At 31.7% G+C, this 49089-nt stretch carries 51 protein-coding genes, 1 other RNA gene and 1 pseudogene; 28 read left to right on the forward strand and 25 right to left on the reverse strand.

The annotated features are described in order from the left end of the window. The 8 genes and pseudogenes from AAEO58_RS13005 to AAEO58_RS13040 form a co-directional block, all read right to left on the reverse strand. A pseudogene (locus AAEO58_RS13005) lies at positions 1 to 758 on the reverse strand (hypothetical protein); the annotation flags it as partial. An 11-nt stretch (positions 759 to 769) separates the two neighbouring features. Beyond that, a complete protein-coding gene (locus tag AAEO58_RS13010) occupies positions 770 to 1249 on the reverse strand; it encodes a T9SS type A sorting domain-containing protein (protein WP_341683836.1) in 480 nt (159 codons plus the stop codon). 416 nt (positions 1250 to 1665) lie between these two features. Then, the gene (locus AAEO58_RS13015; RefSeq protein ID WP_341683837.1) at positions 1666 to 2628 is read right to left on the reverse strand and encodes a sodium-dependent bicarbonate transport family permease; all 963 of its coding nucleotides are present in this window, start codon (positions 2626 to 2628) and stop codon (positions 1666 to 1668) included. A 24-nt stretch (positions 2629 to 2652) separates the two neighbouring features. After that, on the reverse strand, positions 2653 to 3606 hold the full coding sequence (locus tag AAEO58_RS13020) for an L-threonylcarbamoyladenylate synthase (RefSeq protein ID WP_341683838.1): 954 nt from the start codon (positions 3604 to 3606) through the stop codon (positions 2653 to 2655). Positions 3607 to 3610: 4 nt separating this feature from the next. Further along, positions 3611 to 4465: a DUF6671 family protein gene (locus AAEO58_RS13025; RefSeq protein ID WP_341683839.1), complete on the reverse strand. Its 855-nt coding sequence runs from the start codon at positions 4463 to 4465 to the stop codon at positions 3611 to 3613. Further along, positions 4455 to 4733 carry a hypothetical protein gene (locus AAEO58_RS13030; RefSeq protein WP_341683840.1) on the reverse strand — a complete coding sequence of 93 codons (279 nt, stop codon included), beginning with the start codon at positions 4731 to 4733 and terminating at the stop codon, positions 4455 to 4457. Before AAEO58_RS13030 ends, AAEO58_RS13025 begins: the two co-directional genes overlap by 11 nt. Beyond that, on the reverse strand, positions 4711 to 4908 hold the full coding sequence (locus tag AAEO58_RS13035; RefSeq protein WP_341683841.1) for a hypothetical protein: 198 nt from the start codon (positions 4906 to 4908) through the stop codon (positions 4711 to 4713). The genes AAEO58_RS13030 and AAEO58_RS13035 overlap by 23 nt, the downstream gene beginning before the upstream one ends. An 11-nt stretch (positions 4909 to 4919) precedes the next feature. After that, positions 4920 to 6350, reverse strand: coding sequence for an NADP-dependent isocitrate dehydrogenase (locus AAEO58_RS13040; RefSeq protein WP_341683842.1), 1431 nt, complete (start codon positions 6348 to 6350; stop codon positions 4920 to 4922). Between the two features lie 84 nt (positions 6351 to 6434). Between AAEO58_RS13040 and AAEO58_RS13045 the strand changes: the two genes are divergently transcribed. Beyond that, a complete protein-coding gene (locus AAEO58_RS13045) occupies positions 6435 to 7358 on the forward strand; it encodes a LysR family transcriptional regulator (RefSeq protein WP_341683843.1) in 924 nt (307 codons plus the stop codon). Between the two features lie 49 nt (positions 7359 to 7407). Here AAEO58_RS13045 and AAEO58_RS13050 read toward each other — a convergent pair whose 3' ends face one another. Then, a complete protein-coding gene (locus AAEO58_RS13050; protein ID WP_341683844.1) occupies positions 7408 to 9384 on the reverse strand; it encodes an alpha-ketoacid dehydrogenase subunit alpha/beta in 1977 nt (658 codons plus the stop codon). A gap of 373 nt (positions 9385 to 9757) precedes the next feature. Here AAEO58_RS13050 and AAEO58_RS13055 point away from each other — a divergent pair, with 373 nt between their 5' ends. The 10 genes from AAEO58_RS13055 to AAEO58_RS13100 all read left to right on the forward strand — a co-directional run bounded on the left by AAEO58_RS13055 (position 9758) and on the right by AAEO58_RS13100 (position 17661). After that, complete coding sequence (locus tag AAEO58_RS13055; protein ID WP_341683845.1) at positions 9758 to 10711, forward strand: isopenicillin N synthase family dioxygenase; 954 nt, start codon at positions 9758 to 9760, stop codon at positions 10709 to 10711. 118 nt (positions 10712 to 10829) lie between these two features. After that, positions 10830 to 11162 (forward strand): translation initiation factor, encoded by a 333-nt coding sequence (locus AAEO58_RS13060; RefSeq protein WP_341683846.1) that lies wholly within the window; start codon positions 10830 to 10832, stop codon positions 11160 to 11162. Between the two features lie 75 nt (positions 11163 to 11237). Next, entirely contained in the window at positions 11238 to 12104 is an 867-nt protein-coding gene (locus AAEO58_RS13065) for a nucleoside phosphorylase (protein ID WP_341683847.1), read from the forward strand. 91 nt (positions 12105 to 12195) lie between these two features. Continuing rightward, positions 12196 to 12732 carry a GNAT family N-acetyltransferase gene (locus tag AAEO58_RS13070; RefSeq protein WP_341683848.1) on the forward strand — a complete coding sequence of 179 codons (537 nt, stop codon included), beginning with the start codon at positions 12196 to 12198 and terminating at the stop codon, positions 12730 to 12732. A gap of 28 nt (positions 12733 to 12760) precedes the next feature. Continuing rightward, positions 12761 to 13885 (forward strand): SDR family oxidoreductase, encoded by a 1125-nt coding sequence (locus AAEO58_RS13075; protein WP_341683849.1) that lies wholly within the window; start codon positions 12761 to 12763, stop codon positions 13883 to 13885. A gap of 41 nt (positions 13886 to 13926) precedes the next feature. Next, the gene (locus tag AAEO58_RS13080; protein WP_341683850.1) at positions 13927 to 14775 is read left to right on the forward strand and encodes a substrate-binding domain-containing protein; all 849 of its coding nucleotides are present in this window, start codon (positions 13927 to 13929) and stop codon (positions 14773 to 14775) included. 27 nt (positions 14776 to 14802) lie between these two features. Continuing rightward, positions 14803 to 15732: a transglutaminase-like domain-containing protein gene (locus AAEO58_RS13085; RefSeq protein ID WP_341683851.1), complete on the forward strand. Its 930-nt coding sequence runs from the start codon at positions 14803 to 14805 to the stop codon at positions 15730 to 15732. Positions 15733 to 15770: 38 nt separating this feature from the next. Next, a complete protein-coding gene (locus AAEO58_RS13090) occupies positions 15771 to 16364 on the forward strand; it encodes a hypothetical protein (RefSeq protein ID WP_341683852.1) in 594 nt (197 codons plus the stop codon). 11 nt (positions 16365 to 16375) lie between these two features. Next, entirely contained in the window at positions 16376 to 16906 is a 531-nt protein-coding gene (locus AAEO58_RS13095) for a hypothetical protein (RefSeq protein WP_341683853.1), read from the forward strand. 11 nt (positions 16907 to 16917) lie between these two features. Then, entirely contained in the window at positions 16918 to 17661 is a 744-nt protein-coding gene (locus AAEO58_RS13100) for a DUF3667 domain-containing protein (RefSeq protein ID WP_341683854.1), read from the forward strand. A gap of 13 nt (positions 17662 to 17674) precedes the next feature. Here AAEO58_RS13100 and ung read toward each other — a convergent pair whose 3' ends face one another. Beyond that, positions 17675 to 18337: a uracil-DNA glycosylase gene (gene ung, locus AAEO58_RS13105; protein WP_341683855.1), complete on the reverse strand. Its 663-nt coding sequence runs from the start codon at positions 18335 to 18337 to the stop codon at positions 17675 to 17677. An 83-nt stretch (positions 18338 to 18420) separates the two neighbouring features. On the opposite strand from ung, the gene AAEO58_RS13110 reads away from it, so the two are divergent. Both AAEO58_RS13110 and AAEO58_RS13115 read left to right on the forward strand, forming a co-directional pair. Then, positions 18421 to 20589 (forward strand): endonuclease MutS2, encoded by a 2169-nt coding sequence (locus AAEO58_RS13110; protein ID WP_341683856.1) that lies wholly within the window; start codon positions 18421 to 18423, stop codon positions 20587 to 20589. 16 nt (positions 20590 to 20605) lie between these two features. Next, positions 20606 to 21028, forward strand: coding sequence for a thiol-disulfide oxidoreductase DCC family protein (locus AAEO58_RS13115; RefSeq protein ID WP_341683857.1), 423 nt, complete (start codon positions 20606 to 20608; stop codon positions 21026 to 21028). A 253-nt stretch (positions 21029 to 21281) separates the two neighbouring features. Here the strand turns inward: AAEO58_RS13115 and AAEO58_RS13120 are convergent, their stop codons facing one another. Then, entirely contained in the window at positions 21282 to 22346 is a 1065-nt protein-coding gene (locus AAEO58_RS13120; protein ID WP_341683858.1) for a T9SS type A sorting domain-containing protein, read from the reverse strand. 70 nt (positions 22347 to 22416) lie between these two features. Continuing rightward, entirely contained in the window at positions 22417 to 23583 is a 1167-nt protein-coding gene (locus tag AAEO58_RS13125) for a proline dehydrogenase family protein (protein WP_341683860.1), read from the reverse strand. 95 nt (positions 23584 to 23678) lie between these two features. Between AAEO58_RS13125 and aroB the strand changes: the two genes are divergently transcribed. The 4 genes from aroB to AAEO58_RS13145 all read left to right on the forward strand — a co-directional run bounded on the left by aroB (position 23679) and on the right by AAEO58_RS13145 (position 27909). Further along, on the forward strand, positions 23679 to 24746 hold the full coding sequence (gene aroB, locus AAEO58_RS13130) for a 3-dehydroquinate synthase (protein ID WP_341683861.1): 1068 nt from the start codon (positions 23679 to 23681) through the stop codon (positions 24744 to 24746). A gap of 290 nt (positions 24747 to 25036) precedes the next feature. Beyond that, positions 25037 to 26446 carry an arginine decarboxylase gene (locus AAEO58_RS13135; RefSeq protein ID WP_341683862.1) on the forward strand — a complete coding sequence of 470 codons (1410 nt, stop codon included), beginning with the start codon at positions 25037 to 25039 and terminating at the stop codon, positions 26444 to 26446. Positions 26447 to 26457: 11 nt separating this feature from the next. Then, on the forward strand, positions 26458 to 27432 hold the full coding sequence (locus AAEO58_RS13140; RefSeq protein WP_133607040.1) for a deoxyhypusine synthase family protein: 975 nt from the start codon (positions 26458 to 26460) through the stop codon (positions 27430 to 27432). Positions 27433 to 27519: 87 nt separating this feature from the next. After that, entirely contained in the window at positions 27520 to 27909 is a 390-nt protein-coding gene (locus tag AAEO58_RS13145; RefSeq protein ID WP_341683863.1) for a DNA primase, read from the forward strand. Positions 27910 to 27948: 39 nt separating this feature from the next. Here AAEO58_RS13145 and AAEO58_RS13150 read toward each other — a convergent pair whose 3' ends face one another. Genes AAEO58_RS13150 through AAEO58_RS13160 form a run of 3 tightly spaced genes read right to left on the reverse strand, consistent with a single transcriptional unit; the run spans position 27949 to position 30263 of the window. Next, entirely contained in the window at positions 27949 to 28458 is a 510-nt protein-coding gene (locus tag AAEO58_RS13150; protein ID WP_133607045.1) for a DinB family protein, read from the reverse strand. Between the two features lie 44 nt (positions 28459 to 28502). Further along, positions 28503 to 28982 (reverse strand): Lrp/AsnC family transcriptional regulator, encoded by a 480-nt coding sequence (locus AAEO58_RS13155; protein ID WP_026726210.1) that lies wholly within the window; start codon positions 28980 to 28982, stop codon positions 28503 to 28505. Between the two features lie 57 nt (positions 28983 to 29039). Beyond that, a complete protein-coding gene (locus tag AAEO58_RS13160; protein ID WP_341683864.1) occupies positions 29040 to 30263 on the reverse strand; it encodes a M14 family metallopeptidase in 1224 nt (407 codons plus the stop codon). 232 nt (positions 30264 to 30495) lie between these two features. Between AAEO58_RS13160 and AAEO58_RS13165 the strand changes: the two genes are divergently transcribed. Beyond that, positions 30496 to 30957, forward strand: coding sequence for a helix-turn-helix domain-containing protein (locus AAEO58_RS13165; protein WP_341683865.1), 462 nt, complete (start codon positions 30496 to 30498; stop codon positions 30955 to 30957). 49 nt (positions 30958 to 31006) lie between these two features. Here AAEO58_RS13165 and AAEO58_RS13170 read toward each other — a convergent pair whose 3' ends face one another. Further along, complete coding sequence (locus AAEO58_RS13170) at positions 31007 to 32044, reverse strand: hypothetical protein (protein WP_133607049.1); 1038 nt, start codon at positions 32042 to 32044, stop codon at positions 31007 to 31009. Positions 32045 to 32148: 104 nt separating this feature from the next. Next, positions 32149 to 32706: a 1-acyl-sn-glycerol-3-phosphate acyltransferase gene (locus AAEO58_RS13175; RefSeq protein WP_341683866.1), complete on the reverse strand. Its 558-nt coding sequence runs from the start codon at positions 32704 to 32706 to the stop codon at positions 32149 to 32151. A gap of 56 nt (positions 32707 to 32762) precedes the next feature. On the opposite strand from AAEO58_RS13175, the gene AAEO58_RS13180 reads away from it, so the two are divergent. Together AAEO58_RS13180 and AAEO58_RS13185 are read left to right on the forward strand one after the other, a co-directional pair. Continuing rightward, positions 32763 to 33425 carry a spermidine synthase gene (locus AAEO58_RS13180; protein ID WP_341683868.1) on the forward strand — a complete coding sequence of 221 codons (663 nt, stop codon included), beginning with the start codon at positions 32763 to 32765 and terminating at the stop codon, positions 33423 to 33425. After that, positions 33425 to 34129 (forward strand): potassium channel family protein, encoded by a 705-nt coding sequence (locus tag AAEO58_RS13185; protein WP_341683870.1) that lies wholly within the window; start codon positions 33425 to 33427, stop codon positions 34127 to 34129. Before AAEO58_RS13180 ends, AAEO58_RS13185 begins: the two co-directional genes overlap by 1 nt. On the opposite strand, the gene kdsB is transcribed toward AAEO58_RS13185, so the two are convergent. Together kdsB and AAEO58_RS13195 are read right to left on the reverse strand one after the other, a co-directional pair. After that, a complete protein-coding gene (kdsB, locus tag AAEO58_RS13190; RefSeq protein ID WP_341683871.1) occupies positions 34126 to 34854 on the reverse strand; it encodes a 3-deoxy-manno-octulosonate cytidylyltransferase in 729 nt (242 codons plus the stop codon). The genes AAEO58_RS13185 and kdsB overlap by 4 nt on opposite strands. A 27-nt stretch (positions 34855 to 34881) precedes the next feature. Next, positions 34882 to 36306: an ATP-dependent DNA helicase gene (locus AAEO58_RS13195; RefSeq protein ID WP_341683873.1), complete on the reverse strand. Its 1425-nt coding sequence runs from the start codon at positions 36304 to 36306 to the stop codon at positions 34882 to 34884. Between the two features lie 122 nt (positions 36307 to 36428). Between AAEO58_RS13195 and AAEO58_RS13200 the strand changes: the two genes are divergently transcribed. From AAEO58_RS13200 to rsmD, 3 genes are read left to right on the forward strand one after another with little or no spacing between them, the layout of a single operon-like run. Further along, entirely contained in the window at positions 36429 to 37190 is a 762-nt protein-coding gene (locus AAEO58_RS13200; protein WP_341683874.1) for a hypothetical protein, read from the forward strand. Beyond that, entirely contained in the window at positions 37174 to 37986 is an 813-nt protein-coding gene (locus AAEO58_RS13205) for a DUF3822 family protein (protein ID WP_341683875.1), read from the forward strand. The genes AAEO58_RS13200 and AAEO58_RS13205 overlap by 17 nt, the downstream gene beginning before the upstream one ends. After that, positions 37983 to 38561, forward strand: a complete 579-nt coding sequence (gene rsmD, locus AAEO58_RS13210; RefSeq protein ID WP_341683876.1) for a 16S rRNA (guanine(966)-N(2))-methyltransferase RsmD — start codon at positions 37983 to 37985, stop codon at positions 38559 to 38561. The genes AAEO58_RS13205 and rsmD overlap by 4 nt, the downstream gene beginning before the upstream one ends. A 9-nt stretch (positions 38562 to 38570) precedes the next feature. Here rsmD and rnpB read toward each other — a convergent pair. Then, positions 38571 to 38896: RNase P RNA component class A (rnpB, locus tag AAEO58_RS13215), an RNA gene on the reverse strand. A gap of 125 nt (positions 38897 to 39021) precedes the next feature. Between rnpB and AAEO58_RS13220 the strand changes: the two genes are divergently transcribed. From AAEO58_RS13220 to AAEO58_RS13230, 3 genes are all read left to right on the forward strand, one after another. After that, complete coding sequence (locus tag AAEO58_RS13220; RefSeq protein WP_341683877.1) at positions 39022 to 39330, forward strand: hypothetical protein; 309 nt, start codon at positions 39022 to 39024, stop codon at positions 39328 to 39330. Between the two features lie 123 nt (positions 39331 to 39453). After that, on the forward strand, positions 39454 to 40527 hold the full coding sequence (gene dnaX / locus AAEO58_RS13225) for a DNA polymerase III subunit gamma/tau (protein WP_133607073.1): 1074 nt from the start codon (positions 39454 to 39456) through the stop codon (positions 40525 to 40527). 320 nt (positions 40528 to 40847) lie between these two features. Then, positions 40848 to 41216: a DNA polymerase III gene (locus tag AAEO58_RS13230; protein WP_291135474.1), complete on the forward strand. Its 369-nt coding sequence runs from the start codon at positions 40848 to 40850 to the stop codon at positions 41214 to 41216. Positions 41217 to 41333: 117 nt separating this feature from the next. Here AAEO58_RS13230 and AAEO58_RS13235 read toward each other — a convergent pair whose 3' ends face one another. The 5 genes from AAEO58_RS13235 to AAEO58_RS13255 form a co-directional block, all read right to left on the reverse strand. Beyond that, complete coding sequence (locus AAEO58_RS13235) at positions 41334 to 41753, reverse strand: hypothetical protein (RefSeq protein ID WP_341683879.1); 420 nt, start codon at positions 41751 to 41753, stop codon at positions 41334 to 41336. A gap of 82 nt (positions 41754 to 41835) precedes the next feature. Continuing rightward, on the reverse strand, positions 41836 to 42297 hold the full coding sequence (tnpA, locus tag AAEO58_RS13240) for an IS200/IS605 family transposase (protein WP_341683880.1): 462 nt from the start codon (positions 42295 to 42297) through the stop codon (positions 41836 to 41838). A 165-nt stretch (positions 42298 to 42462) separates the two neighbouring features. Next, entirely contained in the window at positions 42463 to 43353 is an 891-nt protein-coding gene (locus AAEO58_RS13245) for a Ppx/GppA phosphatase family protein (RefSeq protein ID WP_341683881.1), read from the reverse strand. Positions 43354 to 43363: 10 nt separating this feature from the next. Further along, complete coding sequence (gene ppk1, locus AAEO58_RS13250; protein WP_341683883.1) at positions 43364 to 45448, reverse strand: polyphosphate kinase 1; 2085 nt, start codon at positions 45446 to 45448, stop codon at positions 43364 to 43366. After that, positions 45429 to 45932 (reverse strand): SixA phosphatase family protein, encoded by a 504-nt coding sequence (locus AAEO58_RS13255; protein ID WP_341683884.1) that lies wholly within the window; start codon positions 45930 to 45932, stop codon positions 45429 to 45431. Before AAEO58_RS13255 ends, ppk1 begins: the two co-directional genes overlap by 20 nt. Before the next feature lie 267 nt (positions 45933 to 46199). Here AAEO58_RS13255 and AAEO58_RS13260 point away from each other — a divergent pair, with 267 nt between their 5' ends. Both AAEO58_RS13260 and AAEO58_RS13265 read left to right on the forward strand, forming a co-directional pair. After that, complete coding sequence (locus AAEO58_RS13260) at positions 46200 to 46670, forward strand: hypothetical protein (protein WP_341683886.1); 471 nt, start codon at positions 46200 to 46202, stop codon at positions 46668 to 46670. Positions 46671 to 46680: 10 nt separating this feature from the next. Beyond that, positions 46681 to 49089 (forward strand): HYR-like domain-containing protein (locus tag AAEO58_RS13265; protein WP_341683887.1); only part of this gene is annotated, 2409 nt, incomplete at its 3' end.

The raw sequence follows: 49089 nt of genomic DNA on the forward strand, positions 1-49089 counted from the left end.
CCATTTAATCCTGCTGGACCTTGAGGACCCATTGGACCTGTCGCTCCGTCTAAACCATCAACACCATTTAATCCTGCTGGACCTTGAGGACCCATTGGACCTGTCGCTCCGTCTAAACCATCAACACCATTTAATCCTGCTGGACCTTGAGGACCCATTGGACCTGTCGCTCCGTCTAAACCATCATTACCATTTAATCCTGCTGGACCTTGAGGACCCATTGGACCTGTTGCTCCGTCTAAACCATCATTACCATTTAATCCTGCTGGACCTTGAGGACCCATTGGACCTGTTGCTCCGTCTAAACCATCATTACCATTTAATCCTGCTGGACCTTGTGGACCTGCTACTGAACTACCTGAATTTAAGGCATAAAGAGCATAAGGAACACTCATTAATTGAGATACACCAACAATTGTGTATGAATTCCCACCCGTAGGGTCAGTTTCAGTTTTAATAAAATAAGGACCAGCTGCCCAATTTATTGAATTATAAGTACCAACTGTTGGAGTTCCATTACCTATCTCTAAAGTAACTAATCCATTAATATTTGAAATAGGAGTCTGTGTTTCGACATAAACTTCTGTTCCTACAACAGAACCTTGTAATACGCTAATTCTCATTCCAACTGCTTGGTTAGCAATCAAATTATTTGAAGAATTTCTTATTACCGCTTGGTAACTCATATAATTCTGACTCTGTGAAAATGCTGAAATAGAAACAAATAACAGCAATGCTAAATAGTATATTTTTTTCATAATTTATTAATTTAATTGGTTTGTTTTTTTATAATTTTAAAAGTTTTTACATCTTTTCCTTTGTCTATTACTTTCAACAAATAAATTGCTTCTGGATATTTATCCATTTGAACTATTGTTAAATTATCATGGATTTTATTATTTTCTATCAATCTTCCATTAATGTCATACATTTGATATTGAAGTGATTCAAAACTGGATTCTTTTACATTCAAGTAAATCTTATCTGTTGTTGGATTAGGATAAACAGATAGTTCTAAACTAATATTAAAATTATCTGATCCCAATACAATCTGTATTTCAAATGGTTGTTCTACGCCTGGCGATAAATAAGCGGTACCTCCATTAACAGTTTTGTAAAATAGCTGTCCTACTGAGTAATTTAAATTACCGTTACTTCCTATGGAATTTCCACCTGAAGTTAAAAAAGACTCTTGAGCATTTATTTGATTAATAGCCAAACATGCTCCAATTAGAAATAGTTTTTTCATATAGAATAAATTATTTTAAGATTTTTTAAATTTATAAGCTTTTAAAATGCTCTTTTTTAAATTGAAAAAAGAAGCAAAGAAACCTCATAAATATGTATTAAAACTCTTAAATATTATTTGTTAAAACTATAGAAAATCTGTACTGAAATCTGAAATTATTAAGCAAACTTAATAATTGGAAAGCTTGAAGTATAAGTGGATATTATTTTAGGATAACTGAACTAAAAATATCAAAATAATTATCTAAAACAGTAAAAAAATTAGATAAAATAATTCAGATTTGGTTATAACATGGTCTTACAAGTTTAAACAATTAAAAAAAATATTTTTTTAATTGTTTAAAAAAGTTGAAATTGAAAACAAAAAACCCTGAAATACTAAATTTCAAGGTTTTTAAAAATACTCAAAAATTAACTCTAAAAATGCTGAACAATATAAAAGTATATGGGCATACCAATGGTAATATTAACAGGAAATGTTATGGCTAATGCCATGGGTAAAAACAAACCTGGATTAGCTTTAGGAACCGTTATTTTCATAGCCGCAGGAACAGCAATATAAGAAGCACTTGCAGCAAGAATGGCAAAAATGAAGCGATTAGATACATCATCCGTAACAAATCCACTCAACCAAGCAAAAACACCTCCATTTACTAACGGAATTAATAAGGCAAAAGCAAATGGAAACCAACCATGGGCAAAGAAGGATTTCAATTTTTTTCCGCTTGTGATTCCCATATCCAATAAGAAAATAGCTAAAAATCCTTTAAACAAATCATTGGTAAAAGGTTGAATTCCTTGTGCTTCTTTGGCACTTGTAAGATAACCAATAATCAAACTTCCCAAAATCAATAACACGCTTCCATTGGTAAACGAATGACGTAAAATTTCAGTTTTATTAATTTTTTGCGTTTTTTCTTTATTAAAAATTGATATTAATACTAAACCTACAATAATGGCAGGCGATTCCATGAGCGCCATAATAGCTACCATATAGCCGTGAAGTTCCAATTGATGTGATTCTAAATAGGAAACAGCAGTTACAAAAGTTACGGCACTAATTGAACCATAAGCTGCAGCAATGGCTCCAGCATCATACACATTCAATTTACGTTTTAGAATGAAAAAGGTATATAATGGAATCACTATTGCAATGGACATTCCGAATAGCATGGACCAAATAATTTCACTGTTAATCGTTTCATGTGATAATTCTTGACCTCCTTTAAATCCAATGGCAAACAGTAAGTATAAAGAAATGAATTTAGACGAATTATTAGGGATTTCTAAGTCACTTTTTAAGCTAACTGCTATAATTCCTAAGATAAAATAAAGTAAGGCCGGATTGGTTAAATTTTCAAGTAATAAGCTAAAATCCATTTTATATTTTTTATTTTGTTGTGTTTATTTTTTTGAGGCTCTTTCTAATCTGTCGTTAATTGAAATACCTAATCCAAATTCAGGTAAGCGTTCTGCAATGATTAAATCCAAATTCATTTTATCTAATTTATGCATCGCATGGTATAATTTGGATGCCGCAATTTTTAAATCGCTTTCCTCCGATAAAACAATTTGATTTTTTCTCTCAAAATCAGGCATGAAAGAATTGTAAAGAAGCAATCCAATTTTCTTATCAGAATACCAATCTAATTCTTCTTGAACATTTCGAGTTAGAATAAAATCGGTTTTTGGAGCGTAATGTTTCAGTAACATTCCGGGTGCGATTGGTTTTTTATCTTTTTTGTTTAATAATGTCACACTTCCAGATATTTTTTCAATTTCTTCCAATGCCAATGCTCCCAAGCGATACACTACTACTCTATTATTTTCAAATCCAATAATAGTTGATTCTATTCCTGCCGAACATTCGCCACCTTCTAAAACCATATTGATTTGATTTCCAAAGTAATTTTCAACATGTTCAGCGCTTGTTGGACTTATGCTCGTAAAAGGATTCGCACTTGGAGCTACCAAAGGAAAATCTAATTGATGCAAAAGTTCTAAAGCCACAGGATGATTAGGCACTCTAACCGCGACTGTATCTTGATTAGCTGTAACTAAATCTGGAATATAAGGTTGTTTTTTTAATATTAAAGTTAAAGGTCCTGGCCAAAAAGCATTAGCTAATTCATATGCTATTGGTGGAATTTCTGTAGCGACTTGTTTTAAATCTTCAATTCCTTTAATATGAACAATTAAAGGATTAAAAGTAGGACGTTTTTTTACTTCAAATATTTTATGAATGGCTTCTGTGTCAAAAGCATTTCCTGCCAATCCATAAACGGTTTCAGTTGGAAAACCTATGATGCCGTTTTGGTTGAGATGCTGAACAGCTAAACTAATATCTTTACTAATCATTTTTTTATGGGTTACAAAAATCACAATACATTGGGTCTTCCGTTTTCTTTCCGTTCGGATATAAAACTTTCGATTTGTAATTGCAATGTTGACATTGGTAAATATGTGCTGATGTAGAACGAGTCGGCATAGAACAACTACTACATAATAAACCGGCTTCGGCACCAACCACGCCAAAGCCGGGAAAAAGGCATTCGGGGCAAATAGAATGCGCCTTTTTAATTAACTTTAAACTAACTTCCTTTATAATTTTAATTCGAGTTGGATTGAACATAGCACGCATATCCGTTTCTATAAAACACGAATTACTCGAAACAACTATTTCATTATATATCTTTTCAACCGAATCATAATCAGTAATTCCTTTGTAAATTTTAGTCCAATTTTCAGCAGCATTTTTCATAATAACAGCATGCGAAGGAAATTGAACTTTATCTAAAAATGCCTTTAATTCTTCCTTTGTATGAATTTCAGAACTATCAAAATTGGTATCCATACTCAATACTCGTTCAACAATTTCGAGATTATGTTTTTGGTCTATTAGCATGATTAATTCGTCATTTGCAGGTGCAAAAAATACTGTAGGATGATTCCCAAACGAACCCTCAGTTGCTATTGCCAAATCAAAACCTTCTGATTGCATACCTTCCAAACATTTTTTTCTGAGCGTAGTTAAAGCATCATCTTTTCTTGCGATTTCTCCCGAAAAGGTGCCTAAACTATCCGTATCAAAGTCTTTCGAAACAAAACAAGTTACTCCAAGAGCTTCTTCAAGTAAAGGAGCAATAACTTCTTCCTTTTGATGTTTCGTCACGATGAGCAAACGTCGACCAGAAAAAAAATCGGAATTAGTCTTCATACTCGATTTCGATGAATGATTTTATTTTGAGTTTTCTATTATGAGATTTCGCTTCTTCTAAAATTTCAGAAATATGAGCCACACTTTCTTTTAATTGATCAATTCGATTAAGGGCTTGTTCGTCATCTTCACCAAAACGAATTTGGGAACTAAAATTTTGAACCTTATTAAAATTGATATTTTTATTACACATATCCATCAATATTTCACGCGCTTCAAACGAATTAAATTCGCCATTAATCAAATTAATTTTCTTCAGGGTTTCCATAAGTAATGTCTGTTAAATTATTTATTAAACGAATTATTGTAAGCAAAACCAAAATAGCTAAACCTGCGTAAAGCTCTTGGCAGATGATATCTGGTGATTCCATCATTTTAAAAACAAGCACTGATTCGACAATCACACACAAAATCAAAACGAGTTGTATTGTTATTTTTTTCATGATGTTTTTATTTATTGACCTTGTCCCATGGAATATGCTTTCACACCATTGAATTGGTAAAGATTTTCAGTTTTAATAACATCAATTCCTAAATCAATTGCTTTACCTAGTAGCGTAACAATTACAATCTTTTCTAGAGGTTGGTTGGATTGAAAACGACATCTCCAATGATCGGTACAAAATGTTTCCGAAAATCCGTTTGGCCAAACTTTAACGCCTCGGTTAGAAATCATAACCAAATCCATGCTCTCAGTAGTTAAAGCTTTCAGTTTTTCAGCTAAAACATTGGCATCCAATCCACTCCAGTGAACAAATAAATCTACACCTAACAAATCTTTTTGAGATGCTTCTTTTCTTTTGTATTCTGGTAATTGAATTACTGAATTTTTTGGAGGTGTTACAGCTTTTAAAATATTTGGTACTTTATCAAAGTTGGCAATTACGGCATCAGCAAATTCAGAAGTTCCTACCAATTGCTTGCTTAAAGCATCATTATAAACATCGGCCGTGTGAATTCCATCTTCTAACGTTTTTAACCAAGCGTTTTGAATTCGAGTAGCTTCTGTGGTAAAACCCAAGTGATATAGCATCGCAATCGCCGCTTGAAGTAAACCTGATGGATTGGCAATGTTTTGTCCAGCAATATCAGGAGCAGAACCGTGAATTGCTTCAAACATCGAACATTCATTTCCTATGTTTACTGAACCTGCTAAACCAACTGAACCTGCAATTTGTGCTGCAACATCTGAAATGATATCACCATATAAATTCGAAGTCACAATGACATCAAATTTCTCTGGATGATCCGCTAAATAAGCGGTTCCGATATCGATAATCATATGATTTGCTTCGATGTTTGGATATTCCATCGCAATTTCTTTGAAAACTTGGTGAAATAAACCATCGGTTTGCTTCATGATGTTATCCTTACTAAAACAAGTCACTTTTTTGCGGCCGTAGTTTTGTGCATATTCAAAGGCATAACGAATGATTTTTTCGCAACCTGGGCGACTAATCAATTTTAAACATTGTACTACTTCGTCGGTTTGTTGATGTTCAATTCCAGCATATAAATCTTCTTCATTTTCACGAACAATTACTACATCTAAATTTGGAAAATTTGTGGCAACAAAAGGATGTAACGATACACAAGGTCGAATGTTAGCAAATAAACCTAGAGCTTTTCGCATAGTAACATTTAAGCTTTTATATCCTCCACCTTGAGGAGTTGTGATAGGCGCTTTTAATAGCACTTTGTTTTTTCGAATGACATCCCATGAAGCATCAGAAATACCTGAAGTATTACCCGCCAAATACACTTTTTCTCCTATTTCAATTTCTTCAAAATCAATTGGAGCATTCGATTTTTTGATTATCTTTAGAACAGCTTCCATAATTTCTGGACCAATTCCGTCTCCTTTAGCAATCGTTACTTTTTTCATGATTTGATTATTTTTATGCAAATCTCTATACTTTATTTCATATATTTTTATTTATCTTTGCTATACATTATATAAAATATTTTTATGAATTACACTTTAAATCAATTACGAATTTTCTTGAAAGTAGTACAAAATCAGAGTGTTACAAAGGCTTCTGAGGAACTACATTTGACCCAACCAGCGGTGTCAATTCAATTAAAAAATTTTCAAGATCAATTTGAAATTCCCTTAACCGAAGTTGTGGGTAGAAAAATTTACGTAACTGATTTTGGTAAAGAAATAGCAGAAGCAGCCGAACAAATATTACAACAAGTCAATACAATCGATTATAAAACGTTAGCTTATAAAGGACAACTTTTTGGAAAAATAAAAATCTCGGTTGTATCTACAGGTAAATATGTGATGCCTTATTTTTTGGCTGATTTTCTAAAAATACATCCTGGTGTAGAATTAGAAATGGATGTGACCAATAAAAATAAAGTAGTTAAAAGTATGCAAAACAATGAAGTGGATTTTGCTTTGGTTTCGATACTTCCCGATAAAATGAAAGTAGAAAAAATAGATTTGATGCAAAACAAATTGTTTTTAGTTGGGAATATGGAAGAAGATTTTACCAAGAAAAAGAAAATTGAAGATATACTACAAAATCGTCCATTATTGTTTAGAGAAAACGGTTCAGGAACACGCCAAACCATGGAACGTTTCATCGTGCAACAAGATTTTAAGATTAGTAAACGAATGGAATTAACCTCAAATGAAGCAGTTAAGCAAGCAATTTTAGCAGGTCTAGGATATTCAATTATGCCTTTAATTGGGATTCGTAAAGAAATACAAAACAAGGACTTACAAATCATTCCGTTAAAAGGATTACCTATTAAAACCGACTGGAGTTTGATTTGGGTAAAAGGTAAAAACCACAACCCAGCCGCCCTAGCCTATTTAGATTATTTAAAAAAAGAAAAAGAAGCAATTATCCATTCCAAATTTAGTTGGTACGAGACGATGTAAAACAAAAAAAGACACCCGAAAGTGTCTTTAAATTATTTATGATGATGAATTAATAAGCCAATAATTCTTTTAATTCGGTTTCAAATCTAACCTTTGGTAAATATTGATCTTCTAATGATTTCATAAACGGAATAGCTGATTCTAAACTTCCAACTCTTCTTACTGGAGCATCTAAATGTTCAAAACAGTTTTCCATAATCATTGCTGAAATATCGCTGGCAACACCTCCAAACAAAGTATCTTCTTGTAAAATGATTACTTTATTTGTTTTCTTAACAGAAGCGTAAATCGCATCCCAATCCATCGGTTGTAAGGTTCTTAAATCTAATAAGTCTGCTTTAATTTCTGGATTTTTAGCCAAAGTTTCTAAAGCCCAATGAACTCCTGCTCCAAATGAAATAATCGTAACATCTGTTCCTTCTTTAATCAATGACGCTTTTCCGAAAGGTAATGTGTAGTAATCTTTTGGTACATCTTGATAAACACTTCTATACAATTGCTTGTGTTCGAAGAATAATACGGGATTTGGATCGTTAATTGCGGTATTTAATAAACCTTTTGCGTCATAAGGAAACGCTGGATAAACTACTTTCAATCCTGGAGTTTTCGTAAACCAAGCTTCGTTAGTTTGCGAATGGAATGGTCCTGCTTGAGTTCCACCACCACAAGGCATACGCACCACTACATCCGACTTTTCTTGCCATCTGTAATGTTGCTTGGCTAATAAGTTTACGATTGGATTAAATCCGGTTGAAACGAAATCTGCAAATTGCATTTCCATTACCGCTTTAAATCCGTTTATGGATAATCCGTTAGCGGCTGAAACTACAGCACTTTCACAGATTGGTGTATTTCTAACTCTTTCTTTTCCAAATTGCGCTACGAATCCGTCGGTAATTTTGAAAGCACCGCCATATTCGGCGATGTCTTGTCCCATGATAACTAAATTCTCATGGCGTTCCATCGACTGACGCAAACCATTCGAAATAGCATCAATCACACGTATATTTTCAACTTCTGAAGATGGATTAAATGCTTCAAATTCGTAAGGTTGGTAAACATCCCCTAATTCTTCTTCCAAAGAAGCTACAATTTCTGGCTCTTCTTGAACTTTTGCCCAATCCGTATCAATTTCTTTCTTAATTTCAGCTCGGATGGCTTCATCTTCTTCATCGGATAAAACCGCTGTAGCTTTTAAGTAGTTTCTATAATTTTCTACTGGATCTTTGATTGCCCACATGTCCATCAATTCTTGAGGAACGTATTTCGTACCACTCGCCTCTTCATGTCCACGCATTCTAAACGTTTTGAACTCCAATAACACAGGACGTGGATTTTCTACCATAGAAGCTTTTAATTCCGAAATCAAATGCACGACCTCTAATAAGTTATTTCCGTCTACAACGTGGCTTTCCATACCGTAACCTACACCTTTATCAGCTAAGTTCTCACAACGGTATTGCTCATTTGTTGGCGTTGATAATCCGTAACCATTATTTTCAATGACGAATAAAACCGGTAATTCCCAAACTGCTGCAATATTCAATGCTTCGTGAAAATCTCCTTCCGAAGTAGCGCCTTCACCAGTAAAAACTGCAGTTACTTTTCCATTTTTTCTTAATTTATTGGCTAAAGCGATTCCGTCTGCAATCCCTAATTGAGGACCTAAATGCGAAATCATTCCAATAATCTTATATTCTTGTGTTCCGAAATGGAAACTTCTATCACGACCTTTTGTAAATCCGTTTTTCTTTCCTTGCCATTGCGAAAACAAACGGTGTAATGGAATATCACGAGTAGTAAACACTCCTAAATTACGGTGCATTGGTAAAATATATTCATCTTTATCCAAAACCGAAGTGATTCCGACAGAAATGGCTTCTTGTCCAATTCCAGAGAACCATTTCGATACTTTTCCTTGACGGATTAGAATCAACATTTTCTCTTCAATCAAACGCGGTTTTAAGATTTTCTTATATAAATCAAGTAGTTGCGAATTCGATAATTCTTTTCTTTCAAAGTTCATGATGATGGAACGATTAAATTTTGCTCAAAAGTAATAAAAATAACATTTTGAAAGCGAATTGTTATAAAAAAAGAAAGTTAAAAAATCAAAGTCAAGGACAAGAACAAATTCAAGTTTAAATTTTAAACGCAAAGTCGCAAAGTTTTTTTGCAAAGTTTACAAATGAATTAATCATAAAAGTAAAACCTCTCTGTGTAGCTCTCTAAACACAAAGTATTTCAAAAAAACTCAGTGTAGCTCTGTGTAATCAAACTTTTTACTTTTCACTTTTCCAATTGTTAATAACTTTACTTTTTTGAATTTAAAATATTTAATTACATTTGTATTTACTTGGGTTATAACCCAAATGATTTATTAACAACAAAGCTTAAGTATGCAACAAATTCCTAGTGTTGACTTACGTGATTTCCTGTCGGATGATCCGGCACGTAAACAAAAATTTGTAAATGAAATCGGAAAAGCCTACGAAGAAATCGGATTCGTAGCATTAAAAGGTCATTTTTTAGATGACAAATTAGTAGAAGGTTTGTATTCAGAAGTGAGAAACTTCTTTACACTTCCTTTAGAAACCAAAGCAAAATACGAAATTCCAGGTATTGGCGGACAACGTGGTTATGTTTCTTTTGGTAAAGAACATGCTAAAGGTCGCTCTGCTGGAGATTTGAAAGAGTTTTGGCACTTTGGACAATACGATAGCGAAGGTTCAAAGTACGCTGGCGAATATCCAGATAACGTGGAAGTAACGGAATTACCTAAATTCAATGAAGTAGGTAAAGAAGCTTACCAAATGTTAGAAAAAACAGGTGTTTATGTTTTAAGAGCGTTAGCACTTTACATCGGATTAGACGAATTCTACTTTGATAAATACATCAAAGACGGAAACAGTATTTTACGTCCAATCCACTACCCACCTATTACTGACGAACCTAAAGACGGAGCCGTTCGTGCAGCAGCACATGGTGACATCAACTTGATTACCTTATTAATGGGAGCTCAAGGAAAAGGATTACAAGTACAAAATCACAATGGAGAATGGATTGACGCTATGGCACAACCAGACGAGTTGATGATTAATGTTGGGGATATGTTATCAAGACATACCAACAACAAGTTGAAATCAACGATTCACCAAGTGGTAAATCCACCAAGAGAATTGTGGGGTTCTTCTCGTTATTCAATTCCTTTCTTCATGCATCCTGTAAGCGATATGAGTTTAAATTGCTTACCAGAATGTATCGATGAAAATAATCCAAAATTATATGAAGATATCACCGCTGGTGAATTCTTACACGAACGTTTGGTAGAATTAGGATTGATTAAAAAATAAATAATTTTATAATAGATAGAAAAGGCATTAAGTTTTCTTGATGTCTTTTTTGTTTTTTATAAAATCTAACATAAAACAAAGTAACTTTGTTATTGTAGAACTTGTTAACTTATTAAAAATGGATTTAAGCGAACAATTAAAAAAACTTTTCCCTAACCACGAAGTTTCTAACGAACCAGAAGCTATCGAAGAAACGCCTCACGAATTATTCGTTCAAAAAGAACCAATGATATGCAAATATGAGAAGCGCAAAGGAAAACCTACCACGATTATTTCAGGATATGAAGGCGAAGACGAAGATTTTAAAATCTTAGCTAAGGAAATCAAAAGCAAATTAGCCGTTGGTGGCACGTTTAAAGATAGAGAAATCATCATTCAAGGTGATTATCGTGATAAAATCATGAAAATACTACAAGACAAAGGATTCAAAACAAAACGAGTTGGAGGTTAAATTCAATAAGTGAATAAAAAATTATGAAATAAAAATGGCTTAAAGCATATAGCCTAAAGCATAATACAAAAACAAATGATAGCAGCATCAGAATTAATATTAAATCCAGACGGAAGTGTATATCACATTAACTTAAAGCCTGGACAAATCGCTAACGATATTATCTTCGTTGGTGACCAAAACCGTGTTGAAAAAATCACAAAACACTTTGATTCTATTGAGTTTACCACTCAAAAACGTGAATTTAAAACGCAAACTGGAACGTATAAAGGTAAAAGAATTACGGTTATGTCATCAGGAATTGGTCCAGATAACATCGACATCGTAATGAATGAATTAGACGCTTTGGTAAACGTTGATTTAGCAACTAGAACCGTTAAAAATGAATTGACTTCATTGAATATAGTTCGTATTGGAACTTCCGGTTCGTTACAAGCGGATATTCCTTGCGATAGTTTTGTAATGAGTCAGTATGGTTTAGGTTTGGACAACATGCTTCGCTCCTATTTAATTGACGAAATTTCGGAAATTGAAATGGAAGAAGCGTTTATCAAGCAAACGAATTGGGACATGAGAAAAGGTCGTCCATATGTAATTGCAGGAAGCAAAACGTTAGAACAACGTTTAGAAAGTGATAAAATTTTCAAAGGATTCACAGGAACAGCTGGAGGATTTTATGGCCCACAAGGTCGTGTGGTGCGTTTAGGAATTCAAGATCCAGAATTAAATTCTAAAATGGATAGTTTCAATTTTAATGGAACTAGAATGACTAATTTAGAAATGGAAACTGGAGCAATTTACGGCTTAGGAAAACTATTAGGTCACAACTGTTTATCATTAAATGCTATCATCGCTAACCGTGCAACAGGAACTTTCAGTGAAGACCCATACAAAGCTGTAGATGAATTAATTGAATATACTTTAAATAAGTTAGCAGAATAACCAAAACTTCAATATTCGTTGTTCAAAATTGACTATTCCAAGTTTAAATGTTGAGTATCGAATAACGAATGTTGAATGATGAAATTATAAAATGGATTTAATACTAGAAACACCAAGACTAATCCTAAGAGAAATGCGTCATGAAGATGCAAATTCATTATTTGAAATGGATTGCAACACTAATGTTCATAAATATTTATGGCAAAAACCAGTTGTTCATATTGACGAAGTTCACGCTTACATTGATATGGTTAGACAACAATACATCAATAACGGAATTGGGCGTTTTGTAGCTATTACTAAAGATACGAATGAATTAATAGGTTGGACAGGGATTAAATTTGTAAACGACCATGTAGAAAACGGAAATACCAATTTCTATGATTACGGTTATCGTTTAAATGAAAAATTTTGGAACAAAGGTTTCGCTACGGAAGCTTCAAATGCTTGGTTAGACTATGGTTTCAATCAAATGAAAATTCAAGAAATGAATGCTTACACCCATGCCCAAAACGGTGCTTCTAATCATGTGTTGCAAAAAGTAGGTTTCAATTTTATGGAAGATTATCCTGATGAAAATGGTGTAACTTGGAAATGGTGGCAACTAGAAAATAATTCCGTAAAATAGCACTACTTTTGTCCTAAATAAAAATCGAATGAAAATAATCCTTACTGGTGCAACAGGTGTTTTAGGGTCTCACATTATGTATGATATTCTAGAAAATTTTATAACCAATAACATTGAAGGAAAACTATTTCTAATTACAAGAAACAAAGGCAAAGTAACCGCTAAAGAGCGTATTAACGAACTACTTTCAAGTAATTATACACCTAAATTTTTGTTGGATAAAGGAGTTGACAAACTCAATCAGTATCTTGAAATTATTGATACCGATTTGGCTGCTCTACAAGATTCGTTTTCAGAAAAAATAAAAGGCGCTTATTTTATTCATTCAGCAGGTTATGTTAATCTATCTACAGACGAAAACCAAAAAGATAAAATATTCAATGAAAATGCGGCTATAACAAAGGCAATTTTCAAAATGTTTTCTCCTTTCATTAAAAAGTTTATTTACATCAGTACTGCTTTTTCATCAGGAGCTCGCAAAGGCTTAATTGGTAATGACTTTCATAATTTAGATTTTAAATTAGAGCATCGAAATGCCTATGAAAATGCTAAATTTCATTCAGAAGAGTTTGTTATTCAACAGTGTAAGGAATTAAATTTACCGTATCAAATTTTACGACCAAGTGTGATTGGTGGCAAAATGCTAAGCAACGAAAATCGTTATTTTATACCAAAATATATGGTTTTTTATTTGATGGCAAAGTTTTTCCATTTTACAGCACAACGTAAAGACCAACAAGAAAATGTACGTTTTGCCATTAGTGAAGAAACGGGGTTAAATATAATTCCTGTTGATTATGTAGCTAAAGTTATTGTAAATACATTTGAAAGAGAAGACATACAGCAACTAAACATTGTTCATAACGAGAGTTTTAATTTAGTAAAAGGGCTACAACTCATTATGAAAGAAGTAGGTTATTCAAACTTTAGTGTGATTCAAAACACATTAGATTTTGATTATAAAAACACCATTGAAAAATTGTACTACGAAAGTATTGGCAAACATTTAAAGCCATATTTAACTTCGGCTGCTAATGAATATGATACTACTTTATTAAATTCAATTTTAGAAATACCAAAATTAGATGCTGAATCGTTTACAAATATGATTCGCTATGCGCGATTACAAAATTTTAAAGACATCAATGTTTAGTAGTTGAATCAAAATAAGATTACTAAGAACAAAAATAAAACATGAGTAAAACAATCAAAATAGCTGGCGTTCCAGAGCATTTCAACTTACCTTGGCACATGTGTATTGAAGATGGCGAATTTGAAGCCGTTGGAATCGATTTGCAGTGGACCGATGTGCCAGAAGGAACAGGTAAAATGTGCCAAATGTTGCGCGATGGCGAAACCGATATTGCCGTAATTCTGACTGAAGGCATCATAAAAGATATTGTTGCTGGAAATCCAAGTAAGATTGTACAAGTTTATGTGCAAAGTCCATTAGTTTGGGGAATTCATGTAGCAAAAAATTCAAGTTATAATACACTTTCTGATTTAGAAAATAAAAAAGTTGCGATTTCTCGAATGGGTTCTGGTTCGCATTTAATGAGTATTGTGAATGCTCAAAATCAGAATTGGAATACAGAAAATCTACAATTCGAAATCGTAAATACCATTGATGGCGCAGTTGAAAATCTAACTTCAGGAAAAGCAGATTATTTCATGTGGGAACGTTTTATGACACAACCACTAGTGGATAAAGGAATTTTCAGAAGAATTGCAGATTGCCCTACTCCATGGCCTTGTTTTGTTATTGCTGTTCGTAATGAAGTTTTGGAACAACATCCAAAAATCATCGAACAAATTTTAGACATTATCAATACAACTACAGAAGAATTCAAGTTAATTCCTAGCATTGACAGAACTTTAGCTTCAAATTATAATCAGAAAGTTGAATCAATTCAAGAATGGTTAAAATTAACCCGTTGGTCACAAAAACAAATGACCAATCAAACCTTAGACAAAATAATGGAACAACTTTTGAAGCTTCAAATTATCGATAAAAAATTACCAAAAGAATCGATACTTAAATAATTCCGTATTTTTATCGTTTTAAACGAAATGACAATTAAAATTCCTACTATCGCTGAACTAAAAGAAAAGCTTTCTTTACCAAAGCCATGGGATATTGTTGTCATTTTTTTATTGAATATCTTAATTGCAATTCCTACTTTTTTAATTGCACACCAAAATTTAATCGATTTAGAATGGATAATTCATTTAGATAGAATTATCATTTTTATTATCATTTTAGTAATAATTCAACTTCTTTTACGATTAGTAAAAACAATTATTATTCTAATTGTCTTCTTGTATCTAATTGCTTTATTGTACGGAACTTTATTTGGAAATTACGGTTTTAATAGAGTTTTTGAAGATTATCGTTATATGGTGTATTCAATGAGTGAAACTCCCAACCCACAAGATATAATAGTCGCAAAACTACTTCCTTTTCCAAACAAATCGAAAATTATTAATGCTGTTGATTTTGCAAATCCAAAAGTTAGAAATTTTGCACTATCGGCAACTACAAAACATTTTAAAGAATTTAAACAAACTGGTGATAGGCGAAGAATGATTCAATGTTTTGCTGTTTTTAAGGAAATTAGAAACCGTTGGAATTACGTCAACGACCCAAAAGGAAGAGAATATATTGCTTATGCTTCTGAAAGTTTACAACATTTCTCTGGTGATTGTGATGATCATGCGGTTTTAATGGCTGCTTGCATTAAGGCTGTTGGCGGAACACCTAGAATTATTCATACAGGAGGTCATTTGTATCCAGAAATGTTAATTGGGAATAAAAACGATTTAGAAACCGCCATCTATTTAATTAAAGAAGAGCTTTTTAAACAAGAAAGCCACAATCAGCAAATCCATTATCATATAGACGAAAGAGGTCAAATTTGGCTAAATTTAGACTATACAGCAACCTATCCTGGCGGTAAATTTATGAGCGAAGAAATTCTGGGAGAGCTCACTTTTAATTGATAAAATTTTCTATATTTACAAAAAATAACAATCTTTTTATGAAGAAAATAAGCTATTTATTAGGATTATTTCTATCGGTAAGTGCCTTTGCACAAACAAATGAAACAATTACAACCGACACCATTGTGTCTCCTATCTTAGCTAAGAAAAACGAAGTTAAAATAGATGTTTTAAATGGTATAGCTAATGGAAAATTAGGTATTTCATACGAACGTTTTATAAACAAAGATTTCTCAGTAGGTATAACAGGTATGATGTTTAACAAAAACAGCAAAACCGATGATTTCCTTACAGATGACACTCGTACTTTGATTGACTATCAAGTAATTCCATATGTGCGTTATGCCATGTCAAAAAGTGCAACTAATTTATATTATTTAGAAGGTTTCGTTAATTTTAACGGAGGTGAATTTAAAGAATTAACTACGTTAAATAATGGTGTTGCTGATTATGTTGTAGTTACACGAAATGACTATAGCGATATTGCATTAGGAGGTTCCGTTGGTTATAAATTATACTTTAAAGAAAGTTTTGTAGTTGATTTGAATGTTGGTATTGGAAAAAACTTATTTAATGAAGATAGTCCATCAACAGTAGCGCGATTAGGAATTAATTTAGGTTATAGATTTTAAAAAGAAAACATATGAAAAAATATATTCAATACATAATAGTAGCTATAATAGCTTTAATTTTTACAGGTTGTACCGAAAGCGATGATGAATTTTTTGCTTCTAAAATTGTTACTTCAAATGAATTAATTGAAGTTAATGTTACTGGTAACGAACTAAACTTATCTTGTTATGTACCGAGATTATTACCCCAAGATACAAATCCATTTGATATTTATTTGACAAGTAATTCTAGAAAAATGTTTTTTAATTATACATTAGAAAAGAAAAACACAAATGGCGCATGGGAATACATTACACCTACTAGCGTAACTACGGTTGAAGGCGAAAACGAAATAGGAGACTATATTTCTGGAATAGCGGTTTTAGACGCTTTAGATACCACGTATGAATACGAATCAGATATTACTTTAGCCGCTGGACAATACCGCATTCTTATTGACCCTGAAATTGTTTCTTTAAACTCACAAAATGCAGTAATGGTAACTGTTAAAACAAGTACATTCGGAATTCCATCAAACGCTTTAGAATTTACTGTGAATTAAATCCAATTATAATGCAAGTAACTTGTAAAAATTGTGATCAAACCTATTCCGGACACTTTTGTAATAATTGTGGACAACCGGCTGATACACATAAATTAAATTTACATTTTATTTTGCATGATATACAACACGCTTTTTTTCATTTTGATAAAGGCGTTTTATTCACAGCTAAAGAATTATTTACTCGACCTGGAGATTCGATAAGAGAATTTATTAAAGGAAAACGAGTTAAACATTTCAAACCTATTTCTTTAGTAATTATTTTAGCTACTTTATATGGCGTTTTACGTCATTTATTTCATTTTAGCGTTTTAGATAAAAAAGCCGTTTCCGTAATACAAGGTGTGGAATATGAAAGTTTAAACGAATGGATTTCACATCATTATTATTGGATAATATTATTATCTATTCCAATTTTTTCAATAGCTTCTTATATAGTTTTTAGAAAACAAGGGTACAATTTTATAGAGCATTTTGTCTTAAATGCTTACATGGCTTCACAACGTTTAATTCTTAGAATTGCTATATTTCCAATCACCAAATACTATACTGAATCTAGTTACAATAAACTATTTGTTGATATTTTAATGTTGATGGATATCGTTTTGATTTTTTGGTGTTACATTACCTTTTTCAATAATTTATCAATAGTTAAAGCATTTTTATATTCCATCTATAGCTATTTGTTGTTTTTGGTAATCTTCTTTATTTTGCTGCTAATAAGTGTTTTAATTTTTGATATTCAGGTGAAGTGATTTTGTCCTTTTTTTACCACTCAATCTCACTCTCACCCTTTTCTCTCAAATATTCATTCGTCAATTTAAAATGATTGTGTCCAAACCATTTTTTGTGAGAATGCGCAAAAGAAGGATGTCCGCTTTCTAAAACCAAATGTTTTTCTCTGTCAATAAGTTTTCCTTTTTTATGAGCAAAACTTCCCCAAAGTAAAAAAACCACATTTTCAGATTGCTCGTTAATCAAATCAATCACAGCATCGGTAAAAACATTCCATTTTAAGTGTTTGTGGCTGTTAGCTTCGTCTTTTCTTACGGTTAAACCTGCATTTAACAACAAAATGCCTTGTTTTGCCCATCTTTCTAAATTACCCGATGTTGGGAATAGAATTCGATCATATTCATTATTAATTTCCGTGTAAATGTTCTTCAACGAAGGCGGAATTGCCACACCATCATTCACTGAAAAACACAAACCATTTGCCTCGCCTATTCCGTGATAAGGATCTTGACCTATAATAACCACTTTCGTATCTTGAAAATCAAATTGTTCAAAAGCTGAAAAAATCAGTTCTTTTGGCGGGAAACAAGTTGTGTTAGTGTATTCTTGTTCCACTTGTTGCATCAATTCAACAAAATACGGCTTCTGAAATTCAGTTGCTAATAAGGCTTTCCAAGTCTGATTTTTGATAAACATTTTATAATTTTTACCAAAAATATAAATTTCTATTGCAATATGGATTTATTACTTTGTAACTTTGACCTAACAGAAAAAGAAAAATGATTTCGATTACCCAAAAAACGCTACAAGATTTAGAATTTAATACCGTTTTAGAAACGATTGCTGGCCGCTGCAACACTGATATTGGTGAAGCAAAAGCAATGGCAATTACACCTTTCAAAAACAAAGAAGAATTGCTTATTAATTTGAAGCAAACCTCTGAATATTTGTCTTCGTTTTCCAACAATAACGCCATTCCGAATCACGGATTTGAGAACATCAACTACGAACTAAAATTCTTAGCTATCGAAGATAGTTTCTTAGAAGTGGGAAGTTTCAAAAAGATTTCAAATCTTTCGGAAACTGCCATTACGTTGATTCAGTTTTTAAAGAAATTTGAAGAGTATTATCCAAATTTATATCAAAAAGCTTCCCAAATTGACATTGTAAAACTGATTTTACAACGCATTGACGAAGTGGTAGATAAATTCGGCATCATCAAAGACAACGCTTCACCTGATTTGATTGATATTCGAAGAAATATAAACGTGGTTCGTGGCAAAATAAACCAAAGTTTTGGTATGGCTTTGAGCCAATATAATTCGTTGGGCTATTTAGATGATATCAAGGAAACAGTTGTTGAAAATCGCAGAGTTTTAGCGGTTTTAGCGATGTACCGAAGAAAAGTAAAAGGTTCTATTTTAGGAAATTCTAAAACAGGAAGTATTGCTTATATCGAACCCGAAGCAGCTCAACGCTATTCAAGAGAATTGAACAACTTAGAGTTTGAAGAACGCGAAGAAATCATGCGAATTTTGAAACGTTTAACTAATGAAATTCGTCCGTTTACTGAAACTATTGCGGCTTATCAAGACTTTTTAAGTGATGTTGATGTGATTGCTGCTAAAGCCAAATACGCATATAAAATCAATGGAATTCTTCCTAATATTATCGAAGAAAAGCGACTTTTTTTTAGAGAAGCCTTCCATCCTATTTTGTATTTGAACAATAAAGAAAAAAAGGCCATCACGTATCCACAAACCATCGAATTACACAACGAAAGTCGCATTATTGTGATTTCTGGACCTAATGCCGGAGGAAAAACGATTTCCTTAAAAACCGTAGGATTACTTCAATTAATGTTGCAAAGTGGGATATTAATTCCAGTCCATGAACGAAGCGAAACTTTTTTATTCGACAGAATCTTAACAGATATCGGAGATAATCAATCCATTGAAAATCATTTAAGTACCTACAGTTACCGATTAAAGAACATGAACTACTTCTTAAAGAAATGTAACGAAAAAACATTGTTCTTAATTGATGAATTTGGAACTGGTTCTGATCCTGAATTAGGAGGTGCTTTGGCTGAAACTTTCTTAGAAGAATTTTATGCTCGTGAAGCTTTCGGAATTATTACTACGCATTACAGTAATTTAAAAATATTAGCAAACGAATTACCTTTTGCTTCCAACGCGAACATGATGTTTGATGAGAAATCATTAGAACCTATGTACAAATTGATTTTGGGTCAAGCCGGAAGTTCATTTACATTCGAAGTCGCACAGAAAAATGGTATTCCATTCGGATTAATCAATCGTGCGAAAAAGAAAATCGAAGGCGGAAAAGTTCGCTTTGACAAAACAATTGCTACACTTCAAAAAGAGCGTTCAAAATTGGAAAAAACGTCTTTAAATTTAAAAGAAGAAGAAACCAAAGCGCGTGAAGAAAGTAAGAAAATGGAAACCATCAATGCGAAAATTCAAGATAAATTAGAACGTTATCAGGAATTATATGATGCAAACCAGCGTTTGATTTACATTGGGCAAAAGATTGATGATATTTCGGAAAGTTACTTTAATAACAAAGATAAAAAGACTTTAATTGGTGAGTTTTTGAAAATGGTTGAAATCGAAAATTCGAAACGAAAAAAACTTTCGGTTAAAGAAAAGAAAGTTAAAGAAGTTATCCAGAAAAAAGTAGAAGAAGAAGTTAAGGTGATTGTGGAGGAAATTCGTGTGATTAAGAAGGAAAAGAAAATCAAAGCCAAAATTGAAGAAGAGAACAAACCAAAAGTTACGCTAAAAGTGGGCGACAGAGTTCGCATGATAGATGGAAAAGCGATTGGAACCATTGATGTAATCGAAAAAACAAAAGCAACAGTGAATTACGGAATTTTCACCTCAAAAGTAAGTTTAGACCAATTAGAATACGTGCAACCTGCATAACATTTAGAAGCATATTATGGAAATACAAGATTTGCCACAAGATAAAAAAATAATATTGTTTGATGGCGTTTGCAACCTTTGCGATTCGTCGGTTCAATATGTAATCAAACACGACAAAAAAGATATTTTTAGATTTGTCTCGCTTCAATCGGAATTAGGACAAAAGATTTTAAAATATATTGGAATTAATCCAATACACACAGATAGTATAGTTTTGTACGAACCAGGAATTTCTTATTATTATAAATCAACAGCTGCTTTACATATTGCAAAAGGATTAAGTGGAATTTTTACCTTTGCAACAGTTTTTCAGATATTACCAACAGGATTAAGAGATTTCGTTTACGATTACGTAGCAAAAAATCGTTACAAATGGTATGGCAAAAAAGAAGCTTGTATGATTCCAACACCCGAATTAAAAGCGAAGTTTTTAGAATAAGCATATATGATAATTATCAGGTAATAAACAATTGCTACCCTTTATCTTTGTGTAAATTCTAACCTTTATAACTATGGCAAATTTATTATTACCACTTTATTCGCATAGCAATGGAACTTTTATAATGATTATTGTTTTTGCGCTTGTATGCCTAGGCTTAGTTGGCGCAGTAATGCTAATGATGAATAGTTATAAAAAGAAAAAAAACGACCAGTAAATCTGGTCGTTTTTAATTTATGTAATAAAATAGAAATTATTGTTTGATAAATTTCTTAGTAGTTTTTCCTTCTGCTGCTTCAATTGTTACAAAGTAAACACCAGCATTTAAATCAGAAACATTGATTTGAGTTAGAGAACCTGCTTGATTTTTAACCACTCTTCCATTGATATCAGTAACAGTTGTGTTTTTAATATCGAAATTATTTGGATTAGAAATGCTTAATAAATCTCTAGTTGGATTAGGATAAACAACAAAACTGTTATCACCAATCGTAAATTGGTTTGAACTTAATAAAGTATCTGTATTTGAAGCTCTAGTAACTAAATTATCAAATCTCATTGTTGCAGCAGCGGTATTATTAATTGCAGGAGGACCAACAACAGAACCACTAGTTACAACAAAATCAACTTCAGCAGGATTAGTACTTGGAGAACTTCCATTTACACCTAGTGGGCCACCAGTAATGGCAGTAGAATTAATCAAAACCTCACCAGTCGTAAAATTATATGAAATTCCAACTCTAGACCAAGTATTCTGTGGTAATTGAACACCAGGAGCTGCAGCTAAAGGATAAGAATAATTTCCTACAGGATCCGGACTAGGAGTTGAATATGCTACTAAAAATAATTCTCCTGTTGATGCATTTACCTGAAACCCTGCGAGAGTTCTTGTAAAATCAGCATTATATATCCTAACACCAAATGAGTTACGACTTGTCCCTCTTGTTCCTGGATTCACATCAACTTCAACTTCGATAATGTTATTACCTGGTGTTCTACCAGTCCATGCAGTAGGCAAACCATTTTTCCACATAAATCTTGAACCTTTATCACCATTAGGTCCAACTATAGATAAACCATTTGTTGAGGAATTACCTGTAGATACTACTTGGAAATTTGAGTTTGCTGCATTATTAGATGTGGTAGGAGCTGCACCATTAGCGGCTTCTGTATAATAACCTCCTTGACCAGTTGATGCGCCACTAAAAGCAGTACCTACATTTCCAATAACAAAGGAATTAAAATTATCCGATTGCAAAACTTGTGAAAAACTAAAAAAAGAAGCAAATAAGCTTAAAGTAAGTAATGTTTTTTTCATAATTAAAATTTTTATAATTGATTATCAAAAATAAGCATAAAATTAATACAAAAACAACTTTAAGAAAAAATTATAACTTTCTTCTTTCCTTCTCTTTTTTTATCAATGTTAACTCTCTACTTGTTTGTCCAGCTACTGAAGTATTTTCTTCTGCTCTTCTAATTAAATAAGGCATCACATCTCTAACCGGACCAAACGGCAAATACTTAGCAACATTATAACCGTTTTCTGCTAAATTAAAACTAATGTTGTCGCTCATGCCTAATAACTGCCCAAAAAAGATTCGTTTATCGTTTTTTGTAATTCCTTTTTCAGTCATTAATTGCATTAACTTATATGAACTTTCTTCATTGTGAGTTCCTGCAAAAATCGCCATTTTATCTATATTTTCAACCATATACAATACGGCAGCATCATAATTAATATCGGTAGCTTCTTTAGAAACACAAATTGGCGATTTTAATCCACGTTCAGTAGCTCTGTCATTTTCTTTTTCCATGTAAGCGCCACGAACTAATTTCATTCCAATATAAAAACCTTCCGATTTTGCTTGTTCGTGCAAACTTTTCAAATAATCTAATCTGTCCCAACGGTACATTTGTAACGTATTAAAAACAATGGCTTTTTGTTTATTGTATTTGCGCATCATATCAGTAACAATAGCATCTGCCGCATCTTGCATCCAACTTTCTTCAGCGTCAATTAATAACAAAACGTCTTTTTCATGCGCAGTTTTGCAAGCCAAATCGAAACGTGCAATTACTCGATTCCATTCTTTTTGTTCAGCTTCTGTTAAAACCGACTTCTCTCCTACTTTTTCATATAAATCTAAACGACCAAAACCAGTTGGTTTAAAAACCGCAAACGGAATAGCTTCACGTTCTCTTGCAAATTCAATTGTTTTTAAAGTCATTTCTAAAGCAGCGTCAAACTGAGCTTCTTCTTCTTTTCCTTCCACAGAATAATCCAAAACCGAAGAAACTCCTTTGGTAAACATATTATCCACTACTTTTAAGCAATCAACCTCATTTACACCACCACAAAAATGATCAAAAACGGTTGAACGAATTAATCCTTCAACAGGTAAATGAGCTTTAAGAGCGAAATTGGTAACAGCAGTTCCTATTTTTACAAGTGGTTGACTTGCAATTAGTTTAAAAAGAAAATAAGCTCTTTCTAATTCGGTATCACTTTTTAAAGAAAAAGCAACTTGGGTATTGTCAAATATTTTATTCATGATATTTTTGATAATAAACGACACAAATATACATCAGTTTTTACGAATTTTAAATAAAAAATGCCTTATTTTGCAATAAAATTCAAGCTTTTTACATGCAAACAATTACAGCCAACAATTATAATGTTTACTTTGATTCTAAAGGATATGAAACTTTGGCAGAAATGCTAAAACCTTCTCATTATTCTAAGATTTTTATTTTAGTAGACGAAAACACATCTCAATATTGTTTACCACATTTATTAAATAATTTGGCAACTGAAATCGAAATTGAAATAATCGAATTAGAGGTTGGAGAAATTCATAAAAACATTGCTACTTGTACTGAAGTTTGGGGCGCCTTGTCGGATTTAGGTGGTGATAGAAAAAGTATTCTTATTAACTTAGGTGGTGGTGTAATTTCTGATTTAGGTGGATTTGTTGCCTGCACATTTAAAAGAGGAATTGACTTTATTAATATTCCAACTACTTTACTTTCTATGGTTGATGCGTCAATTGGTGGAAAAAATGGAGTGGATTTAGGAAATTTGAAAAACCAAATTGGAATTATTCGAGAACCTAAAGCTGTGATTGTTGATACACAATTTTTAAATACTTTACCTCAAAACGAAATGCGTTCTGGGTTAGCCGAAATGCTGAAACATGGATTGATTTTTGATAAAAAATATTGGGATAAATTTAAAAATTTAAAAGACTTAAGCACAGAGGATTTAAATCATTTAATTCATCAATCTATTCAAATAAAAAATACTATTGTATGTGAAGATTTAACCGAAAATGGGATTAGAAAATCTTTGAATTTTGGTCACACTTTGGGTCATGCAATTGAAAGCTATTTCTTAGAAAATGAAGATAAAACAAATTTACTTCATGGTGAAGCAATTGCGATTGGGATGATTTTAGAAAGCTACATTTCAAGAGAAAAAAACTTACTAACAAACGAAGAATATCAGGAAATCAAATACATTATCAATGATATTTTTGAACGCATTGAATTCACTCAAAACGAAATTGAAAAAATCATTGAATTGCTGATTTTTGACAAAAAAAATGAGTTTGGTAAAGTACAATTTGCCTTGCTTGACGGAATTGGGAAAATTAAAATCAATCAAGAATCAGATAACGAATTGATTTACAAAGCTTTTAGAGATTATTCCGTGTAATTATTTTTTTATTTTTTCTTTATTTATTAGCCATTTTATTTTTTAACTTTGCCCTAATGAAAGAAAACAAAAAACAATCAAATTTCAATAGAACACTCGATAATAGAAATGCTGACATCTCTATAATTGGGCGATTCTTTTTTTCTATTTTTAGTTTTCATATTATCGATTTGTTTGAAATATCAAAGGCTTTTAGTGAGAAACTACTAATTCGCTTTGCCAATATTAGGGTTTGAAAATTGTGATTAAAAAACAATTAGTAACTTTTTAATTTAATCCAAATTTTCAAAATGAACACAAAATATTACGACTTAATTAATCAAACTTTTTATTTTCCTCAAGAAGAATTTACTCTAAATAAAGATGAACTTCAATTTCATGGTATTGATTTAATGAAATTAGTTGAAGAATATGGAACTCCATTGAAGTTTACTTATTTACCTAAAATTTCACAAAACATCAATCGTGCAAAAATGTGGTTTAGAAATGCCATGGAAAAGCACGATTATGATGCGAAGTATTTCTATTGCTACTGTACAAAAAGTTCTCATTTTCAATTCATTTTAAATGAAGCTTTAAAAAATAACATTCACATTGAAACTTCTTCTGCTTTCGACATTAATATTGTTGAGACATTAATGGAAGAAGGTAAAATAAATAAAAACACTTTTATTGTTTGTAATGGTTTCAAACGCGATCAATATGTAACTAATATTGCACGTTTAATTAATAACGGACATAAAAATACAGTTCCTGTAATTGATAATTTTGAAGAATTAGATTTATTACAGGAAGAAATTGATGGTAAGTTTAAAATCGGAATTCGTATTGCTGCGGAAGAAGAACCAAAATTTGAGTTCTATACATCTCGTTTAGGAATTGGATATAAAGATATTGTTCCATTTTATCGTAAGCAAATCGCTGAAAATAAGAAAGTTGAGTTAAAAATGCTTCACTTTTTTATTAATGCTGGTATTCGTGATACTGCATATTATTGGAACGAATTATTAAAATGTATGAAAGTGTACATTGCTTTGAAAAAAGAATGTCCAACTTTAGATAGTTTGAATATTGGAGGAGGTTTTCCAATTAAAAATTCATTAGCATTTGATTATGATTACCAATATATGGTAGACGAAATCTTAAACCAAATCAAAATTGCTTGTGACGAAGCAGAAGTTCCTGTTCCACATATTTTCACAGAATTTGGTTCGTTTACTGTTGGTGAAGCTGGCGGTGCTTTGTACCAAGTTTTATATCAAAAGAAACAAAATGACCGTGAAAACTGGAACATGATTGATTCATCTTTCATTACTACACTTCCAGATACTTGGGCTATCAATAAACGATTTGTAATGATAGCCGTAAACCGATGGAATGATACTTACGAACGGGTATTACTTGGTGGATTAACTTGTGATGGAGACGATTATTACAATTCAGAACAACATATGAATGCGGTTTATTTACCAAAATACAACAAAGAAAAACCTTTATATATCGGATTTTTTAACACTGGAGCGTATCAAGAAACAATTGGTGGTTTTGGCGGATTAAGTCACTGTATTTTACCACAACCAAAACACATTTTAATTGATAAAGATAAAAACGGAATTATTGCTACCGAAGTTTTTTCGGAACAACAAAAAGCAGAAGACGTTTTAGAAATTTTAGGTTACAACAAAAGAAAAGAACAATAAAATAAGAAATAATGAGCAAAGGACCAGTTAGTCAGTTTATAGAGAAACATTATCTTCACTTTAACTCTGCCGCTTTAGTAGATGCAGCAAAAGGGTATGAAGAACATTTATTAGACAACGGAAAAATGATGATTACTTTAGCAGGTGCGATGAGTACAGCTGAATTAGGAAAATCGTTAGCCGAAATGATTCGTCAAGATAAAGTACATATTATTTCTTGTACTGGAGCTAATTTAGAAGAAGATATCATGAATTTGGTAGCTCATAATTCATACAAAAGAGTTCCAAATTACAGAGATTTATCACCACAAGAAGAATGGGATTTATTAGAAAACCATTACAACCGTGTAACGGATACTTGTATTCCTGAAGAAGAAGCATTTAGACGTTTACAACAACATTTATTTGATATTTGGAATAATGCAGATTCTAAAGGAGAACGTTATTTCCCACACGAATTTATGTACCAAATGATTAATTCTGGAGTATTAAAACAATACTACGAAATTGATCCAGCTGATTCTTGGATGGTTGCTGCAGCTGAAAAGAATTTACCAATTGTAGTTCCAGGATGGGAAGATAGTACAATGGGTAACATTTTCTCTTCTTACTGTATCAAAGGTGAATTTAAAGCTACCACAATGAAAAGCGGAATTGAATACATGATGTGGTTAGCAGATTGGTATCCAAAAAATTGTGCAGGAAAAGGAATTGGTTTCTTCCAAATTGGTGGAGGAATTGCAGGAGATTTCCCTATTTGTGTAGTTCCAATGTTATATCAAGATATGGAAATGCATGATGTGCCATTTTGGAGCTATTTCTGTCAGATTTCTGATTCAACAACAAGTTATGGTTCGTACTCTGGAGCTGTTCCAAACGAGAAAATTACTTGGGGTAAATTAGATATTCACACACCAAAATTCATTGTAGAGTCTGACGCTACGATTGTTGCACCATTAATGTTTGCTTACATTTTAGGCTGGTAAAAAAAATTAAAAAAAAAATTTATTTTACTTGAAAATATAAGTTTAGGATAGTACATTTGACCAAAATACAAGATTAAAACCTACCCAATGAAAAGAGTTATTGTTGATTACGCAAAATTAACAAATGAAATCTTAACCTTACTAGTTGAGAAATTTCCTGACGGATATGATGATTCGGATATTATTCGTTTTAAAAACGCTAAGAATGAAACAATTGAGGCAGTAGAAGTACGAACTGAAGACACTATTTTTTTAGTAAAAGTGAGTACAAAACTATCTGACCGAATTGAAAACTATGACGAAGACGACATTATTGAAGATGATGTGGTAGTTGTACCAGATGAAAAAATCGGAAGTCTGAAAGATTTAGACATTGAAGAAGATGACGACGACGATGATATTTCAAATGATTCAGATGATATCGAAGACTCAGAAGACGGAGACGACGATGATGCTGACGATGACGACGAAGATTAATACACAAAAAAAGGGATTCAAAATTGAATCCCTTTTTTTTTACAAATAACGTTCTAAAATTACATTCTTGTGATGCAATTCATGACCGAGTGTTATATATCCAATAGCTCTAACAGATACACTGCAATTTGAAGCTGTTCCTAAACGTAATAAATCTTCACCTGAAAGAGTTTCAAATAGACTTATTGTAGCATTTCGAACACTTTCATATTCGGCTAACAAACTTTCGTATTCTCTATTATTTGCATTAGCCGTAATCACATAATCATTTTCCTCAAATCCTGGCAAAGCAGTTTTATCATTTCTTGCAATTCGTAAAGCGCGGTAAGCAAATATTCTCTCCGCATCAATTAAGTGCAGTATAATATCTTTGACAGTCCACTTCCCTTCTGCATATCGAAATTCATGCTTAAAAACTGGTACAGATTTAAAGAAATGTAACATTTCTTCTTTTTGTATTGTAAGTCCTTTAATAATATCTTGCTCTGGAACTAATTTGATATAATTCTCATAATAGGGAGCAAATTCGTTTGGTTGTAAATTTTTCATAACTTAAAGGTATAAAAAAAGCCTCATTAAGAGGCTTTCGTATTTTACAATTCTTTAAAAATCGTATGCATTAAACGTTTTTTGTCGTTGATGCTCTCTTCTAAAGAAATCATGGTTTCAGTTCTGTATACACCTTCAATATCGTCAATCATGAAGATAACTTCTTTAGCGTGTTTAGTGTCTTTAGCTCTAATTTTACAGAAAATATTAAATTTTCCAGTAGTCACGTGAGCAACTGTTACGAATGGAATCTGATTGATACGTTCTAAAACGAATTTAGTTTGTGACGTGTTGTGCAAGAAAACTCCAACATAAGCAATGAAAGAATAACCTAATTTTTCATAATCTAATGTCAAAGAAGAACCTTGAATGATTCCTGCATCTTCCATTTTTTTCACCCTAACATGTACCGTTCCTGCAGAAATTAATAATTTTTTTGCAATATCTGTAAAAGGAACTCTCGTGTTATCAATCAACATGTCCAAAATTTGATGATCTACTTCATCTAAACGAAACTTACTCATAAGTGCTTATAATATTTGTTAAATTTTTGATTTTTATTCAAATCTGAAGCAAATTTATCAAATAATTTTTACACCATTGTTAAATTCTGTTAAATTATTGATAAAAAAATCAGCTTTTTCTTCTATTATTGGAAAATGCTTTCCAATAGAAGTAAATAAACCATTTTTGCAATCGTATTCTAAATGTCCTATAAAATCCTGCAAATCATCTATTTTAATGATTCTTGCCACAAATTTTAACTGACCATCTTGCACTACTTCAGTATATTGAGCTGCAAAGTTAATTATTTTTTCTTCACTATTATCAATAATTTTGACATTTTTGTAAATAAAATCATAAAAACATTTGTTATTTTGAGGAATCTTCAAATAATTCATCAATTCGTTATCAACTATAACGTTTTCGTAACTCACGTCAAATGAACTTAAAAGCGAAATAAAAATATAGCCACGAACGATATCTCTTTGATAATCATTTGCATAATGTCCCGCCTCAAATAAAATAGTTGGCGTATTTTGAGTAGTGAAATAATCACCTGTACAATTTACATTATAACTATCATCAAAACGTCCAACTTGATTAGGAATGTATTGTTGTAACGCATTATTCATCTTGTTTATTATATGAATTGCTTTTAAGCGAACATCGTTGTATTCTCTCTCTTTATTGTAAGCTGGCGATAAAAAAGAAACCGTTGCAGGTAAATTAAAACCTTCTGTACCAAAAATAGTTCTTTGATCGTGTAAATTATAGCAATAATCCGGTTGAAAACTTTTACAAACACTATGTAAGACTTGCATTTCTGGTTGAGTAGCATTAAAAGCATCTCTATTCAAATCAATTGTATTCGCATTTTCCCTTGTATATAAGAATGCTCCGTCTGGATTCAACATAGGAATACATAATAAGGTGTATTCGTTTTTAATGCGATTCGCTATTTCATTATCCGATTGTAAAAAATTAAAGAAGTCAAATAACCCTTTTGTCGTGGTAGATTCGTTTCCATGCATTTGCGACCACATCAAAATTTTTGTTTTTCCTGTTCCTATTTTTACTTGATAGATCTCTCGTTCTTGAACTGATTTTCCAATTTTAGTAATCTCAAAATCTGAATTTAATGATTCTAATATTGGTAAAATAGTATCTAAATGAATATACTTTCCTTTGAGTTTTGGTTCTAAATATTGAGTTGCTAATTGTAAATAATTCATGGCTTTCTTTTGATTTACAAATGTAAACAACTTATATTTTACATTTGTAAACATGTAAAAACACTGCATAATTTACTTTTGTAAACTATTGTAATACCTTTAATAACTCCCTAGTATTAGTCATGTTTACAAGATTAATACTAGTCTAATAAAAATAATTATATTATTGTAAATCAGTTTATTAATATTACTTACATTAAGTCTTTATTTATATTAAAACCTTCTATTTACATTTGTAAACTTGCTTAATTCACTATTATTGTTTACATTTGTAATTCTTTAAATCTATTCACTATTTACAATGGTAAACATCGATGATTTTATTAAACGTTTAGAAATTATACTCGATTATTATAATTTATCTGCTTCTGCATTTGCGGATAAAATCAATGTACAGCGTTCGAGTTTGTCTCACCTACTCTCTGGGAGAAATAAACCTAGCTTAGATTTTATCATCAAAGTAATTGATGTTTTTCCTGAAGTAGATTTGTATTGGATTTTAAATGGAAAAGGAAATTTTCCGAAATCTGAAATTGTGGCTCATTCAGTTTTAGAAATTGAAAAAAGTACATCTTCATTACCAATTGTAGAAGTCCCTAATTCGGAACTTGATTTATTTTCGACTGTTGAAAAAGGAATTCCTCCTACTCTTTCAGAAAGCAATGCTGTAGAATCGATTAAAACAGAAAATAATTCTCCTGAAGAAATTGAGCGCATTGTAGTGTTTTTTAAAAACGGAACTTTCAAAAACTATAAACCATAAAAAAACTCTGAATTTCTCCAGAGTTCTTAAATAATTAAATAACTAACCTTTATCTTCGGTGTAAATAAACTGCTGTTACTCCTGCTTCTGCTCTACTCATTTGAGGTGTTGCATCTGCTGACATTGTTGGGAAAGCAAATTTTAAAACTAAACCGCCTGAATTCAAGCGTTCTGCTACATAAATTGCATTTGTTACGTGGTCATAAGCAACATCGACAGGGTTTCCTAACATAGAATTAGGTCCGTACACTCTAATTTGATTGTTCATAGCAATTGTTCCCAAATTATTCGTCATGTTTAGTACAGAAGTAAAGTTATTAATAACCACTAAACCACCGTCGGTTGCGCTTGAAGCTAATCCTACATCAGATAAAACCATTACATTATCTTGCGGAGAATAAGTAATTCCGTGTGTTCTAACTAAACCTTCAATTGTAACTCTTTTTGAAGCCGAAATTGACCCTGTAGCATTTGAAAAGAAATTGTTGTAAACTACTAAATCGCTAGTATTATCTGCAATTGCATACATGGTAGTTCCATCTAAATGGATTCCCCAAAGTTTGATATCTACAGTGTATGTATTTAAAAGTGTAAATCCAGTTGTATTTCTTTGGTATACATAAAATTTGCTGATATTTCCATTACCAGCATTTTGATCTTGAGCTACCACTACTTTATCTCCTGAAACCGCAATTTCACGAGCGTTTGTAAAATCCACTGAAGAAGAAAACGATAAATCTAATGTTGTTGCAGATGAAATGATGGCATTTCTTAATCCGTTATAAGCTTCTACTCTATTATTGGTTCGAGAAGCCAAAACTACTTGATCTTTAAATGTATCATAGTAAACACCATCTGCATCCGTTGAACTAATTGTAAAACTTTTTGCAGTAGGCGTTGTCGCTAGTAAATCTGTAAATGATATTTTTCCTGATGTGTTACTAGTGGTTACCAATTTTAATTCCTGAGCCGGAGTTGGTGTTTGATCAATTGGTTCTGGTTCAGGAGTTACCATTGAAGAATCGTCGTCATTACAAGAAGTAAATAAAACTGCTACTAAAGCTAGAGGTAAAAATAGTTTTTTCATTTGTTAAAAGTTTTGGTTTCTTCTATCTACGAAAAACTATTCTTCTTGGTTTTATTTTGAGTGAAATTTATTTTATCTTCCTAATAATAAACACTTTAAATAGATTATTCCTTTGGAACATAACTCAATTCTGGAACTTTTCCTATGACTCCTTTATAATACGATTCTAAAAATTTAATATCCGCTTCGATATTTCCAGTTGGATAAAATGGTTCATGATAAACCACTTGTTTTCTTCCGTAATCAAAAGCTACTGGGACAATTGGTACATTGGCCTTTAAAGCCATATAATAAAAACCGGTTTTCCATTCGGTTACTTTTTTTCGAGTTCCTTCTGGCGCGATAGCTAATCTAAAAATTTCTTTTTCTTTAAATATTTTGGCAATTGTATCTACTTTGTTCTCGTTTTTTTGACGATTTAAAGGTGTTCCTCCTGTCCAAGTGAAAAAATAATTAAACGGAAACACGAATAATTCCCTTTTAGCCACATAATTAATTTCAATATTTAGAATACCTCGTGAAAAAATACCAAGGAAAAAGTCCCACCAACTCGTGTGTGGAACGGCTATTAAAACACATTTTTTAACTTCTGGAGCGATAGTTCCAACTACTTTCCATCCAAAAATTTTACAGAAAATAAATTTGTATATAATTTGTTTCATACTAGACTATTTTGAGACAAAAATAAAATTATATTTACGATTACAAACAAAATTACATGATTAAGCGCTTATTGAGTTTTTTATTACCTATAAAAATTCACCAAAAGAAATCGGTTTACAGTAAAAATCTAGAAGTTACCTGGAATAATGGGTATTTGGTTTTAGATTCTGAAAATACCAATTATTCTTTTGGAAGTTTACAGCGCGTGTTAAAAAAAGGATTAAAATACATTGGTTACGAGCGTATTCAAAATTTTGAATCGATATTAGTTTTAGGCGTTGCTGGTGGAAGTGTAATTGAGACGCTGAAAAAAGAAGTAAAATTTGAAGGTAAAATTACAGGCGTAGAAATTGATGCGGCTGTTGTAGAATTGGCAACAAAATACTTTGGATTAGGAAAACACGACAATGTTTCAATCGTAATTGATGATGCATTTGAATTCGTTTTAAAAACCAAAGAAAAATACGATTTAATTATAATTGACATTTTCCAAGATACAACAATGCCGAATTTTTTATTTGAAGATTTCTTTATTAATCGTATTAATTTTTTACTTAATGTAAATGGATTTATCTTATTCAATACCATGGTTTTAGATTATCAAGATAGAAGAAGAAATGCGATTTATAAAAGCAAATTTGACAACAACTACTCTGTTAGATTGTATCCGAAAATTGAAGTCCACAACGAATTATTTACCATTAAAAAATTAGCCTAATGCGTGTAGTAAAAAAACTTTTAGTGGGAAAAGTCAGTGAAAAGCATTCTCATCCAATTAGTCCACTTCATAAGAGAATTTCTAATATTCAATCTATTTGGAACAATGATCATGAAGATGATAATGGGATTGAGAAGATTGTTCGTTTGTTTTTATCGATTTCTCAATTGTTATTTTTAGGTATTTATATTAAACATTTCGCCAATAAATTTGGTCATGAATATAAGGATTTGGCCATGGATTTATATGTTTTGTCTAAGGTGATCTTTCCATTCTTAATTCTGATAAATGACTGGCAAAATCATGATTATGTGATTTGGATATTGGTCTTTTTATTATTAGAAACCATACTGTATATTCCAACATTGATTTTTGCCTCCGATCTATTTTCAAGACCCCGCTCTTATAAACGTTCAATGTTATTATTGTTCTTTAATTACATTGAAGTTGTAGTTTCGTTTGCAGTTTTGTATACTTTGGGAGATAATATGAATAAACCTTTTGAACACTGGTTCGATTCGGTTTATTTTAGTTTAATAAGTTCAAATTCAATTGGATACGGAGATTACTACCCTATTACCACTTTTGGAAAAGTATTGGTTAGTTTACAAGCACTATTCTTTTTATCGTTTGTAATCTTATTTTTAAATTTTTTCTCAACAAAAGTTAAAAGTAAAGGCTATTTTGAAGACGAAGAAATTTAAGACAATAACTTTCTAGCTTTTTCTAAATCTTCAAAAGTGTCAATTCCGATGCTTCCGTGCGAAGTTTCAACCATTTTAATACGTTTTCCGTATTCTAAATAACGAAGTTGCTCTAGTTTTTCAGAAGCCTCTAATGATAACATAGGTAATCGATAAAAATCCATCAAAGCTTCTTTTCTGAAAGCATAAATTCCGATGTGTTTCATATAACGAACACCTGCATTTTCATCTCTTGGAAATGGAATTACTGAACGCGAAAAGTAAAGAGCAAAACCTTGTTGGTCCGTAATAACTTTTACGTTATTTGGATTGTTAATTTCTTCTTTATCAATAATTTGAAACATTAAAGAACCCAAATCAACTTTCTTTTCGGTATCGTTTTTGAAGACTTCGATTAATTCTTCTAAAGGCTTTTTATTAATAAATGGTTCATCACCTTGCACGTTAATTACAACATCAACATCCATGTTTTCAACTGCTTCCGCAATTCTGTCACTTCCGCTTTCGTGTTCTTTTATAGACATGATGGCTTTACCTCCATTCGAAATAATTTCATTGAAAATTAAATTGGAATCCGTAACCACGAAAACATCATCAAATAAATTTGTTGACATAGCTGCTTCATAGGTTCTAAGAATTACAGTTTTGCCACCTAAATCTTGCATTAATTTTGCAGGGAAACGTGTGGATGCATATCGAGCAGGAATTACAGCTATGATTTTCATGGTTGATTTAGTTTGATTGCAAATGTATTAATTTTCGAAAAACTCATCTTTAAATCCAATTAAATATAATTTTTCTTCTGCACGTGTGATGGCGGTGTATAACCAACGTACATAATCGATATCGATTCCTTCTGGTAAATAAGGTTGCTCTACAAAAACCGTTTTCCATTGGCCACCTTGCGATTTATGACACGTTATCGCATAAGAGAATTTAACTTGCAAGGCATTGAAATACTCATTTTCCTTAACTTTCTGTAATTTTTTATATTGCTGACGCTCGTCTTCATAATCCAATAACACTTCTTGATACAATTTATTCGATTCTTCATAAGTTAACGAAGGTGATTCGCTCATAATTGTATCTAACATGATAACAGTATCAAACGGAATTTGATTGGGATAATCAACCATTCTGACTTTTACAGTTGCAAATTTGAATCCGTATAACTCTTGAATTTTTCTGATTTCTAAAATTTCAATGATATCGCCATTCGCAATAAAACCAGCTTCTGATTCTTCTTTTAACCAAAAATAATTATTTTTTACGACCATCATATAATCTCCAGTTGAAATTTCACTTTCCTTGGATAAAATGGAAGTTCTAATTTGTTGGTTATACTGATTGGCTCTTTTATTAGAACGTAAAATGAAAACCGTATCTTCAATACTATAATTATCATACGCCTGATGAATAGCATCTTGAATTTCATATCCATCTTGCAGACGAACAATATCTTTAAATCCTTTTAGCTTAAATTGAAACGTATCAATAAAATGCGAATGTAATAATTCACGTAATTCAGTAGCATTATACAAAATTCCAGAATGTTCTGCCTGACGCATTACTTCATCTAATTCGATATGATGCACATTTTTTTGATAATGTAATGAAAGTGAATCAATATCTAAAGCTGGACTCACACTCATATTTACTGGCGGCAACTGGGCGGTATCTCCTATTAATAGCAATTTACAGTTTTTTCCAGCTTCTACATAAAAGAACAAATCATCTAACAAAGAACCATTTTCATATAATTTAGAATCTTGATTCGTATCTGAAATCATAGAAGACTCGTCTACTATAAAAAGTGTGTTCCTAAATTTATTTTGTTGTAAAGTAAAACTCACTCCTCCCGTTTTATTTTTTTTAGGATAATAAATTCTCTTATGAATTGTAAATGCTGGCTTTCCTGAATAATTACTAATCACTTTTGCTGCTCTTCCTGTTGGAGCTAATAACACCGCTTTCATATTAACATCGCCTAAATTATTAATAACCGTAGAAATTATGGTTGTTTTACCCGTTCCGGCATAACCTTTGAGAACAAAAATATCATCAGAAGTCGAATTCAAAATGAAATCGGCAATTTTCTGAAAAAAAACTTCTTGTTTTTGTGTGGGTTGATGCGGAAAATTATTTTGTAATAAATTGTAAAACAGCTTATAAGTCATAAAAATGGATTTGGCCAATATTAATTTTTCAAATATACTGATGATTTTTGCAAGAAATTCTTTTGTGTAGAAAAAAAAATTGTAGATTTGCGTACCTATTTAACTAAAAATAAATTATTCAAATGTTAGAAATTGCTATTTATTTAGTCGTATTGATTGTTTTAATCTTTGCATTGGTTAAACTAATTGATAAATTTGTTACACCTGGAAATAAAAAAATATTCACTGCAGTATTGTGGGGAATTTCTCTTTTTCTTGTATATTTAATATACTCATCTATTATGAAACCTATTGAGTTTCAAAATGAAAAAGAAGCTCGTTATGAAGTTGCTGTTAAAACAATGTTAGACATCAAAAAACTTCAAACGGGTTACAAATCTGTAAATGGAAAATATGCAGATACATTTGAGGAATTAATCAAATTTGTTGAAAGCGGACAATTTGAAATTATTTCTAGAAAAGATACTGCTGTTATTGATGCTGCTAAAAATGCTGCTTTTGGTATCACTGTTGGTGCTGATGGTGTTGGTGGTTTCTTTAAAGATGAAGTAATCATTACTAAATTAGGTTCTGTATCTGTTAAAGATTCATTATTCAAAAACTCTGATCGTTACAAAAGACTTAATGTTGTAAAAGTTGGTGGAGTTGAAGTTCCAGTATCTATGAAAACAGGAGTTGTTAGTAGAAACGATATGAATCTTTCTGTATTCCAAGCTATTATTGACAAAAATGCTTTATTAAAAGATTTAGATCAAGAATTAGTAAAACAAGAAAATAAAGTTGAGTCTATTGACGAAATCAATGGTCCACAAATTATTTTAGGTTCACTAGAAGAAGTAACTCTTACTGGAAACTGGCCAAAAAAATATGGTAATAACGAATAACGACATTACTCAAAAAACATATAAAAAGTTGTCCATTCAGGTTTCCTTGAGTGGACTTTCTTTTTGTGTCTTTGATTTAATTTCCAACAAGGTAATCAATACCATGTCAATTCCCTTTGAGAAAAACAAAGTGATTGAAGAACAATTATGGCGCACTTTTGTTGATTATCCTATTCTTACAAAATCCTACGATGAAGTAATGGTGGTGCACGATAATAATCTGAATGCATTTGTACCTACTTCATTATTTGATGCTAATTTTTTAGCGAGTTATTTGCAATACAATACCAAAGTTTTTGAAACCGATTTTTTTACTTATGATGTTGTTTTTCCTTATGAAATGAATAACATTTATGTGCCTTTCGTTAATATCAACAACTTCTTATTAGATCAATATGAAACTTTTGAATACCAAAATGCGAATTCTATTTTGGTAAAACAACTACTCGATTTATCTAAAAACAAAGAAGAAAAGCAAGTCTTTGTTCACTTACAAAAAGAACACTTTGAACTAATTGTGGTAAAAAATCAACAATTAATTCTTTTTAATTCATTTCAATACAAAACACCAGAAGATTTTATTTACTATATTTTGTTCACTTGTGAGCAACTACAACTAAATCCTGAAACTATTTTGGTTCAAATATTAGGAAATTGTTCTGAAGAAGACGCTTGTTTTAAAATAGCTTTCCAATACATTAGAAATTGTAGTTTATTAGATGTTACTAGTAAAGCTTCAATTTTAGAAGTAACTCCTACTGCTTTAAGAAATCACTTTATATTATACCATTCATGAGAATTATCTCCGGAAAACACAAAGGGCGTAGATTAGTTGCACCTAAAAATTTACCTGTTCGTCCTACAACCGACATGTGTAAGGAATCGTTATTTAATATTTTGAATAACTATTTTAATTTACATGGATTAAAAGTACTCGATTTATTTGCAGGAACTGGTAATATCAGTTATGAATTTGCTTCTCGTGGCGCTGGACCAATTACAAGTGTTGATGGCGATATGGGTTGTGTAAATTTCATTAAAAAAACTTCAACCGATTTAGATTTAGATATCAGCGTTATCAAAAGTGATGTTTTTAAATTCTTAGAAAAAAGTAAAGCGAGTTATGATATCATTTTTGCTGATCCTCCTTATGATTTAGGCCAGGAAAATTTTGAAAAAATTATTCAGCTTATTTTTGAAAACGAAATTTTAGACGAAGAAGGTATGTTGATTGTAGAACATTCCAAACATACTAAATTAGAACATCTAACAAATTTCTCTTTTTCAAAAAGTTATGGTGGTTCGGTATTTTCTTTTTACGAATTTGAAAGCGACGAAGAAGAAGATATTGAAGAGGAAGATGAAGGATAAAATCTTCAAAAAAAATGCAGACCTATAAGCCGGATTCTGTATCGCGCCAATGGCGGACCCTTATCATTTATCTAGATCACACATTACTGCGTGACTCAAGCTGTCTACCCTTCAACATCGGACGAGTCGCCCTTATTCTGATTGCTCAGAAACTGCTGATATACTTGACATTTCACCGCATAGAGTTTACCTGGTTTCACTACAGCATTACCTGTACATACTTTCTGTTGCACTTGTCCTCGCCTTTCAACGGACGGGCGTTACCCGCTATGCTACTCTTTGGTGTCCGGACTTTCCTACCATGCTTACACACGGACGATAAGGCGGTCTGCGGTGCAAACTTACAATAATTTATATGGTTTTAAAGAAATTTTAATAGATAGTTTAACATAACGTTTGGCTTTTATTCTTTATTTAAATTGTAAATTTATAGTCCACAAATCTTTTAATTCTCATTAATATGTCAAGTATCTATCATTATGCCTCGGTTTCAGAAGCTTTAAAAAAATTAAGAGAGAAAGGATTTACTTTTGATTTCAATCAAAATGAAAAAGATATCGTTTTACATCCCGAAAACTATACCATCAATCACATTTACTATTACGAAGGAAACTCCAATCCAGACGATCAGGCTTCAGTTTATGGTATCGTTTCAAAATATGGACTAAAAGGTGTATTTGTTACAGGAACTTCTGCAAATTCATCAGATGAAAATGCAGAATTAGTATCTAAATTAGCCATCAAAAACAAACACACTCCTACTCTTTAATATTAGTTCAAGATTCAATAATCTGAAAATTGTGAATAACTTTTAGCAACATTTTCCTCAATTTAGATTTCGGAATTTGCCTTTTGGAATTTTTACCTCTATATTTGTGTTTCAATAGAATTTATGGAACAATTTATCGTATCAGCTCGTAAATATCGTCCGCAAACATTTAAAGATGTTGTGGGTCAACAAGCTATTACAAATACTTTGTTGAATGCTATTGAAACCAATCACTTAGCGCAAGCCTTATTATTTACTGGACCACGTGGTGTTGGAAAAACAACTTGCGCGCGTATTTTAGCTCGAAAAATCAATCAAGAAGGTTATGATGACCCGTATGAAGATTTTTCGTTTAATGTATTCGAATTAGATGCGGCTTCTAACAATGGTGTTGACGATATTAGAAGTATTATCGACCAAGTTAGAATACCTCCACAAACAGGAAAATATAAGGTTTATATCATCGACGAGGTGCACATGCTTTCTCAAGCAGCTTTTAATGCTTTCCTTAAAACATTAGAAGAACCACCTAAACATGCCATTTTTATTTTAGCGACTACTGAAAAACATAAAATAATACCAACGATTTTATCGCGTTGTCAGATATTTGATTTTAAAAGAATTACGGTTAAAGATGCGAAAGAACATTTAGCCGAAATTGCTAAAGAACAAGGTGTTGCTTACGAAGATGATGCATTACACATTATTGCTCAAAAAGCAGATGGCGCTATGCGTGATGCTTTGTCTATTTTTGACAGAGTAGTTTCGTATTGTGGGAATAATTTAACCAGACAAGCGGTTACCGAAAATTTAAATGTATTAGATTTTGAATATTACATCAGAATCACCGATTTAATTTTAGAAAATAAAATTCCAGATTTATTAGTTGCCTACAATGATATTTTAGCAAAAGGTTTTGATGGACATCATTTTATTGCAGGTTTGGCATCGCATTTTAGAGATTTATTGGTTTGTAAAAATCCGGCTACTCTTCCTTTATTAGAAGCTGGAGAACAAGCGCAAGCTTTATATGCTGCACAATCGCACAAAGCCATGCACGACTTTTTAATTAAAGGAATTGAATTGGCAAACGAATGCGATTTGAAATTTAAAGTCAGTCAAAATCAGCGACTTTTAGTTGAACTTTGTTTGATGCAATTAGCCTCTATCACTTTTGATGGAGAAAAAAAAAAGTAGCTAAATTTATAATTCCGGCTACTTATTACAAGAACAACTCCTACTCTATTACTGAAGTTTCAACGATTAAAGCGCAAATTCCAACAGAGGAACCAAAACCTGTTGTAGTTGCAGAAACCGTTGTAAACGAACCTATAGTTGCGGAAATTTCTCAAGTTCAAAATGAAGTAGTTGCTCCAATAGTTCCAGAAATTCCTAAGCCAGTTTTAACGAATTTAAATCCAACGGGAACTAAAGTTTCGGCACTTTCATTAGCGAGTATTAAAGCTAAAAAAGACTTAGAAGCCCAACAAAATCAGCATCAAAAGCACAAAGAAGAATTGCCTTCGGAAGTTTTTAACGAAACCGATATGTTGTTGCAATGGAATAAATTTGCGCAAAAAATGACGGATTCTGGAAAGCGTTTAATGGCGACTTATATGCAAATGAACGATCCAACCTTAAACGGAACTACCATTACATTAGAACTCCCTAATCAAAGTACAAAGGAAGAATTTTTAACAGGTTGCCATGAATTAATAGGTTATTTAAGAGGTAAATTACACAACCATGATATTACTATTGAAGTAGTGGTTAATGAAACGGTTGAAAACAAATACGCCTTTACACCACAAGAAAAATTTGAACGATTAAAACAAATTAATCCTACCATTGAATTGTTGAGAAAGACGTTTGATTTGGATGTTTAAGGAAAATATATATCTTTAAAATTTAAAGTTCAAATTTGAGTAAAAAGACATATTATCTATGAAAATAAAGTAGCAAAAAAACTTGGGTTAACAACAGTTTATTTCTTCTCTTTATGGTTAACCAACAAGCAACCTGTATTTTCCTTTAGATTTTAATTCGTAAATGTAAATTTTATTTGTTTTTTTAGTTGAGTCTTTAATTACATCCAAAGGTTTTAGTTTTGTTTTATAACTTCCTTCACTATCATTTTTTTTAGAGTTTGTATACGCAGCTTTTATAGGATTGTCTTTAGAAATTATGTAATCTTTAGTTTTGTCTAAATGCTCTATGTCTCTAATTTTCACACCAGGAATTTCTAAATCACCAATTAAATAACCAAAACTGTCTTCTGTTAAATAAGTATTATTGAATAAACTATCATTAACAATTTCATACTGATATTCACCAACAAATTTATATTCAGCTTGATTAAGTTTTGAACAGCTTGTTACTGATATTGCAATAATTATGAGGTTTAATAATATATTTTTTTTCATTTTGATTAAATTTAAAATCCCGTTAGGGATGAAATATTGGTAACTAATAACTAACTGTTTCTAAAATCCCGTAGGGATGACATTAAATAGGCTCTTTAAAAATGTAACGCTCATCATAATCCACTTCAAAAGCTTCTAAAAATTCCAAATATTCTTCTTGAAATGATTTCGTTTTATGACGCTCTTCTTGATTCTGAATATAATTGATTACATTTTGAACATGTGATTTGGAATACGAAAATGCTCCGTAACCTTCTTGCCATTCAAATTTAACCTTCAAAAACTTTTTTTCGTTAATCCATTTAGATGAATTGGCTTTAATGATTTGCATTAATTCGGAAATAGATTGTGTTGGACGCATTCCGATTAGAATATGAATGTGGTCTGACATTCCGTTAATGGCTAACATCTTATGATTATTTGCTTTGATAATTCCTGTAATATATTGGTATAATTCATCTTTGAATGACGAATGAATTAATCCGTTTCGATATTTTACCGCAAAAACAAATTGGATGTGAATTTGTGTGTATGTGTTTGCCATAAATCAATATTATTTACCGATTGTTGTCCAAAATCTACCGATATGTCGTCCCTACGGGACTCGGTTAACCAATTATTTTTTTCTACCGAGATGTCGTCCCTACGGGACTTATGCTGATTTTTATTTTTTTTATCTACCAAGATGACGTCCCTACGGGACTAATTATTATATCTTCCCATAATACATTGCTTTCACGATACCATCAGATAATCCGATTTTTGGAACGTAAATATGTCGGGCGCCACTCCATTTCATGGCGTTTAGATAGATTCTTGTCGCTGGAATAATTACATCGGCGCGGTCTGGGTTTAGACCTAAATCGGCAATACGTTGTTCGTATGTCATGCTGTTTAACTTTTGATATTGCGATTGCACATACATGTATGACAGCGGTTTGTCTTGGTTTTTCTCAGATAATTTGAATAATTTATTGATGTTTCCACCAGAGCCAATTAGCGTAATATTTTCAAATGGTTCTACATTGGCTTTAATCCATTTTTCCATTTCTTGCCAAACGATATCATTTACCATTTCATTTAACAAGCGAACGGTTCCGTTTTTAAATGATTTGGATGCAATAATTTTTCCTTCAAAAAACAAAGAGAATTCGGTGCTTCCACCACCAACATCAACATATAAATACGCTTTATCAGAAGTTATGAATTGTTTTAAATCGGAAGCCGCAATAATAGCTGCTTCTTTTTTACCATCAATAATATCAATTTTAATATCGGCTTTTTTCTTAATGATTTCGACAACTTCTTTTCCATTATAGGCTTCTCGCATGGCTGAAGTAGCACAAGCACGATAATGTTCAACTTTGTGAACTTTCATTAATAATTTAAAAGCTTTCATGGCATCAACCATTCGGTCAATATTTTCTTCCGAAATTTCGCCAACCGTAAACGCGTCTTGTCCTAAACGAATTGGAACACGAACTAAGGAACTTTTATTGAATTGAGGAGCGCAACCTTCTTGCTCTACGATATTAGTTACCAACAACCTCATGGCATTGGAACCGATATCGATAGCCGCATATTTTTTTATTGTAATCATTTATTTTTTATTATTGCAACTCTTCTGCAATTACGTCTAATTTGTTTTGGTAATAATTGTACATTTCTTGTTGGGCTCTAAACGGTTTTTCATCGCCACGTTTTCTGTACTGATTTAGTAAATCGGCTGAATGAATTCGTGCTTTTACATTGGCTTTCCAACCTATTTCAAAAGTTTCGATTAATTCTTTTTTAATCTCTTTGTAATAAATAGGACACGTTACTTCTACCCTTGCATCTAAATTTCGGGTCATAAAATCGGCTGATGAAATGAAAACTTCAGGGTCGCCAGCATTTCCGAAAATATAAATTCGGGAATGTTCTAAATAATTATCAACGATACTTATCGCTTCAATATTTTCGCTTAATCCTTTTACACCTGGAATTAAACAGCAAATTCCTCTAATGATCAATTGAACTTTTACTCCAGCTTTACTGGCTTCATACAATTTATCCGTCATTTTAAAATCAGATATACTGTTCATTTTCAATTTGATATAGGCTTCTCTTCCAGAAAGGGCATTTAAAATTTCTCTGTCGATTAACTTGTTAAAACGAGTTCGTGTATAATGTGGAGAAACTATCAAATGTTTGTAACGGTGTACTCGATAATTCACATCAAAGAAATCGAAAATCTTTGCAGCGTCTTTCAAAATTTCAACATTACTTGTAAAAAGCGTAACATCAGTATAAACTTTTGCCGAATTTTCATTGAAATTTCCGGTTGAAACTAATCCGTAACGTTTAACTCTTCCTTCTTCAATGCGCTCGATGACACAAATTTTACTGTGAACTTTTAAACCTTTAACACCAAAAATTAATTCGATACCTTCGGTTTGCATTTGTTCTGAATACGAAATATTACTTTCTTCATCAAAACGCGCTTGCAATTCGATTTGAACAGTTACTTTTTTTCCGTTTTTAGCAGCATTAATTAAAGAACTCACAATTTGCGAATTCTTAGCCAAACGATACAACGTAATTTTAATGGAAGCTACTTTTGGATCTAAAGCCGCTTCACGCAGAAATTTAATGATATAAGAAAAAGACTGATATGGTGCGTAAAGTAAATAATCTTTCTTTTTGATTCGCTCTAAAATGCTTCCTTCTAATGATAATCCTGGAACCGGTAATGGTAGATTTTCTCTGTATAATAAATCGTATCGTCCTAAATTTGGGAAGTTCATGTAATCTCTACGATTGTGATATCTTCCTCCTGGAATAATACTATCAGAACTTAAAATATTCATTCCTTTTAGGAAAAACTCCAAAGTATCTTTTCCAATAGCTTGATCGTAAACAAAACGAACAGGTTCTCCTACTCTTCTTTCTTTAACCGAGTTGGAAATCTTTTCCATTAAACTTTTACTCAAATCACTATCGAATTCTAACTGAGCATCACGCGTAATTTTAATCATGTTAGCCGAAATGCTTTCATAATCAAATATATTAAAGATACTATTTAAGTTAAGACGTATAACATCATCTAAAAGAATAATATACTGCTTTTCAGAATTTGAAGGTAAAACTACAAATCGATTAATAGTATGCGGAATTTCGATAACAGCGTAACGGACTTCTTTTTGCGAAGTTTCCGAATTCATTACTAATTTTATCGCTAAATATCCTGAAGTATCTTTTAGAAGAGGAAATTCTTCTAAGTCATTTAACATGATAGTTACTACAGCCGGACTTACCTTTTGAATGAAATAATCGTGAATAAAAATCTCTTGATCTTTAGTTACTTGCTTTTCATTAATAATATAGATATTCTCTTTTTCTAATTTCTTTTCGATTTCACTTAATATGCGTAAACTTTCCGATTGTTGTTCGATTACAATATCGGTAATTTCTTTAAGTAATTGTTCAGCTGGAACACCTAGAATTTTTTCGGTTTCAGTAGTTTCAAGGCTCATACGACGAATGGCCGCGTAACGAACTCTGAAAAACTCATCTAAATTATTAGAAAAAATTCCAAGAAAACGAAATCTATCTAATAAAGGTACATTCTCATCATTAGCTTCTTGAAGTACTCTTGCGTTAAATGTTAACCAACTTTTTTCTCTATCTATATAGTTATTTGTAGGATTGTTCATTTTTAAACTGGCTTGGAAATAATGTTGCTTTAGTTTGTCCTTTTGAGATGTTATTCCAATCATCAGTATCAAATTGCAAAGCAACTACTCCAGATGTTGGTACATTATCTATATAAAGGTCTCCAAATTTATTAACAAATTTTGTAATAGCTTCATTATGTCCGAAAAGAATTAGGCTATCATATGAATTTTCACATTTTTTTATGCTTTTTTCTAAGCTCTTAGCATCAAAAGTGTACAAATCCTCTGAAAAACGAATCGTTTCTAAAGGGATAGACAAGTATTGTGAAAAAATAAAAGCCGTTTCTTGTGTTCGTTTTGCTTTACTACACCAAACAATATAAGAACGAGGTAAAATTTCTGGTGCTTTTGAAGCAATTAGATGTGCATCCTTAACACCTCGTTGAGAGATAGATCTATCAATATCCTGAACCGGAGCATCCCAACTTGATTTAGAATGTCTAATAAGTATTAAATTTTTCATAGTTATTAGTTTAGAGATTCAAATTACTACTTTTTTTTGAATTAAAAGTTAAAGCTTTTGCCAATTTTAAGTTAGTTAGTAGATTTTTTTAAACACTTTATCGAAAACACTGACCTAATTGCAGCTAACTATTAGTTTTTGAGTAATTTAGCTCTAACAAAAAATTGTACTCCCCCATTTTTTTTAAAACTTAACTTCATTTTCTACCCCCAAAACCCAACCTTAAAATCAACTTACTGTAATCATTAATTTAGTAAAATTATTATTATGGAAAGTTTTATAAAGCACAAGTATAAAATACATTTTTTATGCTTATTTTTTCTCTGCATAATTAAGCTCAATGCACAAGTCATTCATAACTATGATTCTGTAGCACTTCAATCTGATCAAACTCTTAAAAATAAGATTGAATCTATTTTGAATTCAAGAGATATATTGATAGTCAATACAAATGTATCTTCTAGGAATAGCTATGAAAATTTCGAAATTATAGACATAAAATACGATAATTTAAGTCAGTTAAGTCAAGTTGATGCAGCTCTGTTACAAAATTTGAAATATTGTATTTTAAGACTTCAAAACAATTCAAATCCAATCGATTTAAATCTATTAAATCCTTTAACAAATTTGGAAGTAATTCACATTATAATTGAAACAGATTTTATAGGAAGTCCATCTATTATTAATCTTATTAATCAGAGTATTGTTATAACCTACATAATAAGTATTCCACAATAAATCTCAAGCTATGAATACAAAAAATTACTCAAAAGTTGTTAATTTTAGTGGAAAAAATTTAATTTTAATTATTCTTCTTTCACTAAGTTTTACAATACATTCTCAGGTTAGAGTAAATTTTACACCTAGAGAAGCAATTGCTAGCCCTTCAACAAGTATATATAATATTAAAGGGGATTTTACTATAATAGGAAATACTAATTTAACATTAAACAATTATGATGTAAATGAACCTAATAGTAATAATAACATGGTTTATGTCGATGTTGATGGAAATTCCAATACTTTTAATTCTTCAAGTGCAAATTTGACTTTTTCAACTGAAAATGGTGCCATTCCAGAATGTTCAAAAATAGTTTTTGCTGGTTTATACTGGACAGGAAGAGCATCAGATGGTTCAAATAGTCCAGATACTTTTAACGTCACGAAAAACTCAGTTACTAAAACATTAAATAAAAGGAAAGTTCAATTAAAAGGACCATCAGCGGCTACTTATACAGAAATTACCGCAGGAACCAATGATATTTATTATCCACAAACAAATGATGGTTTTATGTATTCTGCATTTGCAGAAATTACAGAATACGTAAAAACAAATGGTTTAGGTCAATATACTGTTGCTGACATCGCACTTGTTGAAGGAAATGGCGGAGGAACAGGTTATTACGGAGGATGGGGAATCATTGTAGTTTATGAAAACTCTAAAATGAAATGGCGCGATATTACCGTTTTTGATGGTCATGCTTATGTGCAAGGAAGCACAACTGTGAGTCATCAAATACCAATTTCTGGATTTAATGCAGTTCAAACAGGCCAAGTAAATATTAAACTTGGTTTAATGGCTGGTGAGGGTGATCGTAGCATAAGCGGTGATTACTTTAATATTTTAAGATCAAGCGATAACAATTGGCAAGCATTAAATCACACTGGAAATGCAACCAATAATTTCTTTAATTCTTCTATTCAAACTGGAGGTAATACAAGAAGTCCAAATCTTGTAAACAATACCGGATTAGATATTTCAATGTTTAATATTCCAAATCCAGGGAATACAGTCATAGCGAATAATCAAACATCTACCACACTAAGATATGGCTCGACGCAAGACACTTATGTTATCTTTATGGCTGCTATGGCTGTTGATGCGTATATTCCAGATCCAGAAGGTGTTATGTCCTTAGTTACAATAAATGGATTACCTGCAACTAGCACAACTACAGTGACTCCTGGACAAGAAATTGAATACTCAATAAAAATTTTAAATGAAGGAACTGAAAGCATAAATAATACACAAATAAAAATTCAATTACCTTACACAACAACATTTGTAAATGGTAGTCAATCGGGCATAATAAATTTTAGTCCGCTACCTACTCCAAACAATGTTTATTTTAACCCAAGTGATGGTCCTTCTGGAAGTTTAATTTGGGATATTGGCACACTTCCTGTTCCTAGCACTCCAACAACCGTTTTAGGAGAACTAAAATATAAAGTTAAAATCACAGAAGATTGTTTTCTTTTAAAGAATACCAATTGTGTTCCTTCAGCATCATTATATGGTTTTATTAATGGTGTTGGTGCTGTAACTGGTATTCAAATAATTAATAAACCATTTATTCAAGGGTATGTTAGTAGTGGATTATGTTTAGGAGACCCTATTTTAGATGCTATTACAACAACAATTGATGCTACAAATTTTATTAACCAAAACTGTCAAAATACAAATACAGAACTTGTTTTTAACTATTGTAGTCCAATATCTCAAGTTCCTTTCAATTCAATTGCATCAAATTATCCTATTGGAACACAATTTTATAACAGTTATCCTGTAACTGGAAATACTATGGAATATACAAGTTCAAATCCATTTCCAAATACATTAGGAAGCTTCGATTACTATGCCGTACCACCAAATACTAATGGTTGTTATTATACCTTACAAATTATTATTGTTGGAAACCCTACAATTACATCTCCACAAGCTGTTAATATAGTTGGTTGTAGTACAAATGCAATAACTGGATTACCATTTAGTACTACTCCAGTTTCAATAACATTACAAGACTTTATTAATATTGGTGGAAGTGTATCAAATAATTCATTAAGTTACACTATAAGTTATGTAGATGTAATTACTGGAAGCTGTCCTACTGTTGTAAACAGAAGTTATACATTAACTACATCATGTGTCACAACTAATTTGACTCAGGTTTTTACCATAGAAAGACCAGATTTCACAATGCCAGAAAACACTGCTTCAACTGTAGCGTGTGCTGCGGATATTGTAGCGCCTTTGGTTCCTGTGGTAACAGATAATTGTGATAATGTGTTAGTAGCTTCGGCTCCTGTTATTTCTGCAGCTCCAACTTGTGAAGGAACTGTAACCTATACCTATACTTTCACGGATTGTGAAGGAAAT

The organism is Flavobacterium helocola, from assembly GCF_038289885.1.
Classification (GTDB): domain Bacteria; phylum Bacteroidota; class Bacteroidia; order Flavobacteriales; family Flavobacteriaceae; genus Flavobacterium; species Flavobacterium cheniae.

Coding starts and splice junctions, on each gene's coding strand:
- AAEO58_RS13025 (WP_341683839.1), bottom strand. CDS start 4,465: ATGAAGACTAATTCCGATTTTTTTTCTGGTCGACGTTTGCTCATCGTG.
- AAEO58_RS13150 (WP_133607045.1), bottom strand. CDS start 28,458: ATGAAAAATTTACAACCAAACGAATTTGCTCCCTATTATGAGAATTAT.
- aroB (WP_341683861.1), top strand. CDS start 23,679: ATGCAAACAATTACAGCCAACAATTATAATGTTTACTTTGATTCTAAA.
- AAEO58_RS13045 (WP_341683843.1), top strand. CDS start 6,435: ATGAATTACACTTTAAATCAATTACGAATTTTCTTGAAAGTAGTACAA.
- AAEO58_RS13155 (WP_026726210.1), bottom strand. CDS start 28,982: ATGAGTAAGTTTCGTTTAGATGAAGTAGATCATCAAATTTTGGACATG.
- AAEO58_RS13180 (WP_341683868.1), top strand. CDS start 32,763: ATGATTAAGCGCTTATTGAGTTTTTTATTACCTATAAAAATTCACCAA.
- tnpA (WP_341683880.1), bottom strand. CDS start 42,297: ATGGCAAACACATACACACAAATTCACATCCAATTTGTTTTTGCGGTA.
- AAEO58_RS13185 (WP_341683870.1), top strand. CDS start 33,425: ATGCGTGTAGTAAAAAAACTTTTAGTGGGAAAAGTCAGTGAAAAGCAT.
- AAEO58_RS13010 (WP_341683836.1), bottom strand. CDS start 1,249: ATGAAAAAACTATTTCTAATTGGAGCATGTTTGGCTATTAATCAAATA.
- ppk1 (WP_341683883.1), bottom strand. CDS start 45,448: ATGAACAATCCTACAAATAACTATATAGATAGAGAAAAAAGTTGGTTA.
- AAEO58_RS13055 (WP_341683845.1), top strand. CDS start 9,758: ATGCAACAAATTCCTAGTGTTGACTTACGTGATTTCCTGTCGGATGAT.
- AAEO58_RS13070 (WP_341683848.1), top strand. CDS start 12,196: ATGGATTTAATACTAGAAACACCAAGACTAATCCTAAGAGAAATGCGT.
- AAEO58_RS13040 (WP_341683842.1), bottom strand. CDS start 6,350: ATGAAAAAAGTAACGATTGCTAAAGGAGACGGAATTGGTCCAGAAATT.
- ung (WP_341683855.1), bottom strand. CDS start 18,337: ATGTTTATCAAAAATCAGACTTGGAAAGCCTTATTAGCAACTGAATTT.
- AAEO58_RS13205 (WP_341683875.1), top strand. CDS start 37,174: ATGGTAATAACGAATAACGACATTACTCAAAAAACATATAAAAAGTTG.
- AAEO58_RS13020 (WP_341683838.1), bottom strand. CDS start 3,606: ATGATTAGTAAAGATATTAGTTTAGCTGTTCAGCATCTCAACCAAAAC.
- AAEO58_RS13235 (WP_341683879.1), bottom strand. CDS start 41,753: ATGAAAAAAAATATATTATTAAACCTCATAATTATTGCAATATCAGTA.
- AAEO58_RS13075 (WP_341683849.1), top strand. CDS start 12,761: ATGAAAATAATCCTTACTGGTGCAACAGGTGTTTTAGGGTCTCACATT.
- AAEO58_RS13260 (WP_341683886.1), top strand. CDS start 46,200: ATGGAAAGTTTTATAAAGCACAAGTATAAAATACATTTTTTATGCTTA.
- AAEO58_RS13100 (WP_341683854.1), top strand. CDS start 16,918: ATGCAAGTAACTTGTAAAAATTGTGATCAAACCTATTCCGGACACTTT.
- AAEO58_RS13110 (WP_341683856.1), top strand. CDS start 18,421: ATGATTTCGATTACCCAAAAAACGCTACAAGATTTAGAATTTAATACC.
- AAEO58_RS13245 (WP_341683881.1), bottom strand. CDS start 43,353: ATGATTACAATAAAAAAATATGCGGCTATCGATATCGGTTCCAATGCC.
- AAEO58_RS13115 (WP_341683857.1), top strand. CDS start 20,606: ATGGAAATACAAGATTTGCCACAAGATAAAAAAATAATATTGTTTGAT.
- AAEO58_RS13125 (WP_341683860.1), bottom strand. CDS start 23,583: ATGAATAAAATATTTGACAATACCCAAGTTGCTTTTTCTTTAAAAAGT.
- AAEO58_RS13035 (WP_341683841.1), bottom strand. CDS start 4,908: ATGAAAAAAATAACAATACAACTCGTTTTGATTTTGTGTGTGATTGTC.
- AAEO58_RS13050 (WP_341683844.1), bottom strand. CDS start 9,384: ATGAACTTTGAAAGAAAAGAATTATCGAATTCGCAACTACTTGATTTA.
- kdsB (WP_341683871.1), bottom strand. CDS start 34,854: ATGAAAATCATAGCTGTAATTCCTGCTCGATATGCATCCACACGTTTC.
- AAEO58_RS13060 (WP_341683846.1), top strand. CDS start 10,830: ATGGATTTAAGCGAACAATTAAAAAAACTTTTCCCTAACCACGAAGTT.
- AAEO58_RS13220 (WP_341683877.1), top strand. CDS start 39,022: ATGTCAAGTATCTATCATTATGCCTCGGTTTCAGAAGCTTTAAAAAAA.
- AAEO58_RS13120 (WP_341683858.1), bottom strand. CDS start 22,346: ATGAAAAAAACATTACTTACTTTAAGCTTATTTGCTTCTTTTTTTAGT.
- AAEO58_RS13170 (WP_133607049.1), bottom strand. CDS start 32,044: ATGAAAAAACTATTTTTACCTCTAGCTTTAGTAGCAGTTTTATTTACT.
- AAEO58_RS13165 (WP_341683865.1), top strand. CDS start 30,496: ATGGTAAACATCGATGATTTTATTAAACGTTTAGAAATTATACTCGAT.
- AAEO58_RS13095 (WP_341683853.1), top strand. CDS start 16,376: ATGAAAAAATATATTCAATACATAATAGTAGCTATAATAGCTTTAATT.
- AAEO58_RS13030 (WP_341683840.1), bottom strand. CDS start 4,733: ATGGAAACCCTGAAGAAAATTAATTTGATTAATGGCGAATTTAATTCG.
- AAEO58_RS13090 (WP_341683852.1), top strand. CDS start 15,771: ATGAAGAAAATAAGCTATTTATTAGGATTATTTCTATCGGTAAGTGCC.
- AAEO58_RS13080 (WP_341683850.1), top strand. CDS start 13,927: ATGAGTAAAACAATCAAAATAGCTGGCGTTCCAGAGCATTTCAACTTA.
- dnaX (WP_133607073.1), top strand. CDS start 39,454: ATGGAACAATTTATCGTATCAGCTCGTAAATATCGTCCGCAAACATTT.
- AAEO58_RS13160 (WP_341683864.1), bottom strand. CDS start 30,263: ATGCAGTGTTTTTACATGTTTACAAATGTAAAATATAAGTTGTTTACA.
- AAEO58_RS13140 (WP_133607040.1), top strand. CDS start 26,458: ATGAGCAAAGGACCAGTTAGTCAGTTTATAGAGAAACATTATCTTCAC.
- AAEO58_RS13145 (WP_341683863.1), top strand. CDS start 27,520: ATGAAAAGAGTTATTGTTGATTACGCAAAATTAACAAATGAAATCTTA.
- AAEO58_RS13085 (WP_341683851.1), top strand. CDS start 14,803: ATGACAATTAAAATTCCTACTATCGCTGAACTAAAAGAAAAGCTTTCT.
- AAEO58_RS13255 (WP_341683884.1), bottom strand. CDS start 45,932: ATGAAAAATTTAATACTTATTAGACATTCTAAATCAAGTTGGGATGCT.
- AAEO58_RS13200 (WP_341683874.1), top strand. CDS start 36,429: ATGTTAGAAATTGCTATTTATTTAGTCGTATTGATTGTTTTAATCTTT.
- AAEO58_RS13135 (WP_341683862.1), top strand. CDS start 25,037: ATGAACACAAAATATTACGACTTAATTAATCAAACTTTTTATTTTCCT.
- AAEO58_RS13065 (WP_341683847.1), top strand. CDS start 11,238: ATGATAGCAGCATCAGAATTAATATTAAATCCAGACGGAAGTGTATAT.
- AAEO58_RS13015 (WP_341683837.1), bottom strand. CDS start 2,628: ATGGATTTTAGCTTATTACTTGAAAATTTAACCAATCCGGCCTTACTT.
- AAEO58_RS13175 (WP_341683866.1), bottom strand. CDS start 32,706: ATGAAACAAATTATATACAAATTTATTTTCTGTAAAATTTTTGGATGG.
- rsmD (WP_341683876.1), top strand. CDS start 37,983: ATGAGAATTATCTCCGGAAAACACAAAGGGCGTAGATTAGTTGCACCT.
- AAEO58_RS13195 (WP_341683873.1), bottom strand. CDS start 36,306: ATGACTTATAAGCTGTTTTACAATTTATTACAAAATAATTTTCCGCAT.